The 55,662-nt window shown below is 67.6% G+C and carries 56 protein-coding genes and 2 pseudogenes (2 of these 58 cut by a window edge); 23 read left to right on the plus strand and 35 right to left on the minus strand.

What is annotated here, in order from left to right:
* The 8 genes in view from AC5Y2S_RS00875 to AC5Y2S_RS00910 are tightly spaced (at most 56 nt apart) and all read left to right on the plus strand, a layout consistent with a single transcriptional unit that may run on beyond the window.
* A protein-coding gene (locus AC5Y2S_RS00875; protein WP_499953210.1) for a carboxymuconolactone decarboxylase family protein crosses the window boundary here: on the plus strand, positions 1 to 151 show its final stretch. 383 nt of this gene lie to the left of the window's left edge; only the last 151 of its 534 coding nucleotides appear in the window; its start codon lies beyond the left edge, outside the window; its stop codon occupies positions 149 to 151.
* A gap of 4 nt (positions 152 to 155) precedes the next feature.
* Positions 156 to 1,433, plus strand: a complete 1,278-nt coding sequence (locus AC5Y2S_RS00880; RefSeq protein ID WP_499953211.1) for an aromatic ring-hydroxylating oxygenase subunit alpha — start codon at positions 156 to 158, stop codon at positions 1,431 to 1,433.
* A complete protein-coding gene (locus tag AC5Y2S_RS00885; RefSeq protein ID WP_499953213.1) occupies positions 1,417 to 1,740 on the plus strand; it encodes a hypothetical protein in 324 nt (107 codons plus the stop codon). The genes AC5Y2S_RS00880 and AC5Y2S_RS00885 overlap by 17 nt, the downstream gene beginning before the upstream one ends.
* A 3-nt stretch (positions 1,741 to 1,743) precedes the next feature.
* Positions 1,744 to 2,964, plus strand: coding sequence for a metal-dependent hydrolase family protein (locus AC5Y2S_RS00890; protein WP_499953214.1), 1,221 nt, complete (start codon positions 1,744 to 1,746; stop codon positions 2,962 to 2,964).
* Positions 2,948 to 3,370, plus strand: coding sequence for a nuclear transport factor 2 family protein (locus AC5Y2S_RS00895; protein WP_499953216.1), 423 nt, complete (start codon positions 2,948 to 2,950; stop codon positions 3,368 to 3,370). The genes AC5Y2S_RS00890 and AC5Y2S_RS00895 overlap by 17 nt, the downstream gene beginning before the upstream one ends.
* Entirely contained in the window at positions 3,367 to 4,455 is a 1,089-nt protein-coding gene (locus tag AC5Y2S_RS00900) for an acyl-CoA dehydrogenase family protein (protein ID WP_499953217.1), read from the plus strand. The genes AC5Y2S_RS00895 and AC5Y2S_RS00900 overlap by 4 nt, the downstream gene beginning before the upstream one ends.
* Positions 4,456 to 4,506: 51 nt before the next feature.
* A complete protein-coding gene (locus AC5Y2S_RS00905; protein ID WP_499954302.1) occupies positions 4,507 to 5,253 on the plus strand; it encodes an acyl-CoA dehydrogenase family protein in 747 nt (248 codons plus the stop codon).
* A gap of 56 nt (positions 5,254 to 5,309) precedes the next feature.
* Positions 5,310 to 5,573, plus strand: a complete 264-nt coding sequence (locus AC5Y2S_RS00910; RefSeq protein ID WP_499953219.1) for a DUF4190 domain-containing protein — start codon at positions 5,310 to 5,312, stop codon at positions 5,571 to 5,573.
* On the opposite strand, the gene AC5Y2S_RS00915 is transcribed toward AC5Y2S_RS00910, so the two are convergent.
* Entirely contained in the window at positions 5,570 to 6,094 is a 525-nt protein-coding gene (locus AC5Y2S_RS00915; protein WP_499954304.1) for an acyl-CoA dehydrogenase family protein, read from the minus strand. The genes AC5Y2S_RS00910 and AC5Y2S_RS00915 overlap by 4 nt on opposite strands.
* Positions 6,092 to 6,745, minus strand: a pseudogene (locus tag AC5Y2S_RS00920) (acyl-CoA dehydrogenase family protein); the annotation flags it as partial. The gene AC5Y2S_RS00915 and the pseudogene AC5Y2S_RS00920, both read right to left, overlap by 3 nt.
* A 218-nt stretch (positions 6,746 to 6,963) precedes the next feature.
* Between AC5Y2S_RS00920 and AC5Y2S_RS00925 the strand changes: the two are divergent.
* The 3 genes from AC5Y2S_RS00925 (at position 6,964) to AC5Y2S_RS00935 (ending at position 9,482) form a co-directional block, all read left to right on the plus strand.
* Complete coding sequence (locus AC5Y2S_RS00925; RefSeq protein ID WP_499903594.1) at positions 6,964 to 7,614, plus strand: TetR/AcrR family transcriptional regulator; 651 nt, start codon at positions 6,964 to 6,966, stop codon at positions 7,612 to 7,614.
* Between the two features lie 168 nt (positions 7,615 to 7,782).
* On the plus strand, positions 7,783 to 8,634 hold the full coding sequence (locus AC5Y2S_RS00930; protein ID WP_499903595.1) for a mycofactocin-coupled SDR family oxidoreductase: 852 nt from the start codon (positions 7,783 to 7,785) through the stop codon (positions 8,632 to 8,634).
* An 11-nt stretch (positions 8,635 to 8,645) separates the two neighbouring features.
* Positions 8,646 to 9,482, plus strand: coding sequence for an SDR family NAD(P)-dependent oxidoreductase (locus AC5Y2S_RS00935; RefSeq protein WP_499953221.1), 837 nt, complete (start codon positions 8,646 to 8,648; stop codon positions 9,480 to 9,482).
* On the opposite strand, the gene AC5Y2S_RS00940 is transcribed toward AC5Y2S_RS00935, so the two are convergent.
* The 9 genes from AC5Y2S_RS00940 to AC5Y2S_RS00980 form a co-directional block, all read right to left on the minus strand.
* Positions 9,415 to 9,885: a hypothetical protein gene (locus tag AC5Y2S_RS00940; protein ID WP_499953222.1), complete on the minus strand. Its 471-nt coding sequence runs from the start codon at positions 9,883 to 9,885 to the stop codon at positions 9,415 to 9,417. The two genes, AC5Y2S_RS00935 and AC5Y2S_RS00940, sit on opposite strands and share 68 nt — an antisense overlap.
* Before the next feature lie 51 nt (positions 9,886 to 9,936).
* The gene (locus AC5Y2S_RS00945) at positions 9,937 to 12,366 is read right to left on the minus strand and encodes a CaiB/BaiF CoA transferase family protein (RefSeq protein ID WP_499953224.1); all 2,430 of its coding nucleotides are present in this window, start codon (positions 12,364 to 12,366) and stop codon (positions 9,937 to 9,939) included.
* The gene (locus AC5Y2S_RS00950; RefSeq protein ID WP_499953225.1) at positions 12,363 to 13,490 is read right to left on the minus strand and encodes a M24 family metallopeptidase; all 1,128 of its coding nucleotides are present in this window, start codon (positions 13,488 to 13,490) and stop codon (positions 12,363 to 12,365) included. The genes AC5Y2S_RS00945 and AC5Y2S_RS00950 overlap by 4 nt, the downstream gene beginning before the upstream one ends.
* Positions 13,471 to 14,712 (minus strand): M24 family metallopeptidase, encoded by a 1,242-nt coding sequence (locus tag AC5Y2S_RS00955; RefSeq protein ID WP_499953227.1) that lies wholly within the window; start codon positions 14,710 to 14,712, stop codon positions 13,471 to 13,473. Before AC5Y2S_RS00955 ends, AC5Y2S_RS00950 begins: the two co-directional genes overlap by 20 nt.
* Positions 14,712 to 15,773, minus strand: a complete 1,062-nt coding sequence (locus AC5Y2S_RS00960) for an amidohydrolase family protein (RefSeq protein ID WP_499954306.1) — start codon at positions 15,771 to 15,773, stop codon at positions 14,712 to 14,714. Before AC5Y2S_RS00960 ends, AC5Y2S_RS00955 begins: the two co-directional genes overlap by 1 nt.
* A gap of 160 nt (positions 15,774 to 15,933) precedes the next feature.
* The gene (locus AC5Y2S_RS00965) at positions 15,934 to 17,187 is read right to left on the minus strand and encodes a cytochrome P450 (protein WP_499953228.1); all 1,254 of its coding nucleotides are present in this window, start codon (positions 17,185 to 17,187) and stop codon (positions 15,934 to 15,936) included.
* 1 nt (position 17,188) lies between these two features.
* Positions 17,189 to 17,383, minus strand: coding sequence for a ferredoxin (locus AC5Y2S_RS00970; RefSeq protein WP_499953230.1), 195 nt, complete (start codon positions 17,381 to 17,383; stop codon positions 17,189 to 17,191).
* A gap of 9 nt (positions 17,384 to 17,392) precedes the next feature.
* Entirely contained in the window at positions 17,393 to 18,058 is a 666-nt protein-coding gene (locus AC5Y2S_RS00975) for a TetR/AcrR family transcriptional regulator (protein ID WP_499953232.1), read from the minus strand.
* Positions 18,059 to 18,121: 63 nt separating this feature from the next.
* Complete coding sequence (locus tag AC5Y2S_RS00980) at positions 18,122 to 18,931, minus strand: SDR family NAD(P)-dependent oxidoreductase (RefSeq protein ID WP_499953233.1); 810 nt, start codon at positions 18,929 to 18,931, stop codon at positions 18,122 to 18,124.
* 137 nt (positions 18,932 to 19,068) lie between these two features.
* Between AC5Y2S_RS00980 and AC5Y2S_RS00985 the strand changes: the two genes are divergently transcribed.
* The 4 genes and pseudogenes from AC5Y2S_RS00985 (at position 19,069) to AC5Y2S_RS01000 (ending at position 23,166) form a co-directional block, all read left to right on the plus strand.
* Positions 19,069 to 19,836: an SDR family oxidoreductase gene (locus tag AC5Y2S_RS00985; RefSeq protein WP_499953235.1), complete on the plus strand. Its 768-nt coding sequence runs from the start codon at positions 19,069 to 19,071 to the stop codon at positions 19,834 to 19,836.
* Between the two features lie 23 nt (positions 19,837 to 19,859).
* Positions 19,860 to 20,603, plus strand: a complete 744-nt coding sequence (locus AC5Y2S_RS00990; RefSeq protein WP_499953237.1) for an SDR family NAD(P)-dependent oxidoreductase — start codon at positions 19,860 to 19,862, stop codon at positions 20,601 to 20,603.
* 6 nt (positions 20,604 to 20,609) lie between these two features.
* On the plus strand, positions 20,610 to 21,473 hold the full coding sequence (locus AC5Y2S_RS00995) for an ABC transporter substrate-binding protein (protein ID WP_499953238.1): 864 nt from the start codon (positions 20,610 to 20,612) through the stop codon (positions 21,471 to 21,473).
* 89 nt (positions 21,474 to 21,562) lie between these two features.
* Positions 21,563 to 23,166 (plus strand): annotated as a pseudogene (locus AC5Y2S_RS01000) (multicopper oxidase family protein).
* Here AC5Y2S_RS01000 and AC5Y2S_RS01005 read toward each other — a convergent pair.
* Genes AC5Y2S_RS01005 through AC5Y2S_RS01040 form a run of 8 tightly spaced genes read right to left on the minus strand, consistent with a single transcriptional unit; the run spans position 23,154 to position 32,324 of the window.
* The gene (locus tag AC5Y2S_RS01005; RefSeq protein ID WP_499953240.1) at positions 23,154 to 23,990 is read right to left on the minus strand and encodes an alpha/beta fold hydrolase; all 837 of its coding nucleotides are present in this window, start codon (positions 23,988 to 23,990) and stop codon (positions 23,154 to 23,156) included. The pseudogene AC5Y2S_RS01000 and the gene AC5Y2S_RS01005 overlap by 13 nt on opposite strands.
* 13 nt (positions 23,991 to 24,003) lie before the next feature.
* A complete protein-coding gene (locus AC5Y2S_RS01010; RefSeq protein WP_499953241.1) occupies positions 24,004 to 24,996 on the minus strand; it encodes a cyclase family protein in 993 nt (330 codons plus the stop codon).
* The gene (locus AC5Y2S_RS01015; protein WP_499953243.1) at positions 24,984 to 25,811 is read right to left on the minus strand and encodes a coniferyl-alcohol dehydrogenase; all 828 of its coding nucleotides are present in this window, start codon (positions 25,809 to 25,811) and stop codon (positions 24,984 to 24,986) included. Before AC5Y2S_RS01015 ends, AC5Y2S_RS01010 begins: the two co-directional genes overlap by 13 nt.
* A gap of 20 nt (positions 25,812 to 25,831) precedes the next feature.
* A complete protein-coding gene (locus tag AC5Y2S_RS01020; protein WP_499953244.1) occupies positions 25,832 to 27,136 on the minus strand; it encodes an LLM class flavin-dependent oxidoreductase in 1,305 nt (434 codons plus the stop codon).
* Between the two features lie 29 nt (positions 27,137 to 27,165).
* Positions 27,166 to 28,893 carry an FAD-binding protein gene (locus AC5Y2S_RS01025; RefSeq protein WP_499953245.1) on the minus strand — a complete coding sequence of 576 codons (1,728 nt, stop codon included), beginning with the start codon at positions 28,891 to 28,893 and terminating at the stop codon, positions 27,166 to 27,168.
* Entirely contained in the window at positions 28,890 to 29,807 is a 918-nt protein-coding gene (locus AC5Y2S_RS01030; RefSeq protein ID WP_499953247.1) for a 3-carboxyethylcatechol 2,3-dioxygenase, read from the minus strand. Before AC5Y2S_RS01030 ends, AC5Y2S_RS01025 begins: the two co-directional genes overlap by 4 nt.
* Positions 29,755 to 31,461 carry a bifunctional 3-(3-hydroxy-phenyl)propionate/3-hydroxycinnamic acid hydroxylase gene (locus AC5Y2S_RS01035; RefSeq protein WP_499953248.1) on the minus strand — a complete coding sequence of 569 codons (1,707 nt, stop codon included), beginning with the start codon at positions 31,459 to 31,461 and terminating at the stop codon, positions 29,755 to 29,757. The genes AC5Y2S_RS01030 and AC5Y2S_RS01035 overlap by 53 nt, the downstream gene beginning before the upstream one ends.
* Positions 31,461 to 32,324: an alpha/beta fold hydrolase gene (locus AC5Y2S_RS01040; RefSeq protein ID WP_499953249.1), complete on the minus strand. Its 864-nt coding sequence runs from the start codon at positions 32,322 to 32,324 to the stop codon at positions 31,461 to 31,463. Before AC5Y2S_RS01040 ends, AC5Y2S_RS01035 begins: the two co-directional genes overlap by 1 nt.
* A 126-nt stretch (positions 32,325 to 32,450) precedes the next feature.
* Between AC5Y2S_RS01040 and AC5Y2S_RS01045 the strand changes: the two genes are divergently transcribed.
* On the plus strand, positions 32,451 to 33,116 hold the full coding sequence (locus AC5Y2S_RS01045) for an IclR family transcriptional regulator (protein WP_499903617.1): 666 nt from the start codon (positions 32,451 to 32,453) through the stop codon (positions 33,114 to 33,116).
* 26 nt (positions 33,117 to 33,142) lie between these two features.
* Positions 33,143 to 34,774 carry an FAD-dependent oxidoreductase gene (locus AC5Y2S_RS01050; protein ID WP_499953251.1) on the plus strand — a complete coding sequence of 544 codons (1,632 nt, stop codon included), beginning with the start codon at positions 33,143 to 33,145 and terminating at the stop codon, positions 34,772 to 34,774.
* A 7-nt stretch (positions 34,775 to 34,781) separates the two neighbouring features.
* Here AC5Y2S_RS01050 and AC5Y2S_RS01055 read toward each other — a convergent pair whose 3' ends face one another.
* Genes AC5Y2S_RS01055 through AC5Y2S_RS01065 form a run of 3 tightly spaced genes read right to left on the minus strand, consistent with a single transcriptional unit; the run spans position 34,782 to position 37,240 of the window.
* Positions 34,782 to 35,159, minus strand: a complete 378-nt coding sequence (locus AC5Y2S_RS01055; protein ID WP_499953252.1) for a nuclear transport factor 2 family protein — start codon at positions 35,157 to 35,159, stop codon at positions 34,782 to 34,784.
* Between the two features lie 46 nt (positions 35,160 to 35,205).
* A complete protein-coding gene (gene meaB, locus AC5Y2S_RS01060; RefSeq protein ID WP_499953254.1) occupies positions 35,206 to 36,093 on the minus strand; it encodes a methylmalonyl Co-A mutase-associated GTPase MeaB in 888 nt (295 codons plus the stop codon).
* A gap of 7 nt (positions 36,094 to 36,100) precedes the next feature.
* Positions 36,101 to 37,240 carry a thiolase family protein gene (locus tag AC5Y2S_RS01065; RefSeq protein ID WP_499953256.1) on the minus strand — a complete coding sequence of 380 codons (1,140 nt, stop codon included), beginning with the start codon at positions 37,238 to 37,240 and terminating at the stop codon, positions 36,101 to 36,103.
* Between the two features lie 225 nt (positions 37,241 to 37,465).
* Here AC5Y2S_RS01065 and AC5Y2S_RS01070 point away from each other — a divergent pair, with 225 nt between their 5' ends.
* Positions 37,466 to 38,338: a proline iminopeptidase-family hydrolase gene (locus AC5Y2S_RS01070; protein WP_499953258.1), complete on the plus strand. Its 873-nt coding sequence runs from the start codon at positions 37,466 to 37,468 to the stop codon at positions 38,336 to 38,338.
* Positions 38,339 to 38,396: 58 nt separating this feature from the next.
* Here AC5Y2S_RS01070 and AC5Y2S_RS01075 read toward each other — a convergent pair whose 3' ends face one another.
* The 4 genes from AC5Y2S_RS01075 to AC5Y2S_RS01090 are packed head-to-tail and all read right to left on the minus strand — an operon-like array spanning position 38,397 to position 42,526.
* A complete protein-coding gene (locus tag AC5Y2S_RS01075) occupies positions 38,397 to 39,164 on the minus strand; it encodes an enoyl-CoA hydratase/isomerase family protein (protein WP_499953260.1) in 768 nt (255 codons plus the stop codon).
* A complete protein-coding gene (locus AC5Y2S_RS01080) occupies positions 39,165 to 40,253 on the minus strand; it encodes an acyl-CoA dehydrogenase family protein (RefSeq protein WP_499953261.1) in 1,089 nt (362 codons plus the stop codon).
* Complete coding sequence (locus tag AC5Y2S_RS01085) at positions 40,240 to 41,145, minus strand: acyl-CoA dehydrogenase family protein (RefSeq protein WP_499953262.1); 906 nt, start codon at positions 41,143 to 41,145, stop codon at positions 40,240 to 40,242. Before AC5Y2S_RS01085 ends, AC5Y2S_RS01080 begins: the two co-directional genes overlap by 14 nt.
* Positions 41,123 to 42,526 (minus strand): class I adenylate-forming enzyme family protein, encoded by a 1,404-nt coding sequence (locus tag AC5Y2S_RS01090; RefSeq protein WP_499953264.1) that lies wholly within the window; start codon positions 42,524 to 42,526, stop codon positions 41,123 to 41,125. Before AC5Y2S_RS01090 ends, AC5Y2S_RS01085 begins: the two co-directional genes overlap by 23 nt.
* A gap of 100 nt (positions 42,527 to 42,626) precedes the next feature.
* On the opposite strand from AC5Y2S_RS01090, the gene AC5Y2S_RS01095 reads away from it, so the two are divergent.
* Both AC5Y2S_RS01095 and AC5Y2S_RS01100 read left to right on the plus strand, forming a co-directional pair.
* Positions 42,627 to 42,971 carry a 2Fe-2S iron-sulfur cluster-binding protein gene (locus tag AC5Y2S_RS01095; RefSeq protein ID WP_499953265.1) on the plus strand — a complete coding sequence of 115 codons (345 nt, stop codon included), beginning with the start codon at positions 42,627 to 42,629 and terminating at the stop codon, positions 42,969 to 42,971.
* Positions 42,972 to 42,991: 20 nt separating this feature from the next.
* A complete protein-coding gene (locus tag AC5Y2S_RS01100; RefSeq protein WP_499953266.1) occupies positions 42,992 to 43,306 on the plus strand; it encodes a hypothetical protein in 315 nt (104 codons plus the stop codon).
* Here AC5Y2S_RS01100 and AC5Y2S_RS01105 read toward each other — a convergent pair.
* Positions 43,303 to 44,061, minus strand: coding sequence for an LLM class flavin-dependent oxidoreductase (locus tag AC5Y2S_RS01105; RefSeq protein WP_499953268.1), 759 nt, complete (start codon positions 44,059 to 44,061; stop codon positions 43,303 to 43,305). The genes AC5Y2S_RS01100 and AC5Y2S_RS01105 overlap by 4 nt on opposite strands.
* Positions 44,058 to 44,951, minus strand: a complete 894-nt coding sequence (locus AC5Y2S_RS01110) for an SDR family oxidoreductase (RefSeq protein ID WP_499953269.1) — start codon at positions 44,949 to 44,951, stop codon at positions 44,058 to 44,060. Before AC5Y2S_RS01110 ends, AC5Y2S_RS01105 begins: the two co-directional genes overlap by 4 nt.
* Before the next feature lie 156 nt (positions 44,952 to 45,107).
* Here AC5Y2S_RS01110 and AC5Y2S_RS01115 point away from each other — a divergent pair, with 156 nt between their 5' ends.
* Positions 45,108 to 46,001 (plus strand): LysR family transcriptional regulator, encoded by an 894-nt coding sequence (locus AC5Y2S_RS01115; RefSeq protein WP_499953270.1) that lies wholly within the window; start codon positions 45,108 to 45,110, stop codon positions 45,999 to 46,001.
* 2 nt (positions 46,002 to 46,003) lie between these two features.
* Here the strand turns inward: AC5Y2S_RS01115 and AC5Y2S_RS01120 are convergent, their stop codons facing one another.
* From AC5Y2S_RS01120 to AC5Y2S_RS01135, 4 genes are read right to left on the minus strand one after another with little or no spacing between them, the layout of a single operon-like run.
* Positions 46,004 to 47,041, minus strand: coding sequence for a CaiB/BaiF CoA transferase family protein (locus tag AC5Y2S_RS01120; RefSeq protein WP_499953272.1), 1,038 nt, complete (start codon positions 47,039 to 47,041; stop codon positions 46,004 to 46,006).
* Positions 47,038 to 47,994 carry an LLM class F420-dependent oxidoreductase gene (locus AC5Y2S_RS01125; RefSeq protein ID WP_499953273.1) on the minus strand — a complete coding sequence of 319 codons (957 nt, stop codon included), beginning with the start codon at positions 47,992 to 47,994 and terminating at the stop codon, positions 47,038 to 47,040. The genes AC5Y2S_RS01120 and AC5Y2S_RS01125 overlap by 4 nt, the downstream gene beginning before the upstream one ends.
* Positions 47,979 to 48,419: a cobalamin-dependent protein gene (locus tag AC5Y2S_RS01130; protein WP_499953275.1), complete on the minus strand. Its 441-nt coding sequence runs from the start codon at positions 48,417 to 48,419 to the stop codon at positions 47,979 to 47,981. The genes AC5Y2S_RS01125 and AC5Y2S_RS01130 overlap by 16 nt, the downstream gene beginning before the upstream one ends.
* Positions 48,419 to 49,996, minus strand: a complete 1,578-nt coding sequence (locus AC5Y2S_RS01135; RefSeq protein WP_499953276.1) for a methylmalonyl-CoA mutase family protein — start codon at positions 49,994 to 49,996, stop codon at positions 48,419 to 48,421. The genes AC5Y2S_RS01130 and AC5Y2S_RS01135 overlap by 1 nt, the downstream gene beginning before the upstream one ends.
* 150 nt (positions 49,997 to 50,146) lie before the next feature.
* Here AC5Y2S_RS01135 and AC5Y2S_RS01140 point away from each other — a divergent pair, with 150 nt between their 5' ends.
* Entirely contained in the window at positions 50,147 to 51,685 is a 1,539-nt protein-coding gene (locus AC5Y2S_RS01140; protein WP_499953277.1) for an amidase, read from the plus strand.
* Between the two features lie 3 nt (positions 51,686 to 51,688).
* On the opposite strand, the gene AC5Y2S_RS01145 is transcribed toward AC5Y2S_RS01140, so the two are convergent.
* The 3 genes from AC5Y2S_RS01145 to AC5Y2S_RS01155 form a co-directional block, all read right to left on the minus strand.
* Positions 51,689 to 52,501 carry a methyltransferase domain-containing protein gene (locus tag AC5Y2S_RS01145; protein ID WP_499953279.1) on the minus strand — a complete coding sequence of 271 codons (813 nt, stop codon included), beginning with the start codon at positions 52,499 to 52,501 and terminating at the stop codon, positions 51,689 to 51,691.
* A 61-nt stretch (positions 52,502 to 52,562) separates the two neighbouring features.
* The gene (locus AC5Y2S_RS01150; protein ID WP_499953280.1) at positions 52,563 to 53,249 is read right to left on the minus strand and encodes a M15 family metallopeptidase; all 687 of its coding nucleotides are present in this window, start codon (positions 53,247 to 53,249) and stop codon (positions 52,563 to 52,565) included.
* 36 nt (positions 53,250 to 53,285) lie between these two features.
* Entirely contained in the window at positions 53,286 to 53,891 is a 606-nt protein-coding gene (locus AC5Y2S_RS01155; protein ID WP_499953281.1) for a TetR/AcrR family transcriptional regulator, read from the minus strand.
* 62 nt (positions 53,892 to 53,953) lie between these two features.
* Here AC5Y2S_RS01155 and AC5Y2S_RS01160 point away from each other — a divergent pair, with 62 nt between their 5' ends.
* Positions 53,954 to 55,662 carry the 5' portion of a CocE/NonD family hydrolase gene (locus tag AC5Y2S_RS01160; RefSeq protein ID WP_499953283.1) on the plus strand. It continues 4 nt past the right edge of the window, so only the first 1,709 of its 1,713 coding nucleotides appear in the window; it begins with the start codon at positions 53,954 to 53,956; its stop codon lies beyond the right edge, outside the window.

Genomic DNA, 55,662 nt, shown 5'->3' on the forward strand with positions numbered 1-55,662 from the left:
GTCGAACGTCTCGGATCAGACATGGGCCGCTCTCGGCGAACGGCTTGACGAGCGTCAGCGAATGGATTTCGTCTTCACCGTCGGCGGCTACATCGCGCTCGCGATGGCCATCAACACTTTTGGCGTTCGGCCCGAGAACGAGAAAGGTTAGAACCTTGCCCCACTTTCCGAAACCAGCTGCCGGCAGCTGGACAGAGAACTACCCCGAACTCGGGACCGCCCCGGTCGACTACACCGACTCGATCGACCCGAAGTTCTTCGAGGCCGAGCGCGAGGCAGTCTTTAAAAAGCAGTGGCTCAACGTCGGCCGGGTCAATCGCCTGCCGCGCACCGGCAGCTACTTCACCAAGGAGCTGCCGTCGGCCGGCAAGGGCATGTCGGTGATCGTCGTCAAGACCAAGGACGGATCCGTCAAGGCTTTTCACAACGTCTGCCGCCATCGCGGAAACAAGCTGGTGTGGAACGACTTTCCGCAGGAGGAGACGTCGGGCACGTGCCGGCAGTTCACCTGCAAGTACCACGCCTGGCGCTACAGCCTGGACGGCGAGCTGACCTTCGTCCAGCAGGAGGACGAGTTCTTCGACCTCGACAAGAGCCAATACGGCCTGGCTCCCGTCCGCTGCGAGGTGTGGGAAGGCTTCATCTTCATCAACTTCGACAACAACGCCTCGCCGCTCACCGACTACCTCGGTCCGCTGGCCAAGAGCATCGAGGGCTATCCGTTTGGCGAGATGACGGAGACCTATTCCTACCGGGCCGAGGTCGGCAGCAACTGGAAGCTGTTCATCGACGCGTTCGTCGAGTTCTATCACGCGCCGATCCTGCACCAGGGGCAGTACACCAAGGAGGAAGCCGCCAAGATCCAGAAGTACGGATACGAGGCGCTGCACTACGAGGTGGCCGGGCCGCACAGCCTGCAGTCGACCTGGGGTGGTCAGGCGCCCCCCTCCGACATGTCCATGGTCAAACCGATGGACCAGGTGTTGCGCAGCGGTTTGTTCGGCCCATGGGACAAGCCGGAGATCATCGAGAACCTCGAGCTGCCGCCGGGCGTCAATGTGAAGCGGGTGCCGCAGTGGGGCATCGACTCGTGGCTGTTCTATCCGAACTTCATGCTGCTGATCTGGGAGCCCGGCTGGTTTCTGACCTACCACTACTGGCCGACCGCGGTGGACAAGCACATCTTCGAGTGCACGCTGTATTTCGTTCCGCCGCGCAACGCGCGGGAGCGGTTGGCCCAGGAGTTGGCCGCGGTGACGTTCAAGGAATACGCGCTGCAGGACGCCAACACGCTGGAAGCGACGCAGACCATGATCGGCACTCGGGCCGTCAAGGAATTCCTGCTGTGCGATCAGGAGGTCCTGATCCGCCACTTGCACAAGACCACCGGCGATTACGTAAAGGAGTACGCCCACAATGGCGCTGCCCGCTGAATTCGCTGACCTGGAGCCCTATTTGGATTGGGACCTGGCGACCGAACCCGAGCGCTACGCCAAGCGGCTGGCCTCGACTATGGCCGAGATGCAGGCCTTCTACGACGTGGCGTTCCCCCGCCTGAACGACGCCATCGCCTACTGCGACAAGTTCCCGCTGGACGATCTGCCCGAGGACGCCCGTACGCTGATGCACATCATGCAGTCACTCGTCATGGTGTCGTTCCCGATCGAGGCGTGGAAACAACCGCGGGTGCCCGACAGCGGCGCGGCGTGGGTGGAGTGCATCCGGGAACCGGTGATCTAACCGGTGTTGACGCTCAAGGCCGCCGGGCTGCTTGACGTCGACGCCGGTGAGATCGTGTCCCCCGGCGTCGTTCGGATCGAGGGCGACCGGATCGCGGGTGTGGGCGGTGAGCCCGAGGGTGAGCTCATCGACCTCGGCGACCGGATCCTGTTGCCCGGCCTGATGGACATGGAGGTCAACCTCCTGATGGGCGGGCGCGGGGAAAAACCCGGGCTGTCCCAGGTTCAGGACGACCCGCCGACGCGGGTGCTGCGCGCGGTCGGCAACGCCCGCCGCACATTGCGCGCCGGCTTCACCACCGTGCGAAACCTCGGGTTGTTCGTCAAGACCGGCGGTTACCTGCTCGACGTCGCCCTGGGCAAGGCCATCGACGCGGGCTGGATCGAGGGGCCGAGAGTGGTGCCGGCCGGCCACGCCATCACCCCGACCGGCGGCCACCTGGATCCGACGATGTTCGCCGCGTTCGCACCCCACGTGCTGGATCTGACGGTCGAAGAGGGCATCGCCAACGGGATCGACGAAATCCGTAAGGCGGTGCGCTACCAGATCAAACACGGCGCCGAGCTGATCAAGGTCTGCTGCTCGGGTGGGGTGATGTCGCTGACGGGACCGCCGGGCGCGCAACACTATTCGGACGAGGAACTGCGCGCGATCGTCGACGAGGCGCATCGGCGCGGGCTGCGCGTCGCCGCGCACACGCACGGGGCGGAGGCGGTAAAGCACGCCGTCGCGGCCGGCATCGACTGCATCGAGCACGGCTTTTTGATCGACGACGAGGCGATCGCGACCATGGTCGAGCATGGCACGTTCCTGGTGTCCACCCGGCGTCTGGCCGACGGCGATGCCATGGACGTCTCCCATGCCCCGCCCGAACTGCAGGCCAAGGCCGCCGAGATGTTCCCGAAGGCGCGCACCTCGATCCTGGCCGCCTACAAAGCCGGCGTGAAGATCGCGGTGGGCACCGACGCGCCCGCGATCCCGCATGGCAAGAATGCCGACGAGCTTGTCACGCTTGTCGATTGGGGCCTGCCACCGTTGGCGGTGCTGCGGGCGGCCACGGTGACCGCCGCCGAGCTCATCAACGCTGACGACCGCGGACGGCTGGCGGAGGGCCAGCTCGCCGATATCATCGCGGTCCCCGGAAACCCGTTGGAAGACATCACCGTTACCCAGCACGTCAGCTTCGTCATGAAAGGCGGCAAGGTCTATGCCAACCAGAACTGACGACCTGGTCGAGATTCAGCAGCTGCTCGCCCGCTACGCGGTCACCATCACCCAGGAAGACATCGACGGGCTCATCGGCGTCTTCACACCGGACGGCACCTACAGCGCCTTCGGCTCCACGTACCGGTTGGACAGGTTTCCCGAGCTGGTCGCGGCGGCCCCAAAGGGGCTGTTCCTCACCGGAACTGCCTTGATAGAAGACATCGACGGCGATTCCGCCAGCGGCACCCAGCCGCTGTGCTTCATCGACCACGCCACCCATGACATGCGGATCGGCTACTACCGCGACACCTACGCCCGCACGGCCGACGGATGGCGGCTGAAGACACGGGCGATGACGTTCATCCGTCGCAGCGGCGTGCACGACTCGGGGCGCCCGCACGCAGTCGGCCGTCCGCAGCCGTGAATGTAGAGGAGTTCCGGGCGGGCCTGTGTGCGTGGCTCGAAGACAATGATCTGACCCCGGGGCCCGATCACTCGCTGCAGGGCCATATGGAGCAATTCGCGCGCGTCAGCCGCGCGTTGTATGACGCCGATTGGATGCGCTACGGCTGGCCGGTCGAAGTCGGCGGCCTGGGTGGCCCCGCCGTCCTGCGCGCGATCGTCGGCGAGGAGGTGGTGGGCCGCCGGCTGGCCGAGCCCGGTCCCTACTCGATGCTCGAGGTGCTGGCGCCCACGATGATCGATTACGCGCCCGCCGAACTCGCGGCGGAAATGGTGCCGCGGCTGCTCAGCGGCCGCGAGCACTGGTGCCAGGGCTTTTCGGAGCCGGGGTCCGGCAGCGACCTCGCGTCGCTGACCACCCGCGCAACGCCCCAGGGCGACAACTGGATCGTCAACGGCCAAAAGGTCTGGACCAGCTTCGCGCAGTTCTCGACGCGCTGCATCCTGCTCACCCGCACCGCGCCGGGTCACGACGGCATCACCGCCTTCTTCGTCGACCTCGACACACCGGGCATCACCATCCGGCCGCTTCGCACGATGCACGGGGTCGACGAATTCTGCGAGGTCTACTACGACGACGTGGTGATCCCGGCGAGCCGCATGCTCGGCCAACCCGGAGACGGCTGGCAACTCGCGATGGACCTGCTGCCCTACGAGCGCTCCGCCTGCTTCTGGCAGCGAATCGCCTACCTCTACTCGCGCTTCGACGAGCTCCTCGCCGAAGCGCGGGAACCCGACGAATCCGCCCTGGGCTCGGCCTATCTGGCGCTGCACACGCTGCGCTGCCGATCCCGAGACACCCAGCACCGGTTGCGCGACGGCGCACGATTGGGACCGGACACCTCCATCGACAAGGTGCTGCTGGCCACCGCCGAGCAACGGCTCTACGACACCGTCCGTGACCTGTTGCCCGGGACGCTGGAACTCGATGACACGCCGTGGCGCTCGGAGTACCTGTACTCGCGCGCGGCCACCATCTACGGCGGCACCGCCGAGATCCAGCGCAACATCATCGCCCGCCGGCTGCTCGACCTCGGGAAGGAGTGAATCGTGGACTCCGAGGCGCTGCAGCTGCTGGCCGACTCGCTGCGCACCACCATGACCGCCGCGAGCGGGGCCAAGCTGGACGTCGCGCTGTCCGATCTCGGCTGGCGCGACATGCTCGATGAAATACCTGGCGTGGCAATGCCTTTGGTGTTCCGGCTGCTCGGCGAGACCGGCGCGCAAGCCCCGGTGCTCAACGATGTGGTGTTGCGCGCGGCCGGACGCGAAGACGGCGAAACCGTACCCCTGCCGTTCGCCGGGGGTTCATGGGTGGTGTGGGAGCGTGACGACCGCACTACCCCGACGATGGGCGGGCTGCCGATACACCTTGTGTCAGAGGGGGATCCGGTGCCGCTGGCCGAGGGGCGGCGGGCGGTGGGTTGGTGGCTGGTCGGCAGCGGCCGGGCGATGCTGTCGCTGGCGCGCCAGCACGCCCTCGACCGTGTTCAGTTCGGGCGGCGCATCAGCTCGTTCCAGGCGGTCCGGCACCGGCTGGCCGAAACGCTCGTCGCGATCGAGGGCGCCGAGGCGACCCTGAACGCCGCCGCGCAGGCGGACGACCCCGACGGCCTGGCTTCCCTGCTGGCCAAGGCCGCGGCGGGCCAGGCGGCGCTCACCGCCGCGCGCCATTGCCAGCAGGTGCTGGGCGGCATCGGCTTCACCGCCGAGCACCAGCTGCACCATCACGTCAAGCGGTCGCTGGTCTTGGACGGGCTGCTGGGCAGCGCACGGGAATTGACCCGTGAAGCCGGAACGATGTTGCGAACCAAGGGCTTCGCGCCACGGTTGGTGCAGCTGTAACGGGCCAGCGAATTTCTGCGCGTACACTCGTCTCGCAACCACGAGGATGGGACGCGATGAACCAGCCCGACGGACCCCGAAACGAGGTCGGCGTCGCCTCGCTGCTCGTGGGCATCGTCTCGCTCCTCACCTGCTGGCTGCTGATCGGCGTGCCCTTCGGCATCGCGGCGGTGATAACCGGCGACGTCGCCCGCAGACGAGTGCAGCGCGGCGAGGCGAACAACCCCCGAATTGCGATGGCGGGCATGGTCTTAGGTGCCGTTTCGATCGCGGCGGGGCTCGTGGCGATCGGCTACTACGCCTGGTCGGACGCGCGCTAGTTGCGCGGCAGGCCGAGCACCCGTTCGGCGATGATGTTCCGCTGGATTTCGGATGTGCCGCCGGCGATGGTCGCGGCGAAGCTGCGCGCGTAGCGATCGAACCAACTGCGGTAGTGGCTGTCGAGGTTCAACGGGGCGAACGGGGCGGTCACCGCGTGGTAGACGAGGCCCTCGGCGCCCGCGGCGTTCAGCGCGTCCTCCGAGGCCCGCTGGAGGGCCTCCGAACCGAGCAGCTTGAGCACCGACTGGGCGGGCACGTCCTCTTCCCCGCGAGCGGCGCGCGCCAGGGCCGCCGACCCGAGCAGCCGCAGCGCGTAGGAATCCATCACCAAGGTGGCGTAGCGGTCCCGCTCGAGCGCTCCGGACGGGCTGAAATCGACGGTCAGCTCGTGCAACAGGTCGACATATCCCATCCACAGCATGACCCGTTCGTGCCCCAGCGAACCGGTTGCGACCCGCCAGCCCTCATCGAGCTGGCCGACAAGATTCTCGGCGGGCACCCGCGCGTCGGTGAAAAACACCTCGTTGAAGTCGATTTCATCGTCGTCGCACATCGACGCGAACGGGCGTCGCACCACACCCGGGGTATCGGTCGGGATCATCAATGCGCTGATGCCCTTGTGTTTCGGCTTGCCCGGGTCGGTGCGCACGAACGTCAACAGCACGTCGGCGTCGTGAGCCCCCGACGTCCACACCTTCTGGCCGTTGACCACGAAGTGGTCGCCGTCGCGCACCGCCCGCGTTTTCAGCGAGGCGAGGTCCGAACCCGCGCCCGGTTCGCTCATCCCCAACGACGCGGTGATCTCCGCCCGCAGGATCGGCACCGCCCATCGCCGCGTCTGCTCCGGGGTGCCAAACGCCAGCAGGGACGCGGCGATGATGCCGACGCCCTGCGGATTGAAGCTTTGATAGATGCGCCGGCGTCCCAGTTCCTCCATGTACACGTATTGCTGCAAAAGCGTGGCGTTGCGCCCACCGAATTCCGGTGGATTCCCGGGAAGCAGCCATCCGCTATCGAAGAGCAGCCGTTGCCAGCGTCGGGCCCACTCCGGGATGTGCGAACTCGACCGCGGTCGCTCAAGAGTCTCCGCCTCGGCAGGAAGATGCTCGTCCAGGAAAGCCACGAACTCGGCGCGGAACGCCTCGACGTCGGCATCGAAGGTCAGTTGCACAGCACTCCTGCGAAGACGGTTTGCGGATTCTCGGCGACGGCGCGATTCGCTCTAGCGATTAAGCTTCCATACACACGTGTAAGAGAATAGTATTCTCGTCGTGAGAAAGTTACAATCTCCGACACGGCGTCCATAGGGGGTCGAGCGCACCGATGGCACGGCGTTCTCCGGTAGAGTCCAATCATGTTCTCCCCACGCGGCAATCGGCTGAGCCGACCGTGACAAGCCCGAGCGAAGAGCCGGCCTGGAAGCAGCGCGCGGTCGAGCGGTCGATCAAGACCGCGAAATTGCGTGCGGCACAGCGCGTTCAGCGGTTCCTCGACGCGGCACAGGCGATCATCATCGAGAAGGGCAGCACCGACTTTACCGTCCAGGAGGTCGTGGATCGCTCTCGCCAGTCGTTGCGGAGCTTCTACCTGCAGTTCGACGGCAAGCACGAGCTCTTGCTCGCCCTCTTCGAAGACGCACTGAGCCGATCCGCCGATCAGATCCGCGCGGCCACCGAGAGCCACACCGACGCGCTGGAGCGCCTCAAGGTCGCCGTCGAGCTGCTGTACGAGTCGTCACGTCCCGATCCAACGGCCCAACGGCCGTTGTTCACCGACTTTGCGCCCCGTTTGCTGGTCACGCACCCTGCCGAGGTCAAGGTCGCGCACGCCCCGCTGCTGGCGTTGCTCACCGAGCTCATGGAGGCCGCCGCCGACGCCGGCAAGCTGCGCGCCGACATCAACCCGAAGCGGGTGGCTGCGATGACCATGCAGACCGTGATGTTCATCGCACAATCCAGTGGCGGCTCCGACGACGCGACGATCCACCCCATCACGGCCGACGAGGTCTGGGACTTCTGCTCACGCGGATTCGTCGGCTAGCAAGCCTGTAGCGAAGCGAGCAAATAGCGCACGGCATTGCCAGTCGAGAATGATGTTCTCTAATATCTAGAACGAGAACTAGCCGAAATGGATCCGGCGTTGACATGCGCCGCCGGGTGATGACGAGTCGGCTGTCCGCTGAGCCATTGAGGAAATGAGGTAATAGCCATGACAGGACGTGTCGAGGGCAAAGTCGCCTTCATCACCGGGGCGGCGCGCGGTCAGGGCCGCAGCCACGCGGTGCGGTTGGCGCAGGAGGGCGCCGACATCATCGCGGTCGACATCTGCAAGCCGATCCGCGAGGGCCTGGTCGAGGGCTCGGCGATCCCAGCGTCGACGCCGGAGGACCTGGCGGAGACGGCCGACCTCGTCAAGGGGCACAACCGCCGGATCGTCACCGCCGAGGTCGACGTGCGCGACTACGCCGCACTGAAGGCCGCCGTCGACAGCGGTGTGGAGCAGCTGGGCCGGCTGGACATCATCGTCGCCAACGCGGGCATCGGCAATGGCGGTGAAACGCTGGACAAAACCAGCGAAGAGGACTGGACGGAAATGATCGACGTCAACCTGTCCGGGGTGTGGAAAACGGTGAAGGCCGGCGTCCCGCACATCCTGGCCGGCGGACGCGGCGGATCGATCGTCCTGACCAGCTCGGTCGGGGGGCTCAAGGCGTACCCGCACACCGGGCACTATGTCGCCGCCAAACACGGCGTGGTGGGGCTGATGCGCGCCTTCGGAGTCGAGTTGGGGCAGCACATGATTCGGGTCAATTCGGTGCACCCGACCCACGTGAGCACAGCGATGATCATGAACGAGGGGACGTGGCGGATGTTCCGGCCGGACCTGGAAAACCCGGGTCCCGACGACATGGCGCCGATCTGCCAGATGTTTCACACGCTGCCGATCCCGTGGGTCGACCCCATCGACATCAGCAATGCGGTGCTGTTCTTCGCCTCCGACGAGTCCCGCTACGTCACCGGCGTGACCCTGCCCATCGACGCGGGTAGCTGCCTTAAGTAGCGTTCCGTCCCATGGACGGATTCGAGGGACGCGGCGCCGTTGTCACCGGCGGGGCGAGTGGCATCGGCCTGGCCACCGCAGCCGAGTTTGCCCGCCGCGGGGCCCGGCTCGTACTCGCCGACGTCGACCAGCCCACACTGGAACAGGCCGTCGCGCACTTGCGTGGCGAGGGGTTCGACGCCCACGGCGTGATGTGCGACGTGCGGCATCTCGAGGAGATGGTTCACCTCGCGGACGAAGCGGTTCGCCTGCTCGGCCAGGTGGACGTGCTGTTCAGCAACGCCGGCATCGTGGTCGCGGGCCCGATCGCGCAAATGACGCACGAAGACTGGCGGTGGGTGATCGATATCGACCTGTGGGGGTCGATCCACGCCGTCGAGGCGTTCCTGCCGAGACTGCTCGAGCAGGGCACCGGTGGCCACATCGCGTTCACCGCGTCGTTCGCCGGGCTAGTTCCCAACGCGGGCCTCGGGGCGTACGGCGTGGCCAAGTACGGCGTCGTGGCCCTGGCGGAGACGCTGTCCCGCGAGGTCAGGGACAACGGCATCGGCGTTTCGGTGCTGTGCCCGATGGTCGTCGAAACCAAGTTGGTGTCCAACTCGGAACGGATCCGCGGCGCGGATTACGGCCTGGCGTCGACGCCCGACGTGACGGGTTCGCTCGGGCCGCTGCCGGCGCAGGACCAAACCCTTGGCGTCGACGACGTGGCGCGGCTGACCGCCGACGCGATCCTGGCGAACCGCCTGTACGTCCTGCCGCACGAGGCGGCGCGCGCCTCGGTCAAGCGTCGATTCGACCGCATTGATCGCACTTTTGACGAGCAGGCTGCCGAGGGCTGGGCCCACTAGGGGTTCGCACTGGGCCGAACAGTGCCGCGGCCGCCAATACGAGCAGCGGCAACAGGATTCCGTTCAGCGTCGCGTCCCGGGTGTTGTACATCTGCAGCATCGACAGGTGATAGGCACAGTGCAGCGTGTTGAAGACGAGCCAGGTGACCGCCGTGACCCTGACGAGGGTCTGGTTGGCGACCAGGACGAACGTCACGGCGCTCAGCGCCGCCAGTGCCAGAAACATCGCTCCGACGTCCTTGACGAAGTGCTCGTTGAATGGGCCGAGTTGCGGGAGCCAGGTCATCCCGAACCCGGGAAAGTTGTCGTACCAATGGCGCGGTGCCGCGTAGGCCCACCCGCCCGTTACCGCGCCGCTGGCGCCCAAGAGAACCAATACGCTTCGGTGAAGTAGTGCGTTCATACCACTTCAGACTCCGCAGCTGCCGAAAGTGTGACGACGGCGGGGCCCGGCCTACATCGCGGGCGCGCCGCCGATGACTCCTTCGGCCTCCAGGTCCGCGATCTCCGCTGGGGTCAGACCCAGTACGGAGAGCACCTCATGGTTGTGTTGCCCGAGCGTGGGTGCCGGATTCGTGTGGAGCCGCCCGGGCCAGCCGGAGAACCTCATGGGCACCGTGCTGAGCTTGGCCCGGCCGTTCAGCGGGTCATCGACCTCTTCGAAGAAGCCGCGAAATGCCAGCTGCTGCAACTCCGTCTGGCGGTGGGGCTGCATCACCTTGGCCACCGGCACGCCGGCGTCCCAAAGCGTGGCGACGATGTCGTCGCGGCGGCGGTGCTTACACCACGCGGCCAGCCGCTCATCAATGAGATCCTCCTCGGCGCGCCGCCCGGCCTCGGTCGACAGCTTGGGATCGGTTGCCCAGGAGGGTGATCCGAGCGCGTCGCACAGCTTTTGCCATTGATCGTCGGTTTGCACCGCGATGGCGACCCAGCAGTCGGGCCGGCCGAATTCGTCGATGTCGGCGCTGCGGTAGAGGTTCTGGGGCGCCGCGGCCGGTCCGCGGTTGCCGGCGCGCTGCAGCAGCGCCCCGTACGCGGTGTACTCGATGACCTGCTCGGCCGCGATGTTCAGCGCCGCGTCGACCATCGACGCCTCGACCAGCACCCCGTTCCCGGTGCGGCGTCTGTGCTCCAGCGCCAGCAGCAGGGCGTTGAGGGCATGGACGCCGGCGTTGGGGTCGCCGATCGAATACGGCTCGTACGGCGGGCGGTCCGGGTAGCCGGTCAGCCAACTCAGCCCGGAGGCCGATTCGATGGCGTAGGCGAACGCCGGGTTGTCGCGCCACGGCCCGTCGAGCCCGAACCCGGGCATGCGCAGCATCACCGCGTCGGCCCGGACCGCTTGAACCGCCGCGAAATCCAGGCCGATCTGGTCGAGCACCCGGGGGGTGAAATTTTCGACGATCGCGTCGCAGGTCGCGATGAGCCGCAGCAGGACCTCCCGTCCGCGTGGACGCTGCAGGTCCAGCGCCAGGCCCTTCTTATTGCTGTTCAGGGCCGCGAAGATCGGCGACTTGTCCCACCACTGCCTCTCGGTGCTGGGTATTCCGGCGATGAGCCGGGTGCCGTCCGGCCGGCGGGCGGACTCGACGTGGATGACTTCGGCGCCGAGCATGGCCAGGAAGTGGGTGCAGCAGGGCCCGGCCCAGAAGGTCGTCACGTCCAATACCCGAAGCCCCGTGAACGGCAAGGGTTTCGGCGATCCGGAGGGTGTCGGCGCGCGCCGCGGGGTCAGCGCCGCGGCCCGGTAGCGCGCCGTGTGCTCGCCCAGTCGCGGCGCCGCCGCGGGCGGCCGTAGCCTCGCGGGCCGCATCCGGTAAGGGTGGTTCGGCTGGTGAAAGTCGCCGCGCGGGTTGCGCACGAAGGAGCCTCGTTCGACGAAGTGTTCCAATGACTCGATGGTGGCGCCGTTGGCGACCGGCGCGTTGGGGATCCGGAAGGCCGTTGCGAGTTCGCGGATCTCGTCGACCAGGTTGGCCTCGACCCAGGCGTAGATGTCTTGGGCATGGATGTTGGCCTGCTCCGTGATGGTCAGCGGCGACTGTTCATCGATCCATTCCGGGTGACCGACCATCGCGCACAGGTCAAACCACTGCTGCGCGGTCCCACAGCCGAGGTCGACCAGACCGTCCTTCGCCCGGGCCACACCCGGCACCGTGAGGCGTCTGGCGTCTCGCCAGGGCCGGCCGAGCATCTCGAAGTAGGTCACCGGATAGTAAGTCAGGCACAGGATCTGGGTCTCCAGCATCGACAGGTCGATGATTTCACCGGGTCCCGCCGAGCCGTCGCGGCGCAACCGCGACGCCAGGGTGGCGGCGCTCGCGTAGGCGCCGGCCATATACTCACCGACCTGCCCGCCGACGAAGACGGGTGCCCGTTCGGGCAACCCGCGGCCCAGCCCGACGATCCCGCCCGACCATGCCTGCAGGGTGAATTCGGTTGCCGCCCGGTCTTTCCAGGGGCCCCGCAGGCCGAACGGCGTGATCGAGGTGACGGTCAGGTGTGGGTGCGCCTGATGGGTCGCGTCCGGCGCGAAGCGCGGATGTTCGGCCACCCGCGAGCCCCGGGACCACACCACCGCGTCCGCCGTGGCCATTAACCGTGTGACCAGGTCGATGTCGTCGTTAACCGCGGGATCGGCGACCACGCTGTGCTTGGCACCGGACAGGAAGCCGAATAGCGCCCCGTCGGCATCGGCGGGGAGGGACGCGCCCGAGGCCGACCACCGGCGCAGCGGATCACCTTCTGGCGGTTCGACTTTGATGACATCGGCGCCGCCGTCGGCGAGCAGCTTGGTGCAGTAGGCGCCCGCTATTCCGGTGGAAAGGTCGACCACGGTGCAGCCGGCCAAGGGCGCATCGACCCGCGGTCGCTCACTCATGCCCGCCATGACGGGCTCGAGGTCAGCACCTCGGGGCCGTCGGCGGTGATCAACACCGCCTCCCGCCCGAACACCGCCCCGACACCCTGCTCCCACACGTAGCCCGTCACCGCCAAAACCATCCCCGGCTCGAGCCGCTCGTCGGCCGCGGTGCGCGGCAGGTGCTTCGACACCACCGGTGGGTCGAAGCCCATGCCCAGGCCGCGGGCCACCGGCATCGGCGGCGCGGGTTCCCCGGCGGCCTCGTACGCCGCCAGCAGGTCACCGGCCGCGGCGCCGGGCCGGCACGCGGCGAGCAGCCTGTCCCCCAGATCGTCCCAGCGCCGATACAAGGCGGGGGCGCCACAGACCTCGCCCGCCGGCCAGGTGCGCCCGACCTCGCCCATATAGCCACCGGCGAGCACGCCGGCCGAAAACGCCACCAGATCACCGTCATTGACACGGCCGTCACCGGTGACCCGCCGCCACGGGTGGTCGGGCGACGTGATCCACGCGAATTCCTGGCTGGACGGCGTGCTCACGCCGCCGGCCGCCATGGCCTCCAGCATGACGCCGGCCAGGGTTTGTTCACGCACGCCGGGGTGCAGTTCGGCCACCGCGGCGGCCAGGCCGGACTCGGCCACCGCGCACGCCTCCCGCAGCGCGACGACCTCTTCGGCGGTTTTGACGCGCCGGGCGGCGCGCATCGCGCGCTCGCCGTCGACGAGCTCGGCGTTGGGAAAGGCGGTGGGCAGCAGCTGCGCGAAAGCCGGTGAGAGCGCGTCGGTTCCGACGCGACGTGCCGTGGCCGCACCGTCGATGCGTCGCAGCACCGACATGGTCGTGGCCGGGTTCCACGAGATGCCGTACAGGTTCTCGTGGGGAATGTCCTCCGGGACGCCTTCATCCCACGTGCTGAGCAGATGAATGGCGCCGGTCGCCCGGACCAGCACACAGGACGGGCCGAACGGCCGGGTTCCGGCGACCCAGAGCTGGGGGGTGCCGGTGACGTAGCGGGTGTTGGCCTGACGCCCCAAAACCAGCACGTCGAGGTCGTGGGCCGCCATCTGGTCCAGCGCGCGCTGACGGCGACCCGATCGCAGCGCCCGTGCGTCGGGGCAGACTTCAACGGACACGGGAGCCATACGGGGCGTAGGGGTAGTCGGTCAATCGAGTCGAGCCTTCCTCGGTGATCACCACGACTTCTTCGCTGCGGTAGCCGCCGGTGCCGTCCTCCCAGACCACCGGCTCGAGCACCAGCACCATTCCCGACTGCAGGACGAAGTTGTCGTCGAACTCCTGGCCGAGATCCGTTCCGATCATGGGCATTTCGGCCGCGTTGACGCCGATTCCGTGCCCGAGGTAGAAGTGCGGCAGCCAGGGCCGGGTGCCGTCGTTGGCCGCGATGGCGGCCCTGCCCAGATCGCCGGCGGTGGCGCCGGCGCGGGCCACGGCCTCGACGGCGGTCATGATGTCCTGCCACCTGTCGAACTGCGCCTGCTGGCGCGGTGTCGGTTCCCGGCCCACGATCCAGGTGCGGCCGAAGTCCGAGCAGTAGCCGTGGTAGGTGATGCTGACGTCGGTCCACAGGACGTCGCCCTCGGCGAGTTCGCGCTCGGTGCTCAGCAGCGGCAGCGCCAAGTCGCCATGCGTCGTCCAGACCCCTTCGGCCTTGCTGGGCGGCATCACCTGCCAGATCGGCTCCAGCATGCTGGCCATGGCGCCCAATTCGAAGGCCCGCCGCAAAAAGCTTGCCGACAGGTCGATCTGGCGGACGCCGGGGGCGAGGGCCTTGACCACGTCGACCATCGCCTCATCGGTGATCCGCACGGCGGTGCGGATGCAGGCCAGTTCGTCGGGGGTCTTGACGACCTTGGCCGCGCTGACGACGGCCGCCGCATCGGCGGGACCGCCGTTGGGGAACAACGACTTCGCGGCTCGCGACATCGCACCCGTGCACTCGTCCACCGCGATCACCGCCCCGGCCGGGATCAGCTCGGCCAGTCGGCGGGCGAAATCGCTCACGCCTTCGTCGAATTCGAGGTAGACCGGCCCGTGCAGATGGTCGACCGGCAGCTCCGACTCGTGCGCGGCGCCCTCACGGAACGGCAGGAACAGGTGCGGCCATTCGTCGTCCGCGAGCACCACGGCCACCGGCCGCTCGACGTAGGACAACCCCGCGTCACCCAGTGGCCAACTGGTCCCGGTGGCGTACACCACCGCGCTGTTGCCCAGCAGGATCATCGCGTCGACACCGCGGTCGGCCATCGCCGAGCGCAGACGCGTTCCCGTCTCGCGGCGCATCCGGGTCAGATCGGGTGTTTCGGGAATCACCAGACTGGCGCTCGATTGTGCCAACGTCGTCATTACAAGCCCAGGAACTCGGTCACGTTGCCGCTGACGATTCGCGCCGCGTTCTCCGGTCCGACCGCGTCGACGACGGCGGCCAGTGATTTCTCCGAGTAACCGTAGGTGCTTTCGTTGTGCGGGTAATCGCTGGACCACATCGCCTTGTGCACGCCGATCTTGTCGATCAGCTCCAGGCCCAGCGGGTCGACCATGAACGACGCGCTCATGTGGTTGTCCCAGTAGTAGCGCACGTCGTGTTCCAGCGGCCGGTTGAACATGTGCTGATACGACGCCACCAGGTGCTCGGCGTCTTGCAGCGCCCACGGCACCCAGGAGATCCCGCCCTCGAACCAGCCGAGGCGCAGCGCCGGGTGCCGGTCGAGGATGCCGCCGAAGATGTACTTGGCGAACGTTTCCCGGAATCCGTCGATATTGATCATCATTCCGACGACGACGCTGTTGAACTCGGTCGGGCTCTTCGGCGGCGTCTCCCCGATGTGGTGGGTGATCGGCAGGCCGGCGGCCTCGATCTCGTCCCAGACGGCGTCCATCGACGTGCTCGAGTAGTCGATGGGGTTGCCGTCGTCGTCCTTGCCGGGATTGAGCGGCATCAGAAACGTCTTGAGTCCCAGCGATTTCAGCTCATCCAGCGTGCGCCGGGCGCCTTGCGGATCCCACCAGTTGATCAGCCCGGCGCCGTAAAAGTGGCCGTTCGAGCGCTCCTGGAGCTCCGCGATGTGCTCGTTGTAGATGCGGAACGTGAGTTCGCGAAGCTTCTTGTCGGGATAGTGGAAGAGCGCGAGCACCGCGTTGGGGAAGGCCAGTTCCTTGTCGACGCCGTCCTCGCGCAGCTCCTGGATGCGGGCCTCGATGTTGTTGCTCGCGGCCCCGGGCAGGTCGTCGTACTGCATCAGCACCGCGCTGAAGTCACCCGGCAGAAACGACTGCCCCTTGCGCCCGACCTGATAAGCGCCGTCCTCGTACCAGATCCGCGGCGCCTTGTCCTTGAGCTCCTCCGGGAAGCGCTCGTAGAAGATGTCGGCGGCGAGGGAGACGTGGTTGTCGGCGGAAAAAACCACCGTCCCTTCGGGCAGCCCCACGTCGCTGCCGCTGGCGTGCCCGCGGCGATCTTTCGGTGCGCCAAAGCCTCCCGGCGGGTAGAGCGAAGGTGCGGTTGTTTGAGTCGTCATCGTTGACCCTCCATTCGGGATAGGCATTTCTGGGAGTAATCGGGCCGGTTCACCAGGTCACCGGCAATTCGTAGACGCCGTAGGCGAGCCGGTCGTGTTTGAACGGCACCTCCTCGAACGGGATGCCCAACTCCAGCGTCGGGACGCGGCGGAACAACGTGCGGTAGATGATCTGCAGCTCCGCGCGGGCGAGCTGTTGCCCGACGCACTGGTGCCTGCCGTAGCCGAACGCGACGTTGCGATCCGCCCCAGACCGGTGCAGGTACAGCCGATCTGGCTCGGTGAACGCCCGCGCATCCCAGTTCGCCGGGGCAAGGTCGATGATGATGCCCTCGCCGGCCCGGATGACCTCACCGGCGACGTTGATGTCTTCGAGGGCCACGCGGCGCTGGCCGTTCTGGATGATGCTGAGGTAGCGCAACAGTTCCTCGACCGCGTTCGCGACGATCTTGGGGTCCTCGGCATCGCGGATGACGGCCAACTGGTCTGGATTCTGCAGCAGCGCAAGCACGCCCAGCCCGACCATGTTCGCGGTGGTCTCGTGGCCCGCGATCAGCAGCCCGGTGGCCAGCTGCGCGGCCTCTTTGACGCTGAGTTCGCCGGCTTTGACTCGCTCGGCGAGATCGGACACCGCGTCTTCTGATTCTTTTGGAGGCTTCGCCATCCGGGCCTCGACCAGCTGCGCGAGGTACTTGTTGAGGTTCATCGCGCCCTTGACGGTGTCCTCCCCCGTCGCGTAGCGCGCAAGCCCGACGTTGGCGTGATGCTGGAACATCTCGGCGTCTTCGTACGGCACCCCGAGCAGCTGGCTGATCACCAGCGACGGGACCGGCAGCGCCAACGCGGTAACCAGATCCGCCGGCTGCGGTCCGGCGAGCATCGCGTCGATGTGGTTGTCGGTGATCTGCTGGATGCTCGGCCGCAATCCCTCAACCCGCTTGAACGTGAAGGGCTTCGACAGCATCCGCCGGAAGCGGGTGTGTTCCTCGCCATCGGAGGTGAAGACCGACCGCGGGCGCTTGTGCACGGTGGACAACATGCCCTCGTTCCAGTGCGGAAACCCCGGCGTGCGGTCATCGACGCTGACCCGGGAGTCGGAAAACAGTTCGCGCACTTGGTCGTATCCCGTGATGAGCCACGGCGTGCTGCCGTCCCAAATCCGGACCCTGGACAGCGGCTTGGCCTCGGCGAGCGCCATCACGTCCGGAGGCGGCGCGAAGGGGCAGCCGGCGTCGCGGGCCATCGGGTATTCCGGGATCTGTTGATCTGTCTCGGGTTTCGCGCTCGTCAAGGTGTCCGACATTTCATTCCTCGATGTGGATGGCCAGTGCGGGGCACGCCGCGGCCGCACGGCGTGCGCCCTCGGTCTGCTCGGCCGACGGATTCGGATTGAGCAACACGACGACCCCGTCGTCGTCGCGCTGGTCGAACACCTCGGGCGCATTCATGACGCAGTTGCCCGACGACGCGCAGGCGTTCTGGTCGACAGTCACCTTCATCGCCGATCCCTATTCGTCCGGCGTCACGGGCGCCAGCCACAGGCCGACGATGGCGTCGATGAGCCCGGATGCGGCGGCGCGCCAAGACGATTGGTGCATCGTGGAACCCGCCGCCAGCGCCCGCTCGCGATCGGCGCAGGTGTGCATCAACAAATTGCGGGCCATGATGTTGCGCTCGAACCGAACCTCGGCCGGCAGGTCGGGCAGGCAACCGTTGATCCCGTCGACGACCTGGACCAGCGACGGCGAGCTGAGCGCCCCCTTGACGATGATGTTGTAGTAGGCCGGGTCCGTCATCGCCTGCGCCGCGAAGCGCGCGTACCAGGTCGGGTTCCCGAGCTCCGCGAGGTGGTCGGTGAGTGGGCGCACCAGGCAGGCGACCCAGTCCCGCATTTCGATGGAACTGCGCGACTCCAGCAGCTCGGCCACCATCTGTTCGCGCAGCTCCTCGACGGGCCCGCGATGCTTCTGCTCGATGGCGCGCACCAGGTCGGCCTTGGTACCGAAGTGGTAGCCCACCGCGGCGTTGTTGCCCTGCCCGGCCGCCTCGCTGACCTGGCGGTTCGACACGGCGAACATGCCATGCTCGGCGTATAGTCGCTCGGCCGCCGCCAGGATCGCCTCCTGGGTGGAGCTGGCCCGCTCGGTGCGAACGGTCCTGCCTGCGGTCGTCATTCCGCTAGTCAACCCCGTTCCTCACTTTAAGTCAAGCGCTTGATTTAATTGACACCGAGCGGGTCATTCCTTGCGTTTGGACCGGATGACCTTCCCCGCGACCGTCCCGCCGTCGACGGGCAGCACGGTCCCGGTGACGTAGCGGGACCGATCACTGGCGAAGTACAGCGCCGCCTCCGCGATGTCGTCGGCCGTCCCCTCGCGCTTCAACGGCCGGTCGGCCCGCATCGTCTCGCGAATCCCGGCCTCATATCGCTCGAGCTCCGCGGGATCCATATCCACCGCCGACGCCTTCAACAGTGGCGTGGGGATGTTGCCCGGCGCGATGGCGTTGACCCGAATCTCGTAGTACGCCAATTCGATTGCCGCGGACTTGGTGAACTGGATGACCGCCGCCTTGGAGGCGCGGTAGGTCATCACGCCGCCGCCGGCCTGGATTCCACCGATCGACGTCATGTTGATGATCGACCCCCCGCCGTGGGCGGCCATGTGCCGAGCGGCATCTCGGGTACCCGCCATCACGCCCAGCACGTTGACCGCCATGATCCGATGGAAGTCGGCCAGGTCGTCCTCGAGAAACCGGCGGTGCATGGTGCCCGAGACCCCCGCGTTGTTCACCATGACGTGCAGGCCGCCGAACCTATCGACGGCCGCCGCCACCAGCGCCCCGACCTGTTCGGGGTCCGAGACGTCCGTGCGCTGGAAGAACGCGTCGGGTCCCAGCGCCGTCGCCAGCGCCTCGCCCCGGTCGGCGTCGACGTCGGCGATGACGACCCGCGCGCCCTCGGCGACAAACTTCTCCACCGTGCCGCGGCCGATGCCCGATGCCCCGCCGGTGACGACGGCTACCTTGCCCGCCAGATCGTTGACCACACGACGAGTTAATCGGCGTCGGCCGCGTTAAGTCAAGCAGTTGATTTAAGGGCAGGGGCAACGGCGCCTATCCGGGTCCGAGCGGAAGTGGAATGCTGAGTTGGCCACTTCATCGGCTACCTCGGGAGGGATCGGATATGAAGGTCTTGGTTATCGGCGGCACCGGACTCATCGGCTCGCAGGTCATCGCCAATCTCACCGAGCTGGGACACGAGGCGATCTCGGCCTCGCCGCGCTCGGGCGTCGACTCCGTCACCGGCGAGGGCGTCGCAGAAGCCATGGCGGGCGTGGACACGGTGGTGGACGTGGCCAACTCGCCATCCTGGGAAGACGACGCCGTACTGCACTTCTTCACCACCTCTTCCCGTAACCTCCTCGCCGCGGAGAGCGAGGCCGGTGTGCGGCACCATGTCGCGCTCTCGATCGTGGGCGCGGACCGCACTCAGGACAGCGGCTACATGCGCGCCAAGGTCGCCCAGGAGAAGGTGATCGAGGAATCCGGAGCCCCGTATTCGATCGTGCGGGCGACGCAGTTCTTCGAATTCGTCAGCGGGATCGCCGATTCGGCGGCCGACGGCGACACGATTCGCCTGCCGCATGCGGCGTTCCAGCCCATCGCCGCCAAGGACGTCGCCACGGCAGTCACCCAGGCTGCGATCGGCGATCCGACCAACGGCATCACCAACATCGCCGGCCCCGAAAAGCTCGGCATGGACGACTTCGCCCGCGCCAGCCTGGCCGCGGACGGCGACGCCCGTCAGGTCGTCACCGACCCCACGGCGCCCTACTACGGTGCGGTGCTGGACGACCAGAGCATCGTTCCCATCGACGGCGAAGACCCGACGATCTACCCCACCCGCTTCAGCGACTGGAAGGCCTCGCACGCCTCGAGCGGCGCGCAGTAAGCCAACGCGGAGGATCGACGCTGATGCCTCGGGTTGCCTTGATTACCGGTGCCAGCCGCGGCATCGGTGCGGCGACGGCACGGGTTCTCGCCGAACGCGGCTTTCGGGTGGCAGTCAACCACCGCGCCAGCGCCCGGGAGGCCGAGGAGGTGGTCGCCGGCATCGCGTCGGCCGGCGGCGAGGCCGTGGCGATCCGGGCCGATGTCACCGCACCCGGTGACGTCTCGGGCATGGCCGACGAGATCGCGAGGCGCTGGGGCGGGGTGGACGTGCTGGTGCACAACGCGTTGATCCCGTTCGTCGTCACCTCGTTCGCCGACCTCACCTGGGAGCAGCTCGGCGGCAAGCTGGACAACGAGCTGCACGCCGCTTATTCGCTGACGAAAGCCGTTGTGCCGGGCATGATTTCCCGTGGGTTCGGCAGGCTGATCTTTCTCAGTACCGGGCTCTCGCGGCATCCGCGCGACGGGATGATCGCGCTGGGCACGGCCAAGGCCGCCCTGGACCAGTTCGTCCGCTACGTCGCGCTCGAGCTGGCGCCGCACGGGATCACCGCGAACCTGGTGGCGCCGGCCACCGTCAGCGGAACGAGGGTGACCGGGCAACTTTCGTCGGAGCGGATGGATCAGCTCGGTGAGGCCGCACCGATGGGACGGCTCGTCACCCCCGACGAGGTGGCCCACACGATCGCGTTCTTGGCGAGTGAGGATTCCGGTTTCACCACCGGGCACTATCTGCCGGTCAACGGCGGCCTTGCGATGGACTGACCGGCCATGGACACGATCGACCTGGCCTACGTCGGGCGCGGCATCCACGAAGAACTGGTCGCCTACATCGCCGACCAGGAGGGTTACTTCCACGACGAAGGCATCCACGTCGCCGTGCGGGACGGAATCAACTGGGATACAGAGCGTCTGCGCTCCTGCGCGACGATCGGCCTCGGCCGTGCCGTTCTGTCGCGGCTGACCCACGGCATCGAATGGGCGGTGCTGAGCGTGAACACCCACCGCCCGCTGTTCTGGTTTCTCGGCGGCCCCGGCGTGTCCACCATGGCGGACCTTCGCGGGCGCCGGCTCGCCGTACACGCCCCGCACACCGCACCGGGTTGTTTCGCGCGAATCGTGTTGCGCCAGCATGGTCTCGACCCCGATCGCGATCTTGAGTGTGTGGTGCGATCCCCGGGTGACTACCAGATGGATCTGCGGCGGCTGCGCGACAAATCGATCGACGCCGCCTACGTCGGCAGCACGCTTGCGCCGGAGCAGGTCGCCGAGGAGGAGGGCTTCCATACGCTGGCGTGGGTCGGTGACTTTTTCGAGATCCCCACCGTCGGAGTGGCGGTGGACGCAAGCCGCCTCCAGCCCGACAGCCCGGCGGTGCAGGCGGTGGTGCGGGCCAATCAACGCGCGCTGCGGACCATGGCCGACCGACCCGAGCTAGCAATCGATTACCTAGCCTCGTTTCTGAACCGGCTGACGCGCGATGAGGCGCAACGCCACTACGAGCGCTACATCGGTCCGCACTTCACCGCCGACGGCCGGGCGGACCTCGACATCGCCCGGCGCGCGGTCGACGCCGTCGCGGCCGAACTCGGTGTCGCCTCGATACCGGCGGACCGGATCTACCGGACGGTCTGAGCGCGCACGAGCCGGACTTGCGTTCCGGCCAACGGCCGAGCACGGTATAAGTCGTCAGGGGCGATTCGACCCGAGACGAGGAGTGCTCAATGCCCGTGCCGCCCACAAGGGGGGTCCCCTTCGACGCAGCGCGGCTGACCCGCCGCGGCTTCATGGCGGCGGGCATCGCCGGCGGACTCGCGCTGGCGGCCTGCAGCCAAACCAAATCCCAAGTATCGAGCGCCGCAGCGCAAATGGCCGCCGCCATCGACGCGGCCGAGCAGGCGCGGCCGCATAGCGGTCACACCGTCACCGCGAGCCTGACTCCCCAGCAGGCCGAGATCGATCTCGGTGGGCCGATCGCCCGTACCTTCGCCTACGGCAACAACATCCCGGGCCCGCTGATCCGGGCCAACGTCGGGGACGAACTGGTCATCAAAGTCTCGAACAAGCTAGACCATCCGACGTCGGTGCATTGGCACGGCATCAGGCTGCGCAACGACATGGACGGCGCCGAGCCCGCCACTCCGAACATCAATGCCGGCCAGGACTTTACCTACCGGTTCTCCGTCCCGGATCCGGGCACCTACTGGGCCCATCCGCATGTGGGCCTCGAAGACGACCTGGGCTTTATTTGCCGCTCATCATCGACGATCCGACGGAGGGTGCCTACGACGCCGAATGGGTTGTCGTCCTTGATGATTGGACGGATGGCGTCGGGAAGAGCCCGCAGCAGCTCTACAGCGAGCTCACCAGTCCTGACAAGCCGAGCCGCTCGAACACGCCGACGACCCCGACGACGTCGACGACCGCGACGTTTCCCACCACCTCAACAACGTCGATGACGCAGACGTCCGGCATGCCAGAGATGCCTGGAATGTCCGACAACGGCGGCAGTAAGAGCGATCTACTCGGCGGCGACGCCGGAGACATCGGTTACCCCTACTACCTGATCAACGGCCGAATCCCGGCGGCGCCCACGTCGTTCAGCGCGAAGCCGGGACAGCGCATCAGGATCCGTCTCATCAACTCCGGCGCAGACACCGCGTTCCGTGTCGCGCTGTCCGGCCATTCGATGACGGTCACGCATACCGATGGCTATCCCGTGGTGCCCAAGCAGGTCGATGCTCTGCTCATCGGCATGGCCGAACGCTACGACGTCGTCGTCACGGCCGGCGACGGCGTCTTCCCGCTGGTCGCACTCGCGGAAGGGAAGAACGCCCTGGCACGGGCCCTGCTCACCACCGGCACCGGCAGCCCTCCCGACCCGCGATTCCAACCGGCCGAACTCGACAAGCTGGTGGGCACCGTCGGGATGTTCACCGCAACGTCACCCGCCAACCTGGGTCGGGCCGAACCGGGACTTAACCTGCCGGTGGTCTTGGGCGGCAACATGATGCAGTACAACTGGACGATCAACGGCGAGCCGTACGGCAAGACCCGTCCGCTGCAGGTTCGACAGGGTCAACGACCGACCCTCTCATTCAACAACACCACGATGATGTATCACCCAATTCACCTGCACGGTCACACTTTTCAGATGGTTAATTCCGACGGCAGCGCCGGTGCACGGAAGGACACCGTGATCGTGCTGCCCGGGCAGAAGCTGGACGCCGTGCTGATCGCCGACAACCCCGGCACATGGGTCATGCACTGCCACAACAACTATCACCAGGTGGCCGGGATGCAGACCCTCATGAACTATGTCGTCTGACTGCCGATGGCGGCAAGAAACTCCAGCAGCAACTCGTTGACCGCCGACGGCTGCTCGATCTGCGGGCAGTGACCGGCCTTGGCCACCACCACCGCGCGGGCACCGTCGATCTGCTTAGCGATCTGGTCGGCCCAGCCGGACGGGAGGAGTTTGTCGTCGCCCCCCTCGATGACGAGCGTCGGCACGTTGATGCGCTCGTAGGCGCGCGTGCTCGTCGGGGTCGAGGAGGGCGCGGCGTCGGGGCGACGAAATCGGGCCGCCGCCACCGCCTCCCATGCGCCGGGGATGGTGCTCGATTCGTAACGCCGCCGGACGTAGTCCTCGTCCGCCGGGTAGCCGGGGTCGTGGAACAGCGCCTCGACGATGCGCCGCATCGCCGGGAGTGTCGCGTCGTACTGTTGCAGCGCATCGAAATGCCGGTTCTGCTGGATCTCGCCTCCCCCGCAGATGATGACCAGGCTGCGGACCGGCAGCAGCGGCGTGTCCGAGGTGGCGTCGGTGAGCAGGTTGATGGCGCCCATCGAGTTGCCGACGAAGTGCGCGGAGCCAACGCCAAGCTCCTCGCAGAATCGCGCCACGTGCCGAATCCGCATCCGGCGCCCCTCGACGAAGTCGATGACCTTCGCCGATTGCCCGAACCCCAGCTGGTCCGGAGCCAGGACGCGATATCGCGCCGCCAGCGCGGCGATGTTGCGCTCCCAGCCGAGTTCTGCGCTGGCGCCGAATTCGCCTCCGTGCAGCAGCACCACCGGGTCGCCTTCGCCCGCCCCCAGGTAGCTGGTGGTCAGGCCGTCGACGAGCAGGGTCTTGCGGTGAATCTCCAATCGCCCGCCTTCTCTACTTGATCGCGATCGGGTTCACCGGGGAGCCAACGGCCCCAACGACTCTCAGGGGCGGGGCGACGAGCTGAAACTCGTATACGCCATCCGCGGCGCAATCGTCCGCCAGCGCGGTGAGGTCCCAGTACTCGCCGAAAATCATTCCCATGTCACGTAGGCAAAGGCAATGCAAGGGGAAGGTGATGCCGTCGACTCCGGACACGAGGTCTTCGACCTGAAGATTGTCGGCGGCGACCGCCGCGATCTCGTGGTCATGCAGCCACTGGGCACATCGCCAATCCAGCCCGGAATAGCCCTCCGTCTTGTTGCCGGTTATGAGAAACCTTGTCCACCAGCCGGTCCGGATCAGCACGATGTCGCCCCGCCCGATTGTCACGCCCTGGGCGCGAACCACGTCGTCGAGTTCCTCCGGCGAGATCGGGTTTCCGGCTTCGAGGAAAACCTCCGCACCGCGGTGGCGAACCAGGTCCAGCAGCACACCGCGAGACGTGATGCCCTTACCGTCGACCTTGTCGATGCCGCAGCGGAAGGCCCCCATGCTGGTCACCGAATCCGCCGGGAAGCCGTTGTAGAGGTGATCGTCGTAGTAGACGTGCGACAGCGCATCCCACTGGCTGGCCGCCTGCAACGGCATGATGATGATGTCGTCGTTGAAGCGGAACGGATTGTCGGCGGTCATGTAGCGACTGAGCTGATGCGCCAACGGGTTACGCGGCCACTGGGGACCGTACTTGATCAGCGTGTTCACATCGCCGCCGTCGACGGTCATGATGTGCACGGGATTGTGCCGAAATTCGAAGGCGCCCTGCGGGCCTGACGCACCGAAGTCGACGCCGAGTGGGAACACCTTGCCGTGCCGGACCAGGCTCGCGGCCTGCGCGACCTTCTCCGCGGTGATGAAGTTCAACGTGCCCAGCTCGTCGTCGGCACCCCACCGTCCCCAGTTGGAGACGTCGCGCGCGACTCGCCGGAAGTCGGTTAGGTTGGCCACGGCGCTCCTTCCTCGAGCTCACGGGCGATCGCCGCGCCCACGTTCCCGCCGTCGACCCACAACACCTGGCCGGTAACGTAGCTGGCCGCGCGGCTATTCAAAAACAATAGGACCGCGGCTTGTTCGGCCGGCTGCGAAACGCGCCCCAATGGCTTGGGAATGTCGTCCAAGAAGCCCTGCCCGTACGCCGTGCGCAGCTGGTCGAGGATCGGGGTTTCGGTGACGCCGGGGCCGGTGCAGTTGATGCGGATGCCGCGCGCGCCAAGGGGTGCGGCGTTTCGCATGGTGTAAAGGATGATCGCCTCTTTGGACAGTTGGTAGGCCCCGCCGGCGAGCGCGTCGGGGTGCGCGTCACACCAGTCGATGCCTTCGGACATCGTCGCCGTGTTCAGCAGCGGCGCCACCGCGTGCACGTGGTCGCGGTACGCCGCCGCGGCCAGTGACGAGACGCTGACAATCGACGACCCCGCGGGCATCTGGTCGATCAGCGCCTCGGTGAGCTGCCGCAGCCCGAGGAAGTTGATGGTGACGACCAGCTTGGGGTCGCCGATCCCGGACGAGACGCCGGCCACGTTGAACAGCGCGTCGACCGGCCCCTCGACGCAGGCCACCGCCCGATCGATCGAGACCGGATCGGCGAGATCAACCTCGTGAAACCCGTTGAGCTCGAAGGCCGGACGGCGCTGGTCCAGCCCGACGACGTCGGCCCCGAGTTCGCTGAGCTGGCGCACCACGTGTTCGCCGATGCCCGAAGCGCAACCGGTCACCACGGCGCGGCGGCCGTCGTAGCGCCACAGATCGTCGATGTGTCCCACGGCTCAATCCGCTTCCGGCGTCACTTGCCGTTCTCTTGCTCCTTGGCGCGCCGCGCCGCCTGCACGCGGCCCTCGTTGATCTCCGCCATGGCCTCGGGGATCTCGCTGGCGGTGAACTTGTCGCGGCCGGTGGGCAGGCCACCGAAGGCGTAGGTTTCGTCGAACAGCGGTGCGGTCGACTTCGGCCGGCGCGCCTCGACCTTCTCGATGACCGGTGCAAGCCGCTTGGCCTTGACCGCCACGGCCTTCTGGTCACGCTCGATGAACTCCGGCAACACCTCTTTGCCCATCAGCTCAATCGATTCCATCGTGCCCTCGTGGCTGCGCGGGTTGAGCAGCAGGATGATCTCGTCGACGCCGCTCTCCTCGTAGCCGCGCAGGAATTCGCGCACGGTGGCCGGGGATCCGATGGCGCCCCGTCCGGGCCCGTAGGCCAGCGTTGGGTCCTTCTCGACCTCCTCGAGGTACCGCTTCCACACTCCGGTCCGGCCGGGGACGTGCATCCCGGTCAGGTAGTAGTGCATGATCCCGAACGAAAAGAATCCGCCGCCCTGCCCCAGCCGTTGCAGGGCCTCCTCCTCGGTCTTGGCGACCATCATGGAAAGGTCACCACCGATGGCCAGGATGTTCGGGTTGATCTGCGGCGTGATGGGCACGCCGTTTTCCTCGAACTCCTTGTAGTAGCCGTTGACCCGGTCGGTCAGCGGCCCGGGACCGGTGTACGCGAAGCTCAGTGCACCGATGCATTTTTGGGCGGCCATCTGTACGCTCGCCGGCCGCGTGCAGGCCACCCAGACCGGCGGATGCGGCTTTTGCAGCGGCTTGGGAATGACGTTGCGCGGCGGCATTTGGATTTGATCACCCTTGAAACCGGTGAACGGCTCCTCGATCATGCATCGGATCGAGACCTCGAGGGCCTCCTCCCACTGTGCGCGCTTGTCGGCGGGATCGACGTCGAATCCGCCGAGTTCGCCGACGGAGGAACCTTCCCCGGTGCCGAACTCCACCCGCCCGTTGGAGAGCAGGTCGATGGTGGCGATGCGTTCGGCGACTCGCGCGGGGTGATTGACCGCGGGCAGCAGGTGCATGATCCCGAACCCGAGCCGGATGTTCTTGGTCCGCTGGCTGGCCGCGGCCAGGAAGATCTCCGGCGCGGTGGAATGGCAGTACTCCTCGAGGAAGTGATGCTCGGTGAGCCAGACGGTCGAGAACCCCGCCTTGTCGGCGGCCTCCACCTCGTCGAGGCAGTCCTGCAACAGGACGTGTTCGTCGCCCGGGGCCCACGGTCGCGGCAGGGCGAACTCGTAGAACAGCGAAATTTTCATTGATTACCTCCCATATGGGTTTAAGGGGTCTATTTGCCAGGTTGGGCCGCAAGGTGTTTGGCGGCCACGTAGCCGAACGTCATCGCCGGGCCGATGGTCGCCCCGGCGCCGGCATAGCTGCGGCCCATCACCGGCGCCGACGTGTTGCCGACCGCGTAGAGCCCCGGCACCGCGGTGCCGTCGGGCCGCAGCACGCGGGCGTGTTCGTCGACGCGCAGGCCACCAGAAGTGCCCAGGTCACCCAGGACGATCCGGAATGCGTAGTACGGCGGCTTGCCCAGCGGATACAGGTTCGGGTTGGGCAAGGTCGGATCGCCGTAGTAGTTGTCGTAGACGCTGTCGCCGCGGTTGAAATCGTCGTCGTGCCCCTGGCGCGCGAGTTCGTTGAAGCGGCTTGCGGTTTCGGAAAGTTGATGTGCCGGCACTCCTATCTCGGCGGCCATTTCGTCCCACGTCGTAGCCGCTTTGACTACGCCCGATTCCAGCCAGGCGGCGGGAACCTTGCGGCCGGTGGGGACCGGCGCGCCGGGAATTTTCGGTATCGGGACATGGCCACCGACGACATAGCGATTGAACGACCGGTGATCGGTGATGAGCCAGCACGGGATGTGGGTCACCCCCGACTTCTGGCCGTCGATCATGGCGTGGCCGAAATCCATATAGGGCGCCGCCTCGTTGATGAAGCGCTTCCCGTCGCCGTTGACGATGAACTGCGCGGGCATCATGCGTTCGTTGAGCATGAACTGCATCCGCCCGTCGGGCCACTGGATCGCCGGGAACCACCATGCCTCGTCCAGCAGTTCGGTTGCGGCGCCGACCTTCTCGCCCGCTCGGATGCCGTCGCCCATCGCGGCGGGGTTGCCGAAACTCCAATCCTGCTCGATGACCGGCAGTTGTTCTTTGCGCCAGGCGAGGTCGTGGTCGAAGCCGCCGGAGGCCAGGATGACCCCCCGTCGCGCACCGACCCGCTGGGTGGCGCCGTCCCTCTCCACCACCGCCCCGGTCACCGCGCCGCGCGCGTCGGTGAGCAATTCCACCAGCGGCGAGTCCAGCCACAGTGGGATCCCGCGTTCCCGCATGGCCAGCCTGAGCCGGGCGGCCAGTGACTGTCCGATCGCCGCCATCCGTTCGCCGAAAACCCTGGCCCTGACCATCCGCGCGATCAGCTTCAACACCACGCCCTTGCCGGCCCATGACTGCCGGATCCGGTAGAAGGTCCGTAGCTCCTTGGGACCCAGCCAGATTCCCTTGGGGGCGAGCGCCAACGGCTGCAGCAGCGTCTGCTCGTCGGGCCCCAGCTTGCGCAGGTCGAGGGGGGGCACATTGATGGTGCTGCCCAACTCGGAGCCGCCGGGCAGCTCCGGGTAGTAATCGGCATAGCCAGGCTTCCAGACGAATTCGAACCAGCTCGAGAGGTTCTCGAGGAACTCGAGCATCCGCGGCGCCGAATCGACGTACTGGCGTATTCGCGCTTCGTCGACCAGCCCGTCGGTGATCTGCCGCAGGTACTCGACGACCCCTTCGGGCGACGGCGCGTAGCCCTCCCTGCGCTGCGCCGGCGCACCGGGAACCCAGATACCCCCGCCCGAAAGGGCGGTCGAACCTCCGAAGTGCGAGGACTTCTCCACCACCAGGGCGTCCAGCCCGGACGCGTGCGCGGTCAGCGCCGCCGTCATGCCGCCGCCGCCGGAGCCGACGACGAGCACGTCGACGATGTGGTCGAAGACGCCGGCGGTGCCCGAGAACGAGGACGTCATTTCGGCACCGCCGTCCGGATGGCGAAACCGGCGATCAGCTCGGGAGCCGGTTTGTAGTACTGCAGCGTCGTCCGGTACGGCCCGGCGGCCTCCAGGGCCGCAAACGCCGCGACCCACGTTCTGATCTCTTGCGCGGAGCTGCCCCCCTCGTGGGCCACGAACGAGTTGGACCACTGATCGAGATCGGAAAGCCTTCCGCTGTCCAGGATCTCGAGGAATCGGTGGTCCCACGCCGGGTTGAGCGGTTGCAGCCCACCCGCACCGGCCGCGAAGCTTTTGGCCGCGTCGATCACGGCGAGCTGCCGGGCCCGTCGCTGCTCCGGCGTCATCGGCCGGCCATGCACGATCCGCTCGCGCACCGGCGCGGGCGCGGTGGCCAGCGTCGGCACCGGGGGGCTGTGGGAAAGTCCCCCGGATCCCAGCAGCAGGACCCGCTTGTCCAGGGTGGCCAGGTAGTTGCCCACCGCGGTACCCAGCGCCCGGCACCGGTGCAACGGCCCGAGCGGCGCGGCGACCGCGTTGAGGAAGATCGGTATCACGGGTCGCGCGGTGGCGTGGCCGAAGAGCTTCTCCAGCGGCTGGACGGTGCCGTGATCGACGTCCATGCTGACCGACACGGCCACGTCGACCCCGGCGCCCAGAACCGCTTCGGCGCATTCGTTGGCAAGGTCTTCCGGGACGTCCAGCGGCCCAGCGTGGGTACCGTAGTCCCCCACGCCGTTGGCACTCGTGCCGATGCAGAACGGCGGCATCACCTTGTAGAAGAACCCGTTGAAATGGTCCGGGGAAAATGTCACCACGAGGTCGGGCCGGTAGGCCCGCACAAACTCGCGCGCCTGGACGATCGCGGCTTCGATGTCGTCAAGCAGGTCCCGCGACGGCCCCGGAAGATTCAGCAGCGGGCTGTGCGACATACAGCACAGAGCCAGTGCCACTTGGCAAATCACCCCCCTCCGGCTTGAGGGCGAGCGCCTCGAAAAGGCGGGCGCTCAGTTCCGGTGCGCGCTGGGCGATGCACGCACCGGCGATGCACCGATCGGGCCGCAGAAACAGCACCGATTCCTGGTGGGTGTCGAACCACGCCTTCAGTCCGCCGTTGCGGTCCCCGACGATCACGACATCGGGATCGTCGTGGCCTTCCCAGTGCAGCTGGGTCGCCGGGCGCAGCGCAAAGAATCTGGCGCCCAGGGCTTTCCAGCTTTCGAACGCCACGTCGCCGAGGATCTTGCGCGGGTTGTTGTTCCAGCACACCACGGCCAGCCAGTCGCCCAGCACGTCGTCCAGCAGCACATCCCGCTTGGTACGGGTGTCGACCTTGGGCTGAATGAACAGGGTGCCGACCGGCGAGTCGGCGCGGCCGGGGTCCGTGTGTACGACGGCCCCCTGGTCGTAACGCGGCATCGGCTTGAACCGCATTTCGAGCACATACCGCTTGAGCGAAGGCACGATTGACGCCGACCGCACCAGGACATCGCGCAGACCGGCCACCCGGCGATTGGTCGGGGAGATGGCGCGGCCGACCATGGTGGACAGGTCGATCATCGCCCGCGCGTGCTTGCGGCGCTCGATGTCGTAGGTGTCCAGCAACCTGTCGTCCGCCAGGCCGCGCACCACCGCGGCAAGCTTCCAGCCCAGATTGAACGCGTCCCGAATCCCGCTGTTGTAGCCCTGCCCCTGCCACACCGGCATCAGGTGCGCGGCGTCTCCGGCCAGCAGCAGCCGGCCCGAACGGAACGCGCCCGCGATCCGCGAGTGATGGGTGTAGACGCGGCGCCGGATCACGTCGACCCGGTCGGGGTGCGGCACCATCCGCGACAGCATCTGGCGCAGGAAGGCCGGATCCTCGGCCTGCTCGTCTGACTCGTCGCCGTGAATCATGAACTCGAAGCGGCGAATTCCGTGCGCGATCGAGATCGAGGCGTACGGGCGTTCCGGGTCGGCGCCCACCTCGCTGTTCGGGTGGCCGAGCGGATCGTTGGCGACGTCGACCACCAGCCAGCGCGTCGAGGAGGTCGTCCCGTCGAACGACACGCCCATCATGCGCCGGGTCATGCTGCGGCCACCGTCGCACCCGACGACGTAGCGGGCCCGCACCGGGGACGCATCGCCACCCAGCTCGACGGTGACCGCGTCGCCGTCTTGCCGGCAGGCCGTCATCGGCCGCTCCCACCGCACCTCGACGTGGTCGAACCGGTCCAGACCGCGCAGCAATTCGGCGTCGACGAGCGGCTGAACGAACCCGTTGCGCTTCGGCCAGCCGAAACACGCATCGGGAGGGGCCATTTCGGCGAGCACGCGACGCTTGGCGTCGACGAAACGAAGGATTTGGTTGGGCACGGTGTGCGGCAGGATGCGGTCGACCAGGCCGATCGACTGGAAGGTGCGCAACCCCTCGTCGTCCAGCCCGACACCGCGCGGATAGTCGATGAGCGATGCCCGTTCGTCGACCACCAGCGTGCGGACGCCTTGCAGGCCAAGGATATTGGCGAGTGTCAGCCCCACCGGACCGGCGCCGACGACGAGAACCTCGACATCGACCCCCGGTGCGTCCCGCTCGACAGCCGCCATCAGCGGCCCAGCAGGAAGTCGAGATGTAGGCGGTTGAAGGTCTTGGCGTCCTCATACTGCGGCCAGTGACCGCAGCCGGGCATCAGCTCGAAGCGCGCGTTGGGAATCATCGACGCGATGCGGCGGCCCTCGGTCACGTCGGCGGTCGGATCGTCACTGGTCCACAGCACCAGCGTGGGCGCGGTGATCGAACCGTATTCTTCCGGTCCGATGATGTTGCGGGCGCGGATCTCGGGATCCTGCAGGGCCATGATGTCGCGCATGGCGTCGACGAATCCTGCTTGGCGGTATACCCGTTGGCGGCTGGCGACCAGGTCGTCGTAATCCTTGGACTTGTCGGCCATCAGCCATTTGATCCGCGCTTGGACCGTTTCCCAGGTCGGGTTCTCAGCGGCGGCCATGGACAGCGTGATGATCCGCTGCATCACCTCCGGATCGGCCTGGGAGCCGCCGGCGGTGTTGAGGACCAGTCGGTCCACCGCGTCGGGGTGGTCGATGGCGGCTCGCGCGGCGACCCAGCCCCCCAGCGATTCACCGCTGACGCTGGCGCGGTCGACCCCGATGGCGTTCAGCACCTCCATCAGGTGGTCGACGTAGTGGGCGACCTCAAGCGGGTGGCCCGGTTTGTCGGTATAACCATGGCCCAGCATGTCGATGGACCAGGTCCAGAAGTGCTCGGCGTGCGCCGCGAGGTTCCGGACGTAGGCCTCCGCGTGGCCACCGGATCCGTGCAGGAACATCAGCACCGGCTTGCCGGAATCGCCGGCGCGCAGGTAGCGGGTGCGCACTCCGCCGGCATGGAGGTAGCCCTGCGAAAACGCGACACCCTGGAGATCGCTCCATATGCTCTCGAATTCCGCCACGGTCCCTCTCACGCCAGCTGGGTCGGAAATATTGTTCTCGTCTTTGGCCTACGTCGTGTGCTAATATCGCACACTGATGTGCGTTATCTATAGAGCTTCGCTCTCGGATGGGGGTATGTCAAGGTCATGACGGGCTCCCAGACGCTGGCCAGGGGGCTCACGGCGCTGCACATGGTGGCCGATTCGCCGAACGGGCTGACCGTGCAGCAGCTGGCCGACCAACTCGGGGTGCACCGCACGATCGCCTATCGACTGCTTTCCACGCTCACCGAGTTTCGGTTGGTGGCCAAAGGCGAGGACGGGCGCTACCGCCCGGCGGCCGGCCTGGCGGTGCTCGGTGCGTCGTTCGACCGCAACGTGCGTCAGGTCAGCCTGCCGATCCTGCGCGCGTTGGCCGACGACCTGAGCACCACGGTGTCGCTGCTCATCGCCGAGGGCGACCAGCAGGTGGCGATCGCGGTGATCGTCCCCAGTCATGTCGCTTACCAACTGTCCTTCCACGAGGGCAGTCGATATCCGCTGGACCGCGGTGCCGCGGGAATCGCCTTGCTCGCGAACATGCCACCGCGCCCGGGCGAGCGAGAGCTGGTGACCAAGACTCGGGAGTGCGGTTGGGTGATCACCTACGGCGAAATCGAGCCGAACACATACGGTTTGGCGGTCCCGGTCAACCGCCCGCCGCCGTCGCCGCCGACCTGTATCAACCTCATCTCGCACCGTGAGGATGTCGTGATGCGCGGCAAAGACGCGGTAATCACCGCCGCAAAGCAGTTGGCGGAGCTGTTGAGCTAGCCACGGAGCTGAAGGGATAACCATCCATGTCATGGGACCGTGAAGTCGATGTCGCCGTGCTCGGCAGCGGAGGCGCCGGACTCACCGCGGCGCTGACGGCGGCGGTGGCCGGCGCGTCCGTCGAGGTGTTCGAGAAGGCCTCCACGGTTGGCGGCACCACCGCCGTGTCCGGCGGCGTCGTGTGGATTCCCGCCCATAACCGTTCTCCCGATGGGGAATTGACGGTGGCGGACGCGTTGCGCTACCTGCGCGCGCAGTCCCTTGGCGCGATGGACGACGCCTTGGTCGAGACATTCGTGCGGACCGGCCCGCGGATGCTCGACTTCGTCGAAGCGAACAGCAAGCTTCACTTCGAGATTGCCACCGGGTTTCCCGACTACCGGCCCGAGTTGCCTGGAGGGCAGCCCGGCGGTGGCCGGTCGCACATCCCGGCTCCGTTCGACCTGAATCGATTGGGCGAGTGGGGCACTCGGATCACGGCGTTCCCGATCGACTTTTCCAATGTGGGTTTTGACGCCGAGACCCTGGCCCGCTTGCACGCGGCCCGCCTGGATGCGGCGGCCGACGAACAACCCGGCAACCTGTGCGTCGCCGGTGCCGCACTGATCGCCGGCCTTCTGGGCGGCGTGCTGGAGGCCCGCGCGACGATCCACGTCGACGCCCGCGCCGACCAGCTCATCGCCGATGCCGGTGAGATCATCGGCGTCCGGGTCGCCTTGCCTGAACGGACCATCCGCGTGCGCGCCCGCCGCGGAGTCATCCTGGGGACGGGCGGCTTCGAATGGGATCCGGTGCTGACACAAGCGTTTCTGCGCGGCCCCATGCACGGCGCCGTCTCGCCGCCGTACAACACCGGCGACGGGCTGCGCATGGCGATGTCGCAGGGAGCGGATCTGGCCAACATGGGCGAAGCCTGGTGGGTGCCGATCGTGCAGATCCCGGGCGACACCATCGAGGGAAAGCCGCGAAGCCGCAGCGTCCGCCTGGAACGCACCCGCCCGAGGAGCATCATCGTCAACTCGGCCGGGCGCCGGTTCGTCAACGAAGCATCCGACTACAACTCGATGGCCGGCGCGTTCCAGTACCTCGACCCCCGAGGGGGATACGTCAACGATCGCGGGTGGATGGTGTTCGACTCGGTCCACCTGCAGCGGTATGGGTTCCTGGGTATCGCGCCCGGGCAAGCGGTCCCGGACTGGTTCTGCGAATCGGCAGACCTCGCCGAACTGGCCGCGAAGACCGGCATCGACGCCGACGGCCTCAGCCGCACCGTCGCGGACTGGAACCGCCATGTCGCCGCGGGCGCGGATCCGGACTTCGGACGCGGTTCCAGCGCGTACGACGGCTATTGGGGCGACGACAGCGCCACCACGCTCGCCGGCAAGACCCTCGGCCCGATCGACACCGCGCCCTACTACGCCGTGCCGGTGCGCATCGGCGCCATGGGCACCAAGGGCGGCCCGCGCACCGACGCCGACGCCCGCGTCCTGCACGTCGGTGGCGACCCGATACCGGGCTTGTTCGCCGCGGGCAATGCGATGGGCGGTGTGACCGGCCGGGCCTACGGCGGTGCCGGTGGAACCATCGGCCCGGCAATGGTTTTCGGTTATCGCGCGGGTCACGCGGCGGCAACCGGGAAATCGGTCGACCTTCAGTAGCTAATTGCTAAACCCCGAACGCGCTCGTGATGGCGGCCATGTCGAAGTAGTCGCGCCACGCGACGATCCGGTCGTCGTGCACCTCGAAGACGCCCATCACCGGCAAGGGGAACGTCCCGCCGTCCTTGCGGCGCATCACGTCCGTGCGCTCGTTCATCACCCAAGTGCCGTCGCTGACCTGCCGGTGCACGTTGAAGTCGATGCCATCGAACGCCGCGAGAAACCCCGCGATGAATTCCCTGATCGCCTCGCGGCCGCGCACCGGATCCATCGGGATGTTGTGGTAGACGGCGTCTTCGGTGAAGTACGCGGCCAGCTCGTCCGGCTGCGGGGACGCCCAGCGTTTGCAGAATTCGGTTACCAGCTCATCGGCGGAACGTGTCATGGGTTCATGCAACACAGCGATGCCGAGCAAAGCAAGAGGCCGGTCGTTAGCCGCCTTGTTCGGTCGGCGAAGAAAGCAGCTTTTCGGCCGCCGTGTACGGATCATCGTGGCCGTCGACCACCGCCTCGGCCAGCCGGTCGAGACCCTGCTGGGACCGCAGCCGCGTTTGCGCCATCGACAGGATCTGCGCCCGGGCCCGCGCCAACCGGCGCTCGCGGCTGTCGCTGCGGTGGTGATCTTCGATGGCGGCCACCAGATCGGCGACGCCCTCGCCCCGGGCGGCGATGAGGCTGACGATCGGGGCGTTGGTCTCGGCGCGCAGATCCCGCACCGTCTGTTGGGCGCCCTCGCGGTCGGCCTTGTTGACCGCCACGATGTCGGCGACTTCGAGCACGCCGGCCTTGGCCGCCTGCACCGCGTCCCCCGCCCCCGGATTGAGGATGACGATGGTCGGGTCGGCAACGGCGGCGATTTCGATCTCCGACTGCCCCACACCCACGGTCTCCAGCAACACCACGTCGTACCCGATGGCGCCCAGCAGCCGGATGGCCGCCGGAACCGCGGCGGCCAGCCCGCCGACGTGACCGCGGGTCGCCACCGAGCGAATCAGGACGTCGGAGTCGTTGATATGCGCGGTCATTCGGATCCGGTCGCCCAGCAGCGCGCCGCCGCTGAACGGCGACGACGGGTCCACGGCGAGCACGGCCACCCGGCTCCCCCGTTCGCGGTAGGCGCCGACCAGGGCGCCGACGGTCGTCGACTTGCCGGCGCCCGGCGGTCCGGTGATGCCGATGACGCGGACCTTGAGCGCGGTCGCGGGCCCGATGCTCGCCAGCACCTCGTCCCGGCGGTCGCCTTCGACGAGGCTGAGCAGCCGACCCGCCGCGCGCGGAGATCCGTTGCGCGCTCCCGCGATCAGGTCGGCGATCGTCATGTGCGCATTATGGCGCAGCGACCTCGATGACCGTCGCGGAACCCATTCCGCCGCCCGCGCACATGGCCGCCACCGCTATTCCGCCACCGCGGCGGCGCAATTCGTGCACCAGCGTGACCAGCATCCGGGCCCCTGTTGCGGCAACTGGGTGTCCGAGCGAGCAGCCGCTGCCGCTGACGTTGACCTTGTCGGGGTCCAGGTCGAGCAGCTTGATGGTGGCCACGCACATCGCCGCGAAGGCCTCGTTGATTTCGAACAGGTCCACATCGGAGATCGAAAGCCCCGCGCGGGCAAGCGCTTTCGGTATGGCATCGACGGGCGCCAAGCCGGTGATGGCCGGATCGACGCCGACGGACGCCCAGGACCGCACGGTGGCCAGCGCGGGCAGGCCGAGGGCGTCGCTCGCGATGGTCAGCACGGCCGCACCGTCGTTGGCGCCGCAGGCGTTCCCGGCGGTGATCGAGAAGCCCTCGATCTCCGGATGCAGCGGCTTGAGCGCCGCCAGTTTCTCCATGGTGGTGTCGCGGCGCGGGTGCTCGTCGACCGAGAACAGCCCGTGCGGCGTCTCGATCGGGACGATCTCCTCCTTGAAGCGCCCCTCGTCGATCGCCGCGATGGCGTTGCGGTGCGACCGCAGCGCCCACACGTCCATCTCCTCGCGGCTCACGCCCGCCTTGACCGCTGCGTTCCAGCCGACGGTGATCGACATGTCCATGTTCGGTGCGTCGGGCCGGTCCGGGTGGGTCGGCGGGAACCAGTCGACCCATTCCCCGTCGACCTGCATTCGCGACCGCGGGGAGGTCGACGCCGAGTTCACGCCGCCGGCGATGACGAGCTGGTCCATCCCGGCTCGCACACTCGCCGCCGCGCTCTGCACCGCCGCCTGACCGGCCGCGCAGTGCCGGTTGTTGGCCAGGCCCGGCACCTGGGGCAGGCCCGCCGTGATGGCCGCGTGGCGCGCGACCACTCCGCCACCGTAGAGGCCCTCGCCGAGGATCACGTCGTCGACGTGGGCCGGGTCCAGCTCTTTCGCGGCTTCGCTGAGCACGTGGTGCGCGAGGTCGAACGCGCTGGTGTCGCGCAGCGTCCCCTTGCGGGCGGTGCCGATGGGGGTCCGCAGGGCGGAGACGATGACGGCTTCGGGCACAGGTCTTCTCCAATTCGACAAGCGCAGTGCGGACGGGAGCCCCCGCACATTAGCGAGAACCTTATTCTCGCATTCCGAGAGTCGGAGTTGCAACAACGGCACCCCTCGCGAGCCGGAGCACCACCGGTCGCGAGCAGACGCAGAATCGCACGTAGTCGCTGCGGATCGTGCGATTCTGCGTCTGCTCGGCAAGCGCCGAAGGCACGGATTTGCGAAGGTGGGTGGATGACTCAGGGAACGATCGCGGTCCCGGGCGGCAGCGTGTGGTTCAAGCGAGTCGGTGGCGGCGCGGGCCGCCCGCTGCTCGTCGTTCACGGTGGACCCGGCTTGCCGCACAGCTACCTACGCTCGCTGGAGCGGTTGGCCGACGAGCGGGAAGTCGTCTTCTGGGATCAGCTGGGTTGCGGGAATTCCGAACGTCCATCCGACCCCGGTCTTTGGACGATGGAGCGTGCGGTCGCCGAGATGGATGCCGTGGTAAGGGGACTGGGGCTGAACCACTTTCACATCTTCGGCAACTCCTGGGGCGGAATGCTGGCGCAGCAGTACGCGCTCGAGGTGACATCCGGGGCGGCCAGCCTGACCATCTCCAACAGCATCGCGTCGATACCCGAGTTCTCGAAGATGGTTGCGCGCTTGAAATCCGAGCTCGACCCGTCAACTCAATCCGCCATCGACCGCCATGAAGCGGCCGGCACCACCTACTCCGCCGAATACCAGGCCGCCATCCGCACCTGGAACGAAACCTACCTGTGCCGCGTGCGTCCCTGGCCCGGCGAGCTCGAGGACGCGTTCCGGACCATGGGAACAGAGATCTTCGAGACGATGTTCGGCCCCAGCGACTTTCACATCGTCGGGACCATCCGGAACTGGGACGTGTTCGACCGGTTGCCCGAGATCTCGTTGCCGACCCTGGTCGTCGCGGGCAGGTACGACGAGTGCGTGCCGGAACACGCATGGGAAATGCACCGGCGCATACCGGGTTCGCGGTTCGAGCTGTTCGAGTCGAGCGCGCACATGCCGTTCATCGAGGAGCCCGACCGGTTCGACCAAGTCATGCGCGACTTCCTGCGGTCGATCGAAGCGCCGCGAGCCTAACCGCACTGCGAAATAACCGGCCGAAATTCGCAGTGTGGTTCGGCTCGCGGCCGTGCGGTCAGTTCTTGCCGGCGTTCAGCTTGGCGACGATCGACCGGAAATCCTCGGTGGTGAACGACTGGTGCTCGGCCGAAAGCGCATAATCCAGGCTGGCCAGAACCGCGCGCTCCAAGTGAATGTTGAGGACCCGCTTGGTGCTCTCGACCGCCTGCTGGGGCAGTTCCAAAATCTTTTCGGCGCAGGCGATTGCCTCGGCGACGGGGTCCGCCGCCACGTGGTTGGCCAGTCCCAGTTCGACGGCGCGCTGCGCGCTGATGCGGGTGCCGGTCAGCGCGTACTCCTTGGCCAGCAGCAGGCTGATGTGCAGCGGCCACGTCAGCGGTCCGCCGTCGGCGGCCACCAGGCCCACCTGGACGTGCGGGTCGGCGAGGAAGGCGTTCTCGGCGATGTAGACGATGTCGCTCAGCGCGACCAGGCTGCAGCCGAGCCCGACGGCCGGCCCGTTGACGGCCGCCACCACGGGAATTCGGCAACGCGCCATCCCCAGCACGATCTCGCGTCCGTCCCGGATGGTCTTGGCGCGCAGGTCGGCGTCTTGGGACAGTTCCTGCAGATACGCGAAATCCCCGCCAGCCGAAAACGCCTTGCCACTGCCGGTCAGCACCGCCGCGCGGGCCCCCGGATCGTCGGTCATTCGCTGCCACAGCCGCGCGAGCCCGACGTGCAGGTTGTCGTTGACCGCGTTGAGGTCGTCCGGGCGGTTCAGGGTGACGATCCGCAACGCCCCGTCGGCGCGCACGTCGATTTCGCTTGGCATGTCGTACATTCAGACTCCCAATCCGAGGATTCGCGAGGCGATGATGTTCTTCTGTATCTGTGACGTTCCGCCCATCACGCTCTGGGCGCGACTGTATAGATAGGCGCTGAGCAGGTCCGCATCGCGGGTGCCGGCGACCGCCAGCGCGGCGTGCCCCACCGATTGCTCGACCCAGGTCATCAGCAGCTTGTCCAGCGATCCTTCCGGGCCGTGCGAGACCCCGTCCAGCTGCTCGGATAGCCGCCGCCGGACGTGGTGCGTCAGCATCTCCGACTCGACCGCCGCCCACGCGAGCTCTTCGGGAACCGGGCCTGCGTTCCGCGCGAACAGGTTTCGGACCAGCTTGCCGTATCGCGCGGCGTAACCCAGCGTGGAGGGCTCCCGCTCGTGGCCGACGACCGTCATGGCGACGGCCCAGCCCTCCCCGGGGGCACCCACCATCCGATCCGCGGGCACCGTGGCACCGTCGAAGAACACCTGCCCGAATTCGTTGGTGACGCCGTTCATCATCCGTAACGGGCGCTGTTGCACGCCAGGCTGTTTCATGTTGAGCACGAACGCCGACAGGCCGCGGTGGCGTTTGGCGTCGGGGTCCGTGCGGGCCAACAGCAGACACCAGTCCGCCACATCGGAGTAGCTGGTCCAAATCTTGTGCCCGTGAACCACATAGGTGTCGCCCTCGAGCGTGGCGGTGGTGGTCAGCGATGCCAGATCCGAGCCGGCGCCGGGCTCGGAGAAGCCCTGGCACCAGCGCTCGGTGCCGTTGATGATGCCGGGCAGAAAGCGCTTCCGCAGCTCGTCGCTTCCGTGGCGGCCGATGCCGAAAACCAGGTAGCCGACGCTGGGGCGGGGCGGCGCGCCGGCGCGCACCAGCTCCTCGTCGACAATGACGTCGTAGACGGGTGCCAATTCCTGGCCGCCGTAGTCACGGGGCCAGGACAGGCCGAAAAAGCCGTTGTCGTAGAGGGCCCGGTGCCAGTCGGCCATGCGCTCCCAGTACTCGTCGCCGGAGCCGGAATATTCCTTGGCGTGCAACGCAAGCCACGACCGCAGGCGCTCGCGGAAGGCGGCCTCGTCGGGCGAATCACGAAAGTCCAAAGTCGATCTCCTTACACGTGACGGGCCACAGTTCGGTCGATGCCAGCGCGCGGCGCAGATAGACATGGGCGATGCATTCCCAGGTGTTGCCGATGCCGCCGTGCACCTGCACCGCGGTCTCGCAGACGGTGAGGGTGGCGCGCGCGCAGTACACCTTGGCTACCTGCGCGGCCCGGATGGCCTCGACCGGCGTGAGTTCGTCCACCGCCCAGGCGGCGTGGCGCAACACGCTCACCGAGCCTTCGATCAGCGCCAGGCTTTCGGCCAGCAGGTGTGCGATCGCCTGGTAGGAACCGATCGTCTTGCCGTACTGTTCGCGAATCTTGGCGTAATCGCACGCGACCGCGTGCGCGCCCCGCGCGATGCCGACCAGGTCCGCGGACGTGGTGACCAGCGCGAGCGCCAGCCACCGCCCCGCCACGTCGGACGACACCTCACCCAGCGTCGTCGGTGATCCCGCCGCGTCGGCCTCGGCGCGGGTCAGGTCGGCGCCGGCGCGGGTGGCCGCCACGTCGGCGGCCAGGACCGCGGTGCCGGACAGGGACAGGGCGCGCCGCGCACCCCGGGCGTCGATCACCCGGTCATCCACCGCGACGGTCGAACCCAAGCTTTCGGCACCGACGTGTCGCGCCAGGTCGTCGGCCAGCACGGGACCGAGGAACGGTGCGTCGACCAATCGGCGCCCGAATTCCTCGGCGACGATGGCCACTTCGACGCCGGAGGCGCCGTCGGAGCGCAGGGACCGCCACCCGGTCGTCTCAATCTGCTTGTCCAGCCGCGCGATTCGGCTCGGGTCGTCGAGATCCTGGACCGCTCCGGGCCCGAGATCGTCGGCCAGTTTGGCGGCGGCGTCGCGGAGCTGCTGCTGTTCAGCTGTCAGACGTACATCCATAAGACTCCTTCAGCACTCGTCGCAGCACCTTGCCCGAGGGCAGGCGCGGAATATCGTCCACGAACACGATGCGGCTCAGGTGTTTGTAGGACGCTAGCTTCTCGTCCACCCGGGCGGTGAGATCGGATGGGTCGACGGGCGCGCACGCGGCGACGGCTGCGACGATCGCCTCGCCGTTGATGCCGTCGGGAACGCCGAACACCGCGCAGTCTCTGACCGCCGGATGGCCGTGTAACACCTTCTCGATCTCGGCGGGCGCGACCTGAAAGCCGCGCACCTTGATCATCTCTTTGAGGCGGTCGGTGATCCGCAGCCAACCGGCGCCGTCGAGCCAGCCGACGTCCCCCGTGCGATACCAGCCGTCGCGGATCGCCTCGGCGGTCGCCACGGCGGGCAGGTAGCCGGCCATCAACGACGTCGACCGCGCCTGGATCTCGCCAACCTCGCCCGGGCCGACGGGCCGGCCGGTCTCCAACGAGACGATCCGCAGCTTTACCCCCGGAACCGGATGCCCGACCGAGTCAAGTCGCGCCCCCTGCAACGGATTACACGCGATCACGGGCAATTCCGTGGTGCCGTAGGCGGGGACCCAACCAACGCCGGTCCTCCGGGTCACGGTCTCCGCGACGCTGGGGCTGACCGGCGTCGCTCCCCACATGATGAAGCGAAGCGACGACAGGTCGTAGGTTTCCAGCCGGCGGTGCGACGCGATGGCCAGCGCGATGGGAGCGACGGCCATCTCGACTGTGATGCGGTCCTCTTCGATCGTCTGCAGCATCCGGTCGACGTCGAATCGCGGATGCAGCCGCATCCGGGCGCCGGTCCGCAGCGCGGTGAGGATGTTGAGCAGGCCGAGGATGTGTGACGGCGGTGTAGCGACCTGAATCCGGTCGCGTCGCGTCAGCTGCAGCGCCGCGCGCCAGTGCCCCACGGCCTCCCCCAAACCCGCGTGGGTGTGGCGCACGGCCTTCGGCAGACCGGTGGTCCCGGAACTGAACACCAGCACCGCGTCGGCGTGCGGCGGCGGCGACCCGGCCGGCGGCTCCCCCGTCGGGGCCGGCTCGTCCAGGTGCAGCATCGGCATCAGGCCGGCTAGCACCGGGTGGTCGCCGACGGCGTGCGCCGGGCCGGTGATCCCCAGCGCGTGGTCCACTTCGTCGCGCCGCCACGCGGGGCTGATGAGGACCGCGCTGGCACCCAGCCGCCAGATCGCCAGCACGACGGCCACGAATTCCGGACGGTTGGACGCCATGACCGCGACGCGCTGACCTGCGATTAGACCCCTTTTCGTCAGCGTCGCGGCCAGCCCGGCGGCCAACGCGTCGAGCTGAGGCAGGCTGAATCGCCGTTCCTCGAACACGAGCGCTGGCGGTTCGGTCACGTCCCCGTTCCTTCCAGCTGTCCAATGGCTTGAGAAGACCCTATCGCTCTGTGAGAATAGTATTCTCTATACTGAAGAATGCAAATGTGAGAGGGCGGTCATGGCGACGGTCACCACGATCATCGAGGAGACTCCACGGGTGACAGATCCCGCACCGAACAACGGCGCCGAGCCCGGCACGGTGACGATTCACCTCGACCGCAAGAAGGTTTCGGTCCCGCTGGTCCCCGGCGAAACCTTGTTGGAAAGCGCGAGGCGGGCGGGCCTGGAACCCCCGTTCAGTTGCGAGGCGGGCAACTGCGGCACGTGCATGGCACGGCTCATCGAGGGCCACGCGACCATGCGGGCCAACGACGCTCTGGAAGAGGACGAAATCGCCGAGGGCTACATTCTGACGTGCCAGGGCGTACCCGACACGGATTCGGTCACGGTGCGCTACGAGTAGTCACCAGAGAGGCGGTCGCGATGGCCAAGGGCATCATGTATGTCGAGAGCCGGCCGAGCTCGCCCGATCGCGAGCAGGAGTACAACACCTGGTACGACGAGGTTCATCTGCCTGAGCTTTTGGCGCTCGACGGAATCGTCGGGGCACGCCGGCTGCGGCCGGTTGACGGGCAGGGCCCGTATGTCGCCATCTACGAACTCGAGGGCGACGACCTGCAGGCCATCTTGGACAACATGATTGCCAACGCGGGTCAGCTGCACATGTCCGATGCGCTGCAGTTGGATCCGGCGCCGGTCCCGCGACTGCTCGAGACGACCACCGAGTGCGGCGGCTAACCCCGTTCGGTCAGCACCGGAGCCAGGTTTTCGAGTTGTTGTATGCCCGAGGCGAATTCGATGCCGATGGGCGGTAGAAGCGCCACGTGATCGGCACCGGCCGCCAGGTGCTCCCGCACTTGTGCGGCGACGGCCGCCGGCTCGGCTTCGGCGCCCATGGACAGTCCGACAACTAAAAGCTTGTCCGGCCCTAGCGACCGCCGAGCGTGCGCTGTGAAGTCCGGAGGCTGCCCGGCCGGCAGCGCGCCGTCGGCGATATCACCTGCCAGCGCAAGCATTTTCGGTCCGTTGGCGGCGACGATCCGCGGATAGGCCGCGTCGGGCGCCGGCGGCCAGGTGGGGCTGTCCATCCGGCTCACGTAGTCGCGCATGGTGGCCAGCGGGCTGCCGAACTCCTGGCCGACGCTTGCCGCCTGCTCGGGATAGCCGACCCCCAACCCGAGCACCAGCCTGTCCGGATAGGCCTGGGCCAGTTGGGCGGCCGCGGCGTGCATGGTCTGCGCCGGCCGGGCCCAGATGTTGGCGATGCAGGTGCCGAACACCATCCGCTCGGAGGCCGACAGCAGCATGGCGAGCTGTACCAGGGCGTCCTTTCCGATCACCTCATTCGTCCAGACGGCGCGGTACCCGGCGCGTCCCAGCCGGCCAACGGCCCCGCGCAGCTCAGCGGCGTGCGGGCTGGTGGTGAATGAGACCGGCAGGCACACGCCCACCGGGCCCAGCGCCGCTCGGGCCTCAGCGACGGTGTGGCTCATTCGCCGAAGTAGTGGCCGGCGTCGAGATCCTCAAGCAACCCCGGCCGCTCGGGTTGCCAATCCAGCACCTTCTGCGTCAGGGCGCTCGACGTCGGGTTGTCCAGCGACGCGAAGAGCGCGAGAAAGCCGAAGTGACCGGCTTCTTCGGCCGGAATGCTGACCGCGGGCACATTTAGATGGCGCGCGATGACGTCGGCGACGTCGCGGAACGGCACCCCTTCGTCGGCAACCCCGTGCAAACGCGTTCCGGGAGGCGCCTTTTCGAGAGCCAGCCGGTACATGTGCGCGGCGTCCAGCGTGTGCAGCGCGGGCCAGCGGTTGGCCCCGTCGCCGATATAGGCGGACTTCCCCGTCTCGCGGGCGGTGTTGATCAGGTGGTGGGCGAAGCCGTGGTGGTCCAGGTCGCTGTGTACCAACGGGGACAACCGAATAACCGAGGATCGCACTCCGCGTTCGGCCAACGCGATCACCGCCTTCTCAGAGTCGATCCGGGGACCGCCCGGCAGTGTGTCGTTTTCGGTCGCGAGGCGCCCCGGTGCGGCAAATGCGAGCAGCAGCGTTCCCGAGGTGATGACGAAGGGCCGGTCCGAACCGGCAAGCACGTCCCCCATGGCGTCGACCGCCCGCAGATCCGTCGCGGCGGCGCCGGCGAAGTCGTCCCAGTCGTGTTTGAAGGCGAGGTGAATGACGCCGTCGGCCGCCGCGGCCGCATCCCGCAAGCCATCGATATCGTCGAGATCACCCCGCCGCGCCGTGGCCCCGGCCGCGGTCAGCGCGGCAGCGCCCTCGTCCGAGCGGGCCAACCCGGTGACCTGATGACCGGCTTCGAGGAGTTCGGCGACGACGGCCGAACCGATGTGTCCGGTCGCGCCGGTGACAAAGACGTGCATGGAATTTCCCCTTCCGTTGACGCCATCAAGTCAATGACAACCTCGCCGATAGCGTCCAAGACCTCTTTCATATGATGCGATGCATTTCGAGCATCACCGCATTTCACGGTGGATATCGTTAACCGCTGACGCCAACGCCTTGACTACACTGGGCGCATGAAGGACTCGGCATCGCCAACGGTGGACCTGGACCTGCGACTGGTCGGATATTTCGTTGCGGTGGCCGAGCACCGACACTTCGGTCGGGCGGCCGCAGCGCTGCGGGTGGCGCAGCCGTCGCTGAGCCGCCAGATTCGCCGGCTGGAGCAGCAAGTGGGCGCGCGGTTATTGGACCGCACGCCGCAAGGCACGCGGCTCACGGACGCGGGCGAGGTCTTCCTGCCTCGCGCCAAGGCGCTGTTGCGGGCGGCGGCCCAGGCCGCGGCGCAGGCGCGGGCCGCCGCGCAACCCAGCCGCATCGTCGTCGGCTACACGGCGGGCCTGATCGTCACGCCGGCGGTGCGCGAGATGCGCCGCGAGCACCCCGACGCCGATGTCCACGTCACGCATTTGGATTGGGACGAGGCCCGCGACGCGCTACTCGAGCATCGTGTGGACGCGGTCGTGACCCGACTGCCGTTCCCCACCGACCAGTTGCGTGTGACCATCCTTTACGACGAGCCCCGGGTGCTCGCGATACCGGTCGACCACCGCCTGGCGGGCCGGGAATCGGTCACCCTCGACGACATCGCGGACGAGCCGATGCCGCGGGTCCGGCACTCCGACCCGGCCTGGAGTGCCTTCTGGCGCATCGATCCTCGCCCCGATGGGCGCCGCGCGCCCGACGGTCCGTTCATCGACGCGATCGAGGACAAGTTCGAACTCATCGCCTCCGGGCAGGCGGTGGCCGTGACCGCCGGTGTTCATGGCCACAGCGTGCGGCCGGATATCACCACGGTCCCGCTCGACGGCGTCGAGCCGAGCCACGTCGTCTTGGCGACCCGCGCCGGTGACCGCAGCCGCCTGGTGGCGGCCTTCCGCAAGCTCGCCGAAGCGCACCTCAACGGCTGAGACTAGCCCTCGCCGAGCTCGGGCGGCGGCCGGTACTCGGGCTCATAGCCCGAAACATGGATCGGGCTGCCGACCAGCCGGAAATCGCCTGCCGTGACAACCACTTCCGGCGTCGCTTTGAGTGCCTCGGGCAGCGTCCTAACGGCGGCGGCCGGGACGCCAAGGGGACGCAGCCGCCGCTCCCAGCCGGCGGCGGTGTCGGTGCCAAGCATCGACGTGACGACGCCGAGCACCTCGTCACGCCGGGCCACCCGCTCGGCCATGGTCTCGAAACCACCGATGCCCGCTTCCGTGGCAAAGGATTTCCAGAAGCCGTCGTGCGTGATGAACAGCGCGAGATATCCGTCCGCGGTCGGAAACAGCTGCGCCGGGACATAGTACGAATGCGCCCCGTGGGGCCGGCGCTGCGGCTCGACGCCGTTGTTGAGGTAGGCGGAGGCGTGGTAGTTGAGCTGCGACAGCATCACGTCGCGCAGCGACACGTCCACCTGCCCGCCCGTGCCGGAGACGACCTTGGCCAAAAGCCCCAGCGCCGCACACATTCCGGTGGAGTTGTCGGCCGAGGAATAGCCGGGCAGTGTCGGCGGGCCGTCCGGGTCGCCGGTCAGCGCGGCGATGCCGACGCCCGCCTGTACTACGTAATCGAAGGCCGGGTCGTCGCCGCCGTCGAGGCCGAATCCGGTGATCGCCACGCAGACGATCCGTTCATTGTGCCGGCGCAGCGCGTCGTAGGTGAGCCCGAGGCGCCGGATGGCCGACGGCTTGAGGTTCACCAGCAGCGCGTGGGACTCGGCGGCCAGCTCACCCAGCTTTCGCTGTCCCGCTTCGGAATTCAGGTCCAGTGTGACGCTGGACTTGTTGCGGTTGATGCTGGCGAAGTAGCTGGCCCCGACACCGCGGGAGATCTCCCCGCCTCGCGGCTCGATCTTGATGACTTCGGCGCCGAGGTCGGCCAGCAGCATGGTCGCGTACGGACCGGCCAGCATGGTGCCGACCTCGAGGATGCGTATCCCCGCCAAGGGACCGGCGCTGTCCGTCAACGCAACTCCGCCGCGAGCGAGGCCAGCATCTCCCGTGTGCGCCGCTTGGAGGCGACGAGCTCGTCCCGGTTGTCGCCGATCGGCAGCAGCCGCACCGACAGGTCCGTCACCCCGGCGTCGGCGAAGCGGCGCATCCGGGCCAGGATCGCCTCCGAATCGCCCGCCGCGCACAGGTCGCCGACATCGCGGGCGTCGCCGCGGTCGAGCAGGCGCTGGTAATTGGGCGACACCTCGGCCTCGCCGAGGATGCGGTTGGCCCGCTCCTTGGCCTCGTCGACTTGTCCAGGCGGACAAAGGCATACCGGGATGCCCGCGACGACACGCGGCGCCGGCCGACCGGCATCCGCGGCGGCCTTGGTGATCTTCGGCGCGATGTGCTCGCCGATGGCGCGCTCGTCGGCCATCCACAGCACGGTGCCGTCGGCGAGTTCGCCGGCAATCTGCAGCATCACCGGCCCCAGCGCGGCGACCAGCACCGGCATCGGGGTGTCGGCACCGATGGCCGTCGGGTTGTGCACCGTGAACGAATCGTTCTCGACGTCGACCGGTCCGGGGCCGGCGACGGCGGCGTTGAGCACCTGCAGGTAGTCGCGGGTGTACGCGGCCGGCTTCTCGTACGGCAACCCGAGCATGTCCCGGATGATCCAGTGATGCGACGGCCCCACACCCAACGCCAACCGTCCCCCGGCCACCGCATGCGTCGAGAGTGCCTGGCGGGCAAGGGCAATCGGATGCTGGGCCTGGAGCGGCACCACCGCGGTGCCGAGCTCGATTCGCGAGCTGTGCGCGGCCATCAGTGACACCATGGTCAGGCAGTCGAAGTCGTTGGGCACCTGCGGCATCCACGCGGTGTCCAGCCCCGCGCCTTCGGCCCACTCGATATCGGAGACGAGCCTTTCCACCTTGCGGGCCATATCGCCACGCTCGGCGCCGATCATCACTCCGACGCGCACTGTTCCTCCACAACGGGTTCTTTCTGTTCAGGTTCCGCAGTTCCGGTCAGCGCGCGGATCTCGCGCACCAGCACGTCGAGCGCCGTCCCGGTCGGGAATACCGCTGCGGCTCCGGCAGATAGCAGTTTGGGCACGTCGGCGTGCGGGATGGTCCCGCCGACGACCACGGCGATGTCGGCGGCGTCCGCGGCGCGCAGCGCCTCGACAGTGCGCGCGGTGAGCGCCAGATGCGCACCGGACAGGATGCTCAGCCCGATGACGGCGACGTCTTCCTGGACGGCGATCGACGCGATGTCCTCGATGCGCTGCCGGATGCCGGTGTAGATGACCTCGAAGCCGGCGTCGCGCAGCGTGCGGGCAACGATCTTCGCGCCGCGGTCGTGCCCGTCGAGGCCGGGCTTGGCAACCAGAATCCGCGCGGCCATCAGAACACCACCGGTTGCTGGAATTCGCCCCACACTCCCTTGAGCGCGGAGACCATCTCCCCGACGGTGCAGTAGGCATTGGCGCAGTCGATCAGCTTGTGCATCAGGTTGTCGGTCCCCGCGGCGGCACGCGACAGCGCCGTCAGGCTGGATTCGACTGCGGCCGAATCCCTTTCGGCCTTCACCTTGGACAGCCGCTTGAGCTGCAGATCACGCCCTTCGGCGTCGAGCTCGTAGGTGACGACGTCGTGTTCCGGCTCCTCGGTCACGAACCGGTTGACCCCGACGACCGGGCGCGCGCCGGATTCGATGTCCTGGTGGACCTTGAACGCCTCGTCGGCGATCAGGCCCTGCAGGTAACCGTCCTCGATCGCCTGGACCATTCCGCCGTGCCGCTCGAGGTCGGACATGATCTCGACGATGCGCGCCTCGGTGGCGTCGGTGAGCGCCTCGACGAAGTAGGAACCGCCCAGCGGATCCGCGACGCTGGCGACTCCCGTTTCGTGGGCGAGGATCTGCTGGGTGCGCAACGCCAGCGTGGTGGTTTCCTCGGTGGGCAGGGCGAAGGGCTCATCCCAGGCCGCGGTGAACATCGACTGGACACCGCCCAGCACCGCGGCCATCGCCTCGTAGGCCACCCGGACGATGTTGTTGTGGGCCTGCGGCGCATACAGCGACGCGCCACCGCAGACGCAGCCGAAGCGGAACATCGCCGCCTTGTCCGTCGTCGCCCCGTAGCGCTCCCGCACGATCGTCGCCCAACGACGCCGTCCCGCACGGTATTTGGCGATCTCCTCGAAGAAGTCGCCGTGGGTGTAGAAGAAGAACGAGATCTGCGGCGCGAACTGGTCGATCGTCATGCGGCCGCGCTGCACCACCGTGTCGCAGTAGGTCACCCCGTCGGCCAGGGTGAACGCCATCTCCTGCACGGCGTTGGCCCCGGCGTCGCGAAAGTGCGCGCCGGCCACCGAGATCGCGTTGAACCTCGGAACCTCGGCCGCACAGAACTCGATGGTGTCGGCGATCAACCGCAGCGACGGCTCCGGCGGCCAGATCCAGGTTCCGCGCGAGGCGTACTCCTTGAGGATGTCGTTCTGGATGGTCCCGGTGAGCTTCGCCCGCGGTATCCCTTTCTTCTCGGCGGCGGCGACGTAGAACGCCAACAGGATCGCCGCCGTTCCGTTGATCGTCATGCTCGTGCTGAGCTTGTCCAGCGGGATGCCGTCGAACAGGATCTCGAAGTCGGCCAGGGTGTCCACGGCGACGCCGACCCGGCCGACCTCCTCGCCGAACTCGGGGTCGTCGGAGTCGTAGCCGCACTGGGTGGGCAGGTCGAGCGCCACGGACAGCCCGGTCCCGCCCTGCTCGAGCAGGTAGCGGTAACGGCGATTGGATTCCTCGGCGGTGCCGAATCCCGAGTATTGCCGGAAGGTCCAGAGCTTGCCGCGATAGCCGGACGCGAAGTTGCCCCGGGTGAAGGGGAACTCCCCCGGCTGCGGAGGATCCGCGGTCACGTCCGCCGGCCCGTAGACGGGCTGCAGCGGGATGCCAGACGGAGTGTGGGCCGTATTATCCATCGATGAATAACGTACTTGCAAAAAAAGAGAATGCCAATACCACACAGCTGACCTGGGCAAATAACTTCGATTCGCGCGGGTTGCGGCCGTGGTTGACGGCCGCGCCCTAAGCTCCTGGTCGCGAGGGCCGAGACGACGACGGAGGTCGACATGACCGTTTCCAGACCATCGGCAGCGGACATCGAAGCCGCGGCCAATCACTTCGGCTTCCATCTCGACGCCGACGCCCAACGTAGCTACCTGGAGGTTGTGCGCCACACGTTGACGTCTTATGACGTGATCGACGAGCTGTACGACGAGCTCGCACGCCCGAAAGCTCCGGACCGGGCCTATCGGTTCCCGGGGCCCGGCGACAACCCCCTCGGCGCCTGGTATGTCACGACCGACATTGCAACCGGCGCCGAAGGGCCGCTGAACGGACGGGCCGTGGCGATCAAAGACAACATCGCGGTGGCCGGCATTCCGATGATGAATGGATCACGCGCGGTGGAGGGCTTTGTCCCCAGCCGCGATGCGACCGTCGTCGAGCGGCTGCTTGCCGCCGGAGCGACGATCGTCGGCAAGAGTGTCTGTGAGGACCTATGCGCGTCCGGGTCCAGCTTTACCTCGGCCTCCGGCCCGGTACGAAACCCATGGGACACCACGCGCGAAACCGGAGGGTCATCCAGCGGCAGCGGCGCATTGGTCGCCGCCGGTGAGGTCGAGCTGGCGCTCGGCGGCGACCAAGGCGGATCCATCCGGATCCCGGCGTCGCTGTGCGGCATCGTCGGGCACAAGCCGACGCACGGGCTGATCCCCTACACGGGAGCTTTCCCGATCGAGCGGACGATGGATCACCTCGGCCCCATGACACGGACCGTCGCCGACGCCGCGCTGCTGCTCACCGTGCTCGCCGGACCCGACGGCCAAGACCCGCGCCAGCCGTCCGAGATTGCCGCGGTCGACTATCGGGCAGCTCTCACCGGCGACGTCGCCGGTCTGCGAGTGGGCGTTGTCGCCGAGGGCTTCGGACAACCCGGCTCGCTGCCCGAAGCGGACGACCTGATCCGGTCGGCGGCGGAGCGGTTCACCGAGATCGGTTGCACCGTAGCCCAAATCAGTGTGCCGTGGCACCGCCACGCCCTACATCTGTTCGCCGTCCTCTTTACCGACGGCGCTAGCTACCAGATGTTGGACGGCAATGGCTATGGGCTCGGCGCCGACGGCATGTACGACCCAGAACTCATCGCGCACTTCGCAAGACAGCGAGTCGTCAAGGCCGACGAGCTCTCCAGCATCATCAAGGCGACGGCACTATGCGGCCACTTTGGCTTGAAAGCGCTTGGTGGCGCCAGCTACGCCAAAGCACGCAACCTAGTGCCGCAGCTGCGCGCCGCCTACGACGCGGCGCTCACGCAATACGACGTGCTGGTCATGCCGACCGTGCCCGCCACCGCCAACACCCTCCCGGACGGCAGCCCGCAAGAACTCGCGCTTCTCGAACGCATGGTCGGTAAGGCAACAAACACCGCACCCATCGACATCACCGGCCATCCGGCGATCTCGGTACCCGCCGGCCTGCTCGATGGCCTGCCCGTTGGGATGATGATCGTGGGCAAGCCATTTGACGACGCCGCGGTCCTGAAGGTCGCCGATGCCTTCGAATCTCTTTGCGGGGGTTTCCCCGCGGCCCCGAACCCGACAGTGTAAAGGTTATGCGCGGCAGAGGATCTCGCCGTGCGGCATCGACAGCCAGCCATCCGGGGCCGCGGCCCAGGCCAGCCACGCCGCGGAGATCTCCTCGAGCTGCGCCGCGGTGGCCAGCCCCGACGCCAGCAAGTCCCGACCCACGTCCGAGTGCAGGATTCGGTCGGCCCACATGCCGCCCCACCAGTCGCGCGTGTCCGGGGTCGCGTAGCACCAGACGCTGCCGGTCGGGGTGATGTCGCGGAAGCCGGCCTGAAGCGCCCAGGACAGCAGGCGCCGGCCGGCGTCGGGTTCGCTGCCGTTGGCGCGGTGCGCCTTTCGATAGAGATCGAGCCACAGATCCAGCTCGGGAAGTTGCGGGAACCAGATGAAGCCGGCGTAGTCGGCGTCCCGCGCGGCGACGATGCCGCCTGGCCGGCACACTCGCCGCATCTCCCGCAGCGCCTGCACCGGATCGGCGACGTGCTGCAGCACTTGATGAGCGTGCACGACGTCGAACGCGTCGTCGGGAAAGTCGAGGTTGTGCACGTCGGCCGTGGCGAACGTGACGTTCGACAGGCCGCGCCCCTCGATTTCGGCGCGGGCCACGTCCAGGACGTCGACGACCTGGTCGACCGCCACCACCGCCGCGGGGTCGACCCGCTCGGCGAGGTCGGCGGTGATGGTCCCGGGGCCGCATCCGATGTCCAGCACGGTCATTCCCGGTTTGAGGTGGGGCAGCAGGTACGCGGCCGAGTCTTCCGCGGTGCGTCGCCGATGGCTGCGCAGCACCGACTCGTGATGCCCGTGCGTGTAGCGGGCCCGGCGCTCGTCATCCATGGCATGAAGCCTAACCGGCTAACTCACAATACGAAATATCTGTCCCAATATGCGAGACAGCTCAGTCGACGGGAACGTTGAGGATCGGGCGGTCGACCGCCGCACCCGGACCGTCGAAGTGCCACCACTCCCCGGAGTAGGGGGCCAGCCCGCCGTACTGCATGGCGTCCCGCAAGCGGGCCCGATTCGCCTGTTCGTCGGCGCTGACACCCTGGGTCGCGTAAGCCGTTGCGCGCGAGGAGAAGTCGTCGAAGTCGGTGCCCATGTCGGCCAGGCACAGCCCGTCGACCTGCCGCTCGGCCGGGCACTGCTGCTGCACGCTGGTGAACGTCACGTCAACCGAAAGCCCGGACTCGTGGCTGTGCGCATACGCGCCCGGGCGCGCCACCCACGCCGGGTTGGGCACGGCGTTGAACAACTTGACCTGCACGTCGTGCGGCCGGTAGCAGTCCCAGAACACCAGCACATGGCCCTGCGGGCGCAGCGCCGTCGCGGCCGTCGCCAGCCTGGGGGCCATGGACTGGTGCACCAGGCACCGGGCGTCGGAGGGATACAACTGCGTGTGGGTGAAGTTGTTGGTGGTCGCGTAGCGCAGGTCGATGATGGCGTCGGGCACCACGCTGCGGACGTCGACGAAACCGGCCGCGCGCGCCGCGTCGCTGACCGGCGGCACGTCAGGATTGGCCTGCGCGGGCGCGGCACCGGTGACCAAAGCAAGGGCTACCCCGAGCACAACCGTCAGACGCATTTGCTCATTCTCGCGGTTCACCGGCTCGGATCACGCTCAATTCGCGGCGATGTCGCCGTCGACGTATCGCTGCAGGTTGGGCGCCACCGCGGCGACAACCTCGTCCTCGGGCATCGACGCGATCGGCTCGATCTTCCAGACGTAACGCAACAACGCGAAGCCGATCAGCTGGCTGGCGATCAGGCCGCTGCGGCGTAGCCGCTCGTCCTCGTCGTCTCCGAGGGTGGATCCGCCGATCAGCCCGCGCTCCACGATCAGCCGTAGTTTCTCGCGCGTCTTGGTTTCGTGGGCGGCGGTCAGCACCACCGCGCGCAGGGCGGCCCCGACGTCCTCGTCGGCCCAGATCTCCACCACATTGCGGATCAGTCGCTCGCCCAGGTCGGACTTGGGCGTGGCCCACGTCGCGGTGACCGAATCCAGCCACTTCTGCGGCGGCGCGGTGGCGGCGTCGAGCAGCCCCTCCTTCGAGCCGAAGTAGTGGTAGATCAGCGCCGGGTCGACGTCCGCGGCGCGGGCGACCGCACGGATCGCCGTGCCGGCCCAGCCGTGTTCGGCGAATTCCGCGCGGGCCGCGGCGACGATGCGTGCCGCCAGCACGCCGCGCTCGTCGCGCGGACCCGGGGTGATCGATCGTTTCGCCACGGTCACACCATACCGTGAAATTTCATCTTGCGTTGAGACTAGTTTCAACGTAGCGTGAAACTATGAGCACGATGCTGAACGGCCCGCAGACCACCGGCCGGCAATACCGCAACCTCAGCGAGCCGCAACACGCGAAGCGCAGCGACATCAACACCGCGATCGCCATGCGTGACGGCACAAGGCTTTTGGCCGACGTACATCGGCCCGATTCCGACGGCCGCTTCCCGGCGCTGCTCGCCGCGTCGCCCTATCCGCGGCAGATGCAGGACCTGGGCGCCCCGGCCGGCTTCATCGAGGCAGGCGTGACGGACTTCTGGGTGCCGCGCGGCTATGCGCACGTCATCGCCAACCTGCGGGGCACCTGCGGTTCGGGCGGCACCTTCAGCTTCTTCGACGCGCAGGAACGCCGGGACGTGTACGACCTCGTCGAGTGGGTCGCGGCCCAACCCTGGTGCGACGGGAACGTCGGCATGATCGGCATCAGTTACTTCGCGATGACCCAACTCGAGGCCGCCGTCGAGCGGCCGCCCCACCTCAAGGCGATCTTCCCGCTGGCCGTGACCGCGGACCTTTACGACGGCGCGAACCACCACGGCCTGCTGAGTTCGTCGTTCGTCACACCCTTCCTCGCCATGATGGGGCTGACCTCCGAGCGCAGCGACAAGCTCTGGCGCAGCTGGCCGGTCGGCCTGGCCCGCCGCGTGCTGAAAAGCCCACGCGTGCACAAGAAGTTCGAGACCGCCAACGGCGAGGCGGCGGTGACCATGCTGCGCCAGCTTCTTCGGCTGCCGCACAATCCGCACCCGTGGGACGAGTTGTGGCAAGAGGCCGTCGTCAAGCACCCGACCCGCGACGAGTGGTGGGAGCAGCGAAACCTGTTGCCGCTGTTGAAGGAAATCGACATCCCGGTCTACCTCGGGTGCGACTGGGAGAACGTGCCGCTGCACCTTCCCTCGACCTTCACCACGTGGAATGGCTTGTCGGACAACGCTTGCGTCCGGATGGGCATGCTGGGCAAGTACGGGCTGACATGGCCGTGGGAGAGCATGCACACCGAGGCGCTGGCCTGGTACGACCATTGGCTGAAGGGCCGCGACACCGGTATCACCGAAGGGCCACCGATCCGGTACTTCCTACCCGGCGCCGACGAGTGGCGCACCGCCGACTCGTGGCCGCCGTCGCAAGCCACGCATCGGGAACTCGCCCTTCGCGCCGACGGCACCCTGGGCGAGGACGACGGCGAGCCGGGCGGGCGCGAATTCATGGTCCTGGGCGGCGGGCTGGGCCGGGCCAAGCCCAGCGAAATCGATCCGCCGTCGGCGCTGACCTGGACGAGCGAACCGCTCGGCGAGGACGTCGACGTGGTCGGCGACATCGAGTTGCGGCTGGTCGCCTCGGCGACGGCGATCGATACCGCGTGGATGGCGACGCTGCAGGACGTGGCGCCCGGCGGCGAGGCCACCGCTGTGACGGCGGGCTGGCTGCGGGCCAGCATGCGCGAGGTCGACGACGCGGCCAGCCGCCCCGGCGCGCCAGTGTTGCCGTGCCGCACCGCGCAGGGGGTTCCGCTGAGCGAGGACGTCGAGTATCGAATCCCGTTGGTCCCCAACGCCCGACGGTTTCGGGCCCGCCACCGGATACGCCTGATCCTCACCAGCGACGACCAGGACCCGTCGGCGCCGGTGATCATGAACTTCCGCCATGCCAGCGTCGGGACCAGCAGCCTGAACACGGTTCGTTCGTCGTCGCGGTTGCTGATCCCGGTGCTCGG

The sequence above is a fragment of the Mycobacterium sp. NGS69 genome (assembly GCF_059812165.1).

Bases quoted from the DNA above. Each gene is read 5' to 3' on its own strand.
- AC5Y2S_RS00885 (WP_499953213.1), top strand. From the start codon at position 1,417: ATGGCGCTGCCCGCTGAATTCGCTGACCTGGAGCCCTATTTGGATTGG.
- AC5Y2S_RS00895 (WP_499953216.1), top strand. From the start codon at position 2,948: ATGCCAACCAGAACTGACGACCTGGTCGAGATTCAGCAGCTGCTCGCC.
- AC5Y2S_RS00905 (WP_499954302.1), top strand. From the start codon at position 4,507: ATGACCGCCGCGAGCGGGGCCAAGCTGGACGTCGCGCTGTCCGATCTC.
- AC5Y2S_RS00910 (WP_499953219.1), top strand. From the start codon at position 5,310: ATGAACCAGCCCGACGGACCCCGAAACGAGGTCGGCGTCGCCTCGCTG.
- AC5Y2S_RS00930 (WP_499903595.1), top strand. From the start codon at position 7,783: ATGACAGGACGTGTCGAGGGCAAAGTCGCCTTCATCACCGGGGCGGCG.
- AC5Y2S_RS00935 (WP_499953221.1), top strand. From the start codon at position 8,646: ATGGACGGATTCGAGGGACGCGGCGCCGTTGTCACCGGCGGGGCGAGT.
- AC5Y2S_RS00940 (WP_499953222.1), bottom strand. From the start codon at position 9,885: ATGAACGCACTACTTCACCGAAGCGTATTGGTTCTCTTGGGCGCCAGC.
- AC5Y2S_RS00945 (WP_499953224.1), bottom strand. From the start codon at position 12,366: ATGAGTGAGCGACCGCGGGTCGATGCGCCCTTGGCCGGCTGCACCGTG.
- AC5Y2S_RS00950 (WP_499953225.1), bottom strand. From the start codon at position 13,490: ATGGCTCCCGTGTCCGTTGAAGTCTGCCCCGACGCACGGGCGCTGCGA.
- AC5Y2S_RS00955 (WP_499953227.1), bottom strand. From the start codon at position 14,712: ATGACGACGTTGGCACAATCGAGCGCCAGTCTGGTGATTCCCGAAACA.
- AC5Y2S_RS00965 (WP_499953228.1), bottom strand. From the start codon at position 17,187: ATGTCGGACACCTTGACGAGCGCGAAACCCGAGACAGATCAACAGATC.
- AC5Y2S_RS00970 (WP_499953230.1), bottom strand. From the start codon at position 17,383: ATGAAGGTGACTGTCGACCAGAACGCCTGCGCGTCGTCGGGCAACTGC.
- AC5Y2S_RS00975 (WP_499953232.1), bottom strand. From the start codon at position 18,058: ATGACGACCGCAGGCAGGACCGTTCGCACCGAGCGGGCCAGCTCCACC.
- AC5Y2S_RS00985 (WP_499953235.1), top strand. From the start codon at position 19,069: ATGAAGGTCTTGGTTATCGGCGGCACCGGACTCATCGGCTCGCAGGTC.
- AC5Y2S_RS00990 (WP_499953237.1), top strand. From the start codon at position 19,860: ATGCCTCGGGTTGCCTTGATTACCGGTGCCAGCCGCGGCATCGGTGCG.
- AC5Y2S_RS00995 (WP_499953238.1), top strand. From the start codon at position 20,610: ATGGACACGATCGACCTGGCCTACGTCGGGCGCGGCATCCACGAAGAA.
- AC5Y2S_RS01020 (WP_499953244.1), bottom strand. From the start codon at position 27,136: ATGAAAATTTCGCTGTTCTACGAGTTCGCCCTGCCGCGACCGTGGGCC.
- AC5Y2S_RS01025 (WP_499953245.1), bottom strand. From the start codon at position 28,893: ATGACGTCCTCGTTCTCGGGCACCGCCGGCGTCTTCGACCACATCGTC.
- AC5Y2S_RS01030 (WP_499953247.1), bottom strand. From the start codon at position 29,807: ATGTCGCACAGCCCGCTGCTGAATCTTCCGGGGCCGTCGCGGGACCTG.
- AC5Y2S_RS01035 (WP_499953248.1), bottom strand. From the start codon at position 31,461: ATGGCGGCTGTCGAGCGGGACGCACCGGGGGTCGATGTCGAGGTTCTC.
- AC5Y2S_RS01045 (WP_499903617.1), top strand. From the start codon at position 32,451: ATGACGGGCTCCCAGACGCTGGCCAGGGGGCTCACGGCGCTGCACATG.
- AC5Y2S_RS01050 (WP_499953251.1), top strand. From the start codon at position 33,143: ATGTCATGGGACCGTGAAGTCGATGTCGCCGTGCTCGGCAGCGGAGGC.
- AC5Y2S_RS01055 (WP_499953252.1), bottom strand. From the start codon at position 35,159: ATGACACGTTCCGCCGATGAGCTGGTAACCGAATTCTGCAAACGCTGG.
- meaB (WP_499953254.1), bottom strand. From the start codon at position 36,093: ATGACGATCGCCGACCTGATCGCGGGAGCGCGCAACGGATCTCCGCGC.
- AC5Y2S_RS01070 (WP_499953258.1), top strand. From the start codon at position 37,466: ATGACTCAGGGAACGATCGCGGTCCCGGGCGGCAGCGTGTGGTTCAAG.
- AC5Y2S_RS01075 (WP_499953260.1), bottom strand. From the start codon at position 39,164: ATGTACGACATGCCAAGCGAAATCGACGTGCGCGCCGACGGGGCGTTG.
- AC5Y2S_RS01085 (WP_499953262.1), bottom strand. From the start codon at position 41,145: ATGGATGTACGTCTGACAGCTGAACAGCAGCAGCTCCGCGACGCCGCC.
- AC5Y2S_RS01095 (WP_499953265.1), top strand. From the start codon at position 42,627: ATGGCGACGGTCACCACGATCATCGAGGAGACTCCACGGGTGACAGAT.
- AC5Y2S_RS01100 (WP_499953266.1), top strand. From the start codon at position 42,992: ATGGCCAAGGGCATCATGTATGTCGAGAGCCGGCCGAGCTCGCCCGAT.
- AC5Y2S_RS01105 (WP_499953268.1), bottom strand. From the start codon at position 44,061: ATGAGCCACACCGTCGCTGAGGCCCGAGCGGCGCTGGGCCCGGTGGGC.
- AC5Y2S_RS01110 (WP_499953269.1), bottom strand. From the start codon at position 44,951: ATGCACGTCTTTGTCACCGGCGCGACCGGACACATCGGTTCGGCCGTC.
- AC5Y2S_RS01115 (WP_499953270.1), top strand. From the start codon at position 45,108: ATGAAGGACTCGGCATCGCCAACGGTGGACCTGGACCTGCGACTGGTC.
- AC5Y2S_RS01130 (WP_499953275.1), bottom strand. From the start codon at position 48,419: ATGGCCGCGCGGATTCTGGTTGCCAAGCCCGGCCTCGACGGGCACGAC.
- AC5Y2S_RS01135 (WP_499953276.1), bottom strand. From the start codon at position 49,996: ATGGATAATACGGCCCACACTCCGTCTGGCATCCCGCTGCAGCCCGTC.
- AC5Y2S_RS01140 (WP_499953277.1), top strand. From the start codon at position 50,147: ATGACCGTTTCCAGACCATCGGCAGCGGACATCGAAGCCGCGGCCAAT.
- AC5Y2S_RS01145 (WP_499953279.1), bottom strand. From the start codon at position 52,501: ATGGATGACGAGCGCCGGGCCCGCTACACGCACGGGCATCACGAGTCG.
- AC5Y2S_RS01150 (WP_499953280.1), bottom strand. From the start codon at position 53,249: ATGCGTCTGACGGTTGTGCTCGGGGTAGCCCTTGCTTTGGTCACCGGT.